The organism is Micromonospora sp. C95 (assembly GCF_018070465.1).
Taxonomy (GTDB): Bacteria; Actinomycetota; Actinomycetes; order Mycobacteriales; family Micromonosporaceae; genus Micromonospora.
The window spans coordinates 171,344-226,952 of sequence record NZ_JAGPXT010000007.1 but is presented as its reverse complement, the minus strand read 5'-3'; the positions used below and the strand labels follow the sequence as shown (position 1 = coordinate 226,952).

54 protein-coding genes and 1 pseudogene (2 of these 55 cut by a window edge) are annotated in these 55,609 nt (G+C 70.7%); 26 read left to right on the top strand and 29 right to left on the bottom strand.

The window, feature by feature from the left end; all coding sequences use genetic code 11:
• Nucleotides 1–386, top strand: partial view of a hypothetical protein gene (locus KBX00_RS11560; RefSeq protein WP_301547721.1) — the 3' portion only. The gene continues 67 nt to the left of window position 1, outside the view; only the last 386 of its 453 coding nucleotides appear in the window; its start codon lies off the left edge, out of view; it ends in the stop codon at nucleotides 384–386.
• Nucleotides 387–473: 87 nt separating this feature from the next.
• Here KBX00_RS11560 and KBX00_RS11555 read toward each other — a convergent pair whose 3' ends face one another.
• Nucleotides 474–1,487 (bottom strand): hypothetical protein, encoded by a 1,014-nt coding sequence (locus tag KBX00_RS11555; RefSeq protein WP_210826059.1) that lies wholly within the window; start codon nucleotides 1,485–1,487, stop codon nucleotides 474–476.
• Between the two features lie 64 nt (nucleotides 1,488–1,551).
• Here KBX00_RS11555 and KBX00_RS11550 point away from each other — a divergent pair, with 64 nt between their 5' ends.
• From KBX00_RS11550 to KBX00_RS11540, 3 genes are all read left to right on the top strand, one after another.
• Nucleotides 1,552–2,133, top strand: coding sequence for a TetR/AcrR family transcriptional regulator (locus KBX00_RS11550; protein WP_210826057.1), 582 nt, complete (start codon nucleotides 1,552–1,554; stop codon nucleotides 2,131–2,133).
• 63 nt (nucleotides 2,134–2,196) lie between these two features.
• Entirely contained in the window at nucleotides 2,197–2,694 is a 498-nt protein-coding gene (locus tag KBX00_RS11545; protein WP_210826055.1) for a metallophosphoesterase, read from the top strand.
• A 66-nt stretch (nucleotides 2,695–2,760) separates the two neighbouring features.
• A complete protein-coding gene (locus KBX00_RS11540) occupies nucleotides 2,761–3,051 on the top strand; it encodes a DUF427 domain-containing protein (protein WP_210826054.1) in 291 nt (96 codons plus the stop codon).
• An 8-nt stretch (nucleotides 3,052–3,059) separates the two neighbouring features.
• Here KBX00_RS11540 and KBX00_RS11535 read toward each other — a convergent pair whose 3' ends face one another.
• Both KBX00_RS11535 and KBX00_RS11530 read right to left on the bottom strand, forming a co-directional pair.
• Nucleotides 3,060–3,815: an alpha/beta fold hydrolase gene (locus KBX00_RS11535; RefSeq protein WP_210826053.1), complete on the bottom strand. Its 756-nt coding sequence runs from the start codon at nucleotides 3,813–3,815 to the stop codon at nucleotides 3,060–3,062.
• Nucleotides 3,812–4,405 (bottom strand): TetR/AcrR family transcriptional regulator, encoded by a 594-nt coding sequence (locus tag KBX00_RS11530; RefSeq protein ID WP_210826052.1) that lies wholly within the window; start codon nucleotides 4,403–4,405, stop codon nucleotides 3,812–3,814. The genes KBX00_RS11535 and KBX00_RS11530 overlap by 4 nt, the downstream gene beginning before the upstream one ends.
• Nucleotides 4,406–4,504: 99 nt before the next feature.
• On the opposite strand from KBX00_RS11530, the gene KBX00_RS11525 reads away from it, so the two are divergent.
• The 3 genes from KBX00_RS11525 (at nucleotide 4,505) to KBX00_RS11515 (ending at nucleotide 8,369) form a co-directional block, all read left to right on the top strand.
• Nucleotides 4,505–5,527 carry a zinc-binding dehydrogenase gene (locus tag KBX00_RS11525; protein ID WP_307868472.1) on the top strand — a complete coding sequence of 341 codons (1,023 nt, stop codon included), beginning with the start codon at nucleotides 4,505–4,507 and terminating at the stop codon, nucleotides 5,525–5,527.
• 248 nt (nucleotides 5,528–5,775) lie between these two features.
• Nucleotides 5,776–7,077 carry an MFS transporter gene (locus KBX00_RS11520; RefSeq protein ID WP_210826051.1) on the top strand — a complete coding sequence of 434 codons (1,302 nt, stop codon included), beginning with the start codon at nucleotides 5,776–5,778 and terminating at the stop codon, nucleotides 7,075–7,077.
• Nucleotides 7,074–8,369, top strand: coding sequence for a low temperature requirement protein A (locus KBX00_RS11515; protein ID WP_210826050.1), 1,296 nt, complete (start codon nucleotides 7,074–7,076; stop codon nucleotides 8,367–8,369). Before KBX00_RS11520 ends, KBX00_RS11515 begins: the two co-directional genes overlap by 4 nt.
• A gap of 58 nt (nucleotides 8,370–8,427) precedes the next feature.
• Here the strand turns inward: KBX00_RS11515 and KBX00_RS11510 are convergent, their stop codons facing one another.
• The 7 genes from KBX00_RS11510 to KBX00_RS11480 form a co-directional block, all read right to left on the bottom strand.
• A complete protein-coding gene (locus KBX00_RS11510; RefSeq protein ID WP_210826048.1) occupies nucleotides 8,428–8,799 on the bottom strand; it encodes a DUF1330 domain-containing protein in 372 nt (123 codons plus the stop codon).
• A 96-nt stretch (nucleotides 8,800–8,895) separates the two neighbouring features.
• On the bottom strand, nucleotides 8,896–9,777 hold the full coding sequence (locus KBX00_RS11505) for a mechanosensitive ion channel family protein (protein ID WP_210826046.1): 882 nt from the start codon (nucleotides 9,775–9,777) through the stop codon (nucleotides 8,896–8,898).
• Nucleotides 9,778–9,848: 71 nt separating this feature from the next.
• Nucleotides 9,849–10,535: a hypothetical protein gene (locus KBX00_RS11500; RefSeq protein WP_210826044.1), complete on the bottom strand. Its 687-nt coding sequence runs from the start codon at nucleotides 10,533–10,535 to the stop codon at nucleotides 9,849–9,851.
• 50 nt (nucleotides 10,536–10,585) lie between these two features.
• On the bottom strand, nucleotides 10,586–11,638 hold the full coding sequence (locus KBX00_RS11495) for a ubiquinol-cytochrome c reductase iron-sulfur subunit (RefSeq protein WP_210826042.1): 1,053 nt from the start codon (nucleotides 11,636–11,638) through the stop codon (nucleotides 10,586–10,588).
• 32 nt (nucleotides 11,639–11,670) lie between these two features.
• A complete protein-coding gene (locus tag KBX00_RS11490; protein ID WP_307868467.1) occupies nucleotides 11,671–12,492 on the bottom strand; it encodes a c-type cytochrome in 822 nt (273 codons plus the stop codon).
• Nucleotides 12,493–12,695: 203 nt separating this feature from the next.
• Nucleotides 12,696–13,142 (bottom strand): DUF305 domain-containing protein, encoded by a 447-nt coding sequence (locus KBX00_RS11485; protein ID WP_210826040.1) that lies wholly within the window; start codon nucleotides 13,140–13,142, stop codon nucleotides 12,696–12,698.
• A 137-nt stretch (nucleotides 13,143–13,279) separates the two neighbouring features.
• Nucleotides 13,280–14,251 carry a threonine/serine dehydratase gene (locus KBX00_RS11480; protein WP_210826038.1) on the bottom strand — a complete coding sequence of 324 codons (972 nt, stop codon included), beginning with the start codon at nucleotides 14,249–14,251 and terminating at the stop codon, nucleotides 13,280–13,282.
• A 119-nt stretch (nucleotides 14,252–14,370) separates the two neighbouring features.
• Between KBX00_RS11480 and KBX00_RS11475 the strand changes: the two genes are divergently transcribed.
• The gene (locus KBX00_RS11475; protein ID WP_210826036.1) at nucleotides 14,371–14,865 is read left to right on the top strand and encodes a YcxB family protein; all 495 of its coding nucleotides are present in this window, start codon (nucleotides 14,371–14,373) and stop codon (nucleotides 14,863–14,865) included.
• A 290-nt stretch (nucleotides 14,866–15,155) separates the two neighbouring features.
• Entirely contained in the window at nucleotides 15,156–16,568 is a 1,413-nt protein-coding gene (locus KBX00_RS11470) for a non-reducing end alpha-L-arabinofuranosidase family hydrolase (protein WP_210826034.1), read from the top strand.
• 176 nt (nucleotides 16,569–16,744) lie between these two features.
• Here the strand turns inward: KBX00_RS11470 and KBX00_RS11465 are convergent, their stop codons facing one another.
• From KBX00_RS11465 to KBX00_RS11445, 5 genes are all read right to left on the bottom strand, one after another.
• The gene (locus KBX00_RS11465) at nucleotides 16,745–18,226 is read right to left on the bottom strand and encodes a S1 family peptidase (protein ID WP_301547719.1); all 1,482 of its coding nucleotides are present in this window, start codon (nucleotides 18,224–18,226) and stop codon (nucleotides 16,745–16,747) included.
• Between the two features lie 325 nt (nucleotides 18,227–18,551).
• Nucleotides 18,552–19,199, bottom strand: a complete 648-nt coding sequence (locus tag KBX00_RS11460; RefSeq protein WP_210826032.1) for a class I SAM-dependent methyltransferase — start codon at nucleotides 19,197–19,199, stop codon at nucleotides 18,552–18,554.
• Between the two features lie 61 nt (nucleotides 19,200–19,260).
• A complete protein-coding gene (locus tag KBX00_RS11455) occupies nucleotides 19,261–20,052 on the bottom strand; it encodes an MBL fold metallo-hydrolase (RefSeq protein WP_210826029.1) in 792 nt (263 codons plus the stop codon).
• Nucleotides 20,049–20,837 carry an alpha/beta hydrolase gene (locus KBX00_RS11450; protein WP_210826027.1) on the bottom strand — a complete coding sequence of 263 codons (789 nt, stop codon included), beginning with the start codon at nucleotides 20,835–20,837 and terminating at the stop codon, nucleotides 20,049–20,051. The genes KBX00_RS11455 and KBX00_RS11450 overlap by 4 nt, the downstream gene beginning before the upstream one ends.
• A 178-nt stretch (nucleotides 20,838–21,015) precedes the next feature.
• Entirely contained in the window at nucleotides 21,016–21,984 is a 969-nt protein-coding gene (locus KBX00_RS11445; RefSeq protein WP_210826025.1) for a helix-turn-helix domain-containing protein, read from the bottom strand.
• A 292-nt stretch (nucleotides 21,985–22,276) separates the two neighbouring features.
• On the opposite strand from KBX00_RS11445, the gene KBX00_RS11440 reads away from it, so the two are divergent.
• Together KBX00_RS11440 and KBX00_RS11435 are read left to right on the top strand one after the other, a co-directional pair.
• Nucleotides 22,277–23,050, top strand: a complete 774-nt coding sequence (locus tag KBX00_RS11440) for a hypothetical protein (protein WP_210826023.1) — start codon at nucleotides 22,277–22,279, stop codon at nucleotides 23,048–23,050.
• An 86-nt stretch (nucleotides 23,051–23,136) separates the two neighbouring features.
• Nucleotides 23,137–23,880: a VOC family protein gene (locus KBX00_RS11435; protein ID WP_374225287.1), complete on the top strand. Its 744-nt coding sequence runs from the start codon at nucleotides 23,137–23,139 to the stop codon at nucleotides 23,878–23,880.
• Nucleotides 23,881–23,919: 39 nt separating this feature from the next.
• Here the strand turns inward: KBX00_RS11435 and map are convergent, their stop codons facing one another.
• The gene (gene map / locus KBX00_RS11430; protein WP_210826021.1) at nucleotides 23,920–24,738 is read right to left on the bottom strand and encodes a type I methionyl aminopeptidase; all 819 of its coding nucleotides are present in this window, start codon (nucleotides 24,736–24,738) and stop codon (nucleotides 23,920–23,922) included.
• A gap of 77 nt (nucleotides 24,739–24,815) precedes the next feature.
• On the opposite strand from map, the gene KBX00_RS11425 reads away from it, so the two are divergent.
• The 4 genes from KBX00_RS11425 (at nucleotide 24,816) to KBX00_RS11410 (ending at nucleotide 27,397) form a co-directional block, all read left to right on the top strand.
• The gene (locus tag KBX00_RS11425; protein WP_210826019.1) at nucleotides 24,816–25,082 is read left to right on the top strand and encodes a helix-turn-helix domain-containing protein; all 267 of its coding nucleotides are present in this window, start codon (nucleotides 24,816–24,818) and stop codon (nucleotides 25,080–25,082) included.
• Nucleotides 25,083–25,131: 49 nt separating this feature from the next.
• On the top strand, nucleotides 25,132–25,602 hold the full coding sequence (locus tag KBX00_RS11420; protein ID WP_307868463.1) for a hypothetical protein: 471 nt from the start codon (nucleotides 25,132–25,134) through the stop codon (nucleotides 25,600–25,602).
• Between the two features lie 105 nt (nucleotides 25,603–25,707).
• Entirely contained in the window at nucleotides 25,708–26,394 is a 687-nt protein-coding gene (locus KBX00_RS11415) for a DNA alkylation repair protein (protein WP_210826017.1), read from the top strand.
• Between the two features lie 178 nt (nucleotides 26,395–26,572).
• Entirely contained in the window at nucleotides 26,573–27,397 is an 825-nt protein-coding gene (locus KBX00_RS11410; protein WP_210826015.1) for an SAM-dependent methyltransferase, read from the top strand.
• A 59-nt stretch (nucleotides 27,398–27,456) separates the two neighbouring features.
• Here KBX00_RS11410 and KBX00_RS11405 read toward each other — a convergent pair whose 3' ends face one another.
• Nucleotides 27,457–27,903: a hypothetical protein gene (locus KBX00_RS11405; RefSeq protein WP_210826013.1), complete on the bottom strand. Its 447-nt coding sequence runs from the start codon at nucleotides 27,901–27,903 to the stop codon at nucleotides 27,457–27,459.
• Between the two features lie 235 nt (nucleotides 27,904–28,138).
• Here KBX00_RS11405 and KBX00_RS11400 point away from each other — a divergent pair, with 235 nt between their 5' ends.
• Genes KBX00_RS11400 through katG form a run of 3 tightly spaced genes read left to right on the top strand, consistent with a single transcriptional unit; the run spans nucleotide 28,139 to nucleotide 32,702 of the window.
• Complete coding sequence (locus KBX00_RS11400; protein WP_210826010.1) at nucleotides 28,139–29,923, top strand: serine/threonine-protein kinase; 1,785 nt, start codon at nucleotides 28,139–28,141, stop codon at nucleotides 29,921–29,923.
• 50 nt (nucleotides 29,924–29,973) lie between these two features.
• A complete protein-coding gene (locus KBX00_RS11395) occupies nucleotides 29,974–30,429 on the top strand; it encodes a Fur family transcriptional regulator (RefSeq protein ID WP_093407101.1) in 456 nt (151 codons plus the stop codon).
• Nucleotides 30,426–32,702: a catalase/peroxidase HPI gene (gene katG, locus KBX00_RS11390; RefSeq protein ID WP_210826008.1), complete on the top strand. Its 2,277-nt coding sequence runs from the start codon at nucleotides 30,426–30,428 to the stop codon at nucleotides 32,700–32,702. Before KBX00_RS11395 ends, katG begins: the two co-directional genes overlap by 4 nt.
• Nucleotides 32,703–32,781: 79 nt before the next feature.
• Here the strand turns inward: katG and KBX00_RS11385 are convergent, their stop codons facing one another.
• From KBX00_RS11385 to KBX00_RS11365, 5 genes are read right to left on the bottom strand one after another with little or no spacing between them, the layout of a single operon-like run.
• Nucleotides 32,782–33,624: a carbohydrate ABC transporter permease gene (locus KBX00_RS11385; RefSeq protein WP_210826006.1), complete on the bottom strand. Its 843-nt coding sequence runs from the start codon at nucleotides 33,622–33,624 to the stop codon at nucleotides 32,782–32,784.
• Nucleotides 33,614–34,579, bottom strand: coding sequence for a carbohydrate ABC transporter permease (locus KBX00_RS11380; protein WP_210826005.1), 966 nt, complete (start codon nucleotides 34,577–34,579; stop codon nucleotides 33,614–33,616). The genes KBX00_RS11385 and KBX00_RS11380 overlap by 11 nt, the downstream gene beginning before the upstream one ends.
• A gap of 9 nt (nucleotides 34,580–34,588) precedes the next feature.
• On the bottom strand, nucleotides 34,589–35,860 hold the full coding sequence (locus tag KBX00_RS11375; RefSeq protein ID WP_301547718.1) for an ABC transporter substrate-binding protein: 1,272 nt from the start codon (nucleotides 35,858–35,860) through the stop codon (nucleotides 34,589–34,591).
• A 16-nt stretch (nucleotides 35,861–35,876) separates the two neighbouring features.
• The gene (locus KBX00_RS11370) at nucleotides 35,877–37,526 is read right to left on the bottom strand and encodes an FAD-dependent oxidoreductase (protein WP_301547717.1); all 1,650 of its coding nucleotides are present in this window, start codon (nucleotides 37,524–37,526) and stop codon (nucleotides 35,877–35,879) included.
• Nucleotides 37,527–37,577: 51 nt separating this feature from the next.
• Nucleotides 37,578–38,588, bottom strand: a complete 1,011-nt coding sequence (locus KBX00_RS11365) for a LacI family DNA-binding transcriptional regulator (protein WP_307868460.1) — start codon at nucleotides 38,586–38,588, stop codon at nucleotides 37,578–37,580.
• A 373-nt stretch (nucleotides 38,589–38,961) separates the two neighbouring features.
• Between KBX00_RS11365 and KBX00_RS11360 the strand changes: the two genes are divergently transcribed.
• Nucleotides 38,962–39,981: a hypothetical protein gene (locus KBX00_RS11360; protein ID WP_210826001.1), complete on the top strand. Its 1,020-nt coding sequence runs from the start codon at nucleotides 38,962–38,964 to the stop codon at nucleotides 39,979–39,981.
• A 199-nt stretch (nucleotides 39,982–40,180) separates the two neighbouring features.
• Here KBX00_RS11360 and KBX00_RS11355 read toward each other — a convergent pair whose 3' ends face one another.
• Nucleotides 40,181–43,555: an endo-1,4-beta-xylanase gene (locus KBX00_RS11355; RefSeq protein WP_210825999.1), complete on the bottom strand. Its 3,375-nt coding sequence runs from the start codon at nucleotides 43,553–43,555 to the stop codon at nucleotides 40,181–40,183.
• Nucleotides 43,556–43,723: 168 nt separating this feature from the next.
• The gene (locus KBX00_RS11350) at nucleotides 43,724–44,737 is read right to left on the bottom strand and encodes a GlxA family transcriptional regulator (RefSeq protein ID WP_210825997.1); all 1,014 of its coding nucleotides are present in this window, start codon (nucleotides 44,735–44,737) and stop codon (nucleotides 43,724–43,726) included.
• A gap of 70 nt (nucleotides 44,738–44,807) precedes the next feature.
• Here KBX00_RS11350 and KBX00_RS11345 point away from each other — a divergent pair, with 70 nt between their 5' ends.
• Entirely contained in the window at nucleotides 44,808–46,079 is a 1,272-nt protein-coding gene (locus tag KBX00_RS11345; RefSeq protein WP_374225286.1) for an APC family permease, read from the top strand.
• 276 nt (nucleotides 46,080–46,355) lie between these two features.
• Nucleotides 46,356–47,993, top strand: a complete 1,638-nt coding sequence (abc-f, locus tag KBX00_RS11340) for a ribosomal protection-like ABC-F family protein (RefSeq protein ID WP_210825994.1) — start codon at nucleotides 46,356–46,358, stop codon at nucleotides 47,991–47,993.
• Between the two features lie 48 nt (nucleotides 47,994–48,041).
• On the opposite strand, the gene KBX00_RS11335 is transcribed toward abc-f, so the two are convergent.
• Nucleotides 48,042–48,572, bottom strand: a complete 531-nt coding sequence (locus KBX00_RS11335) for a GNAT family N-acetyltransferase (protein ID WP_210825992.1) — start codon at nucleotides 48,570–48,572, stop codon at nucleotides 48,042–48,044.
• Between the two features lie 79 nt (nucleotides 48,573–48,651).
• Here KBX00_RS11335 and KBX00_RS29655 point away from each other — a divergent pair.
• The 4 genes and pseudogenes from KBX00_RS29655 to KBX00_RS11320 form a co-directional block, all read left to right on the top strand.
• Nucleotides 48,652–48,837, top strand: a pseudogene (locus KBX00_RS29655) (TetR family transcriptional regulator); the annotation flags it as partial.
• Between the two features lie 33 nt (nucleotides 48,838–48,870).
• Complete coding sequence (locus KBX00_RS11330; RefSeq protein WP_307868496.1) at nucleotides 48,871–49,356, top strand: hypothetical protein; 486 nt, start codon at nucleotides 48,871–48,873, stop codon at nucleotides 49,354–49,356.
• A gap of 149 nt (nucleotides 49,357–49,505) precedes the next feature.
• Nucleotides 49,506–50,420, top strand: a complete 915-nt coding sequence (locus KBX00_RS11325) for an ABC transporter ATP-binding protein (protein ID WP_210825990.1) — start codon at nucleotides 49,506–49,508, stop codon at nucleotides 50,418–50,420.
• Nucleotides 50,420–52,081 carry an ABC transporter permease gene (locus KBX00_RS11320; RefSeq protein ID WP_210825988.1) on the top strand — a complete coding sequence of 554 codons (1,662 nt, stop codon included), beginning with the start codon at nucleotides 50,420–50,422 and terminating at the stop codon, nucleotides 52,079–52,081. Before KBX00_RS11325 ends, KBX00_RS11320 begins: the two co-directional genes overlap by 1 nt.
• 90 nt (nucleotides 52,082–52,171) lie before the next feature.
• On the opposite strand, the gene KBX00_RS11315 is transcribed toward KBX00_RS11320, so the two are convergent.
• Complete coding sequence (locus KBX00_RS11315; RefSeq protein WP_210825986.1) at nucleotides 52,172–52,591, bottom strand: hypothetical protein; 420 nt, start codon at nucleotides 52,589–52,591, stop codon at nucleotides 52,172–52,174.
• A gap of 126 nt (nucleotides 52,592–52,717) precedes the next feature.
• Nucleotides 52,718–53,284, bottom strand: coding sequence for a nucleosidase (locus tag KBX00_RS11310; protein WP_210825984.1), 567 nt, complete (start codon nucleotides 53,282–53,284; stop codon nucleotides 52,718–52,720).
• Nucleotides 53,285–53,372: 88 nt separating this feature from the next.
• Between KBX00_RS11310 and KBX00_RS11305 the strand changes: the two genes are divergently transcribed.
• Nucleotides 53,373–54,443: a PIN domain-containing protein gene (locus KBX00_RS11305; protein ID WP_210825981.1), complete on the top strand. Its 1,071-nt coding sequence runs from the start codon at nucleotides 53,373–53,375 to the stop codon at nucleotides 54,441–54,443.
• A 77-nt stretch (nucleotides 54,444–54,520) separates the two neighbouring features.
• Here the strand turns inward: KBX00_RS11305 and KBX00_RS11300 are convergent, their stop codons facing one another.
• Together KBX00_RS11300 and KBX00_RS11295 are read right to left on the bottom strand one after the other, a co-directional pair.
• Nucleotides 54,521–55,288 (bottom strand): ABC transporter permease, encoded by a 768-nt coding sequence (locus KBX00_RS11300; RefSeq protein ID WP_210825979.1) that lies wholly within the window; start codon nucleotides 55,286–55,288, stop codon nucleotides 54,521–54,523.
• Nucleotides 55,285–55,609 carry the end of an ABC transporter ATP-binding protein gene (locus KBX00_RS11295; protein ID WP_210825978.1) on the bottom strand. Its footprint extends 416 nt past the window's final position, so 325 of the gene's 741 nt are visible here — the last part of the coding sequence; its start codon lies beyond the right edge, outside the window; it ends in the stop codon at nucleotides 55,285–55,287. Before KBX00_RS11295 ends, KBX00_RS11300 begins: the two co-directional genes overlap by 4 nt.

Sequence of the window (55,609 nt, the reverse complement as noted above, 5' to 3'; positions counted from 1 at the left end):
CCGTCTGGGACAGCTCGGTGTGGCGCAGCGGTGGCGAGTTCGAGCTGGACGGGCGGCGTTTTCAGGTCCGCTCCAACGCCTGGGGTACCAGGTACACCATGGTCGACGAGGCGGGGACGCTGGTCGCCTCGGCCGACCGGGCGGGTCGTAAGCGGTGGACCGTCGAGGCGGCCGGGCGGACCTACCACTTCCGGCGTAGGTCCATCTGGGGCGGCGAGCAGGAACTGCTCCTCGGCGACACCCGGGTGGGCTCGGTCCGCAAGACCAGCTTCTGGAGCCGTGACATCGCGATCGAGTTGCCGGGGCTCGCGACGCCGTTGCAGCTTTTCGTGTTCGGCGTGGTCGTCAGCGTGTGGGACGCGCAGGCCGCAGCCGGGGCCGCCTGAGGCCTGCAAAGGGGCGGTACGGCTCAGCGACGGGGCGGTACGGCTCCGCGTCGGGCACCAGGTGAACCGGGTCCACTGCTTGCCGCCTCAGGAGCAGGTCGAGGTCTGTGCGCGGATTCGACCGTATTCCGCCAGGGCGTGGAAGGCGGCCTTCGGCGTCCACGAGCCGTCCGGCAGCACCCGCACGATCCCGCGCGCGGCCAGGTCGTAGTCGTGCGCCGGGTCTTCCGTGGTCGGTAGGTGCCGGTTCGCGAAGGTGTACACGAACGCCGCCTCCACACCGCCACGCTCGTAGTCGCGTAGCAGATCCAGCAGGTAGCGGGCCTGGCCCTGTTCGTCACGTTCCAGCTCGGTGGTGAGCTGCGCGGCGCGCCCGTGCTCGTCGTACCTCACCGGCTCCGTCGCGCCCGCGACGTCGGCCGCGCCGCGGAAGGTGCAGCAGCCGAACTCGGTCACGGCGTACGGCTTGCCCCGCCCCACGGCTGCGGCCAGGGTCTGCGGAAACACCGCGGCGTTCGTCGCGTCACGGTAGCCGGCGTCGCTGGCGCTGATGTCGAACGGTGCCCAGTCGACATCCTCCAGTGGGATCGAGGCATAGCCGACGAGGCCGCCGAACCGTTCCCGCACCGCGGGCACCACCTCGGCGAGAAACCCGCGCACGGCGGCCCGGGCTGCCGGGACCGCCTCCCGCATCCGCACCGGATCGGTGCACAGCGCCATCCGCTCGACCAGATCACGTCCGGGCAGGAAACCGTCGGTGACCAGGGAGATCTCGGAGCCGGTGAGGTAGACGACCGAGGTGCCGCCGCGTCGCAGCCGCTCTGCCCGCTCGGCGCCGTCGAGCAGGAACGCCATGAGTTCGTCCCGGTCGAGGCCGTTGGTGAAGGGGGAGTACCAGACCTCGAGCCCCGCCTCGGTGGCGAGTCGCGCGGTCAACTCCAGTCGATCCTGGACACCGCCGGTGATGCGTACCGCGTCGCAGTGCAATTCGTCCCGGATGACGCGCAGGTCGTGTCGCACGGTCTCCGGGTCGAACGGCTCGTGGGTGGTGGATCCGGCGCTCACGAAGCCGGTGTCGTAGTTCATGCCGAAGACGCGCACGGGTGCTCCTCGTCTATAGGGTACTGGACGTACCCTATAAGGTACGTCCAGTACCCTGCAAGGCATGGGTACCAGACGCCGGGGAGAGGAACTGGAACGGGCGATCCTGCACGCGGCGGCCGAGGAACTGCGCGAGTCCGGTTATCCGGGGCTGACCATGGACCGGGTCGCCGCCCGGGCCGGGACCAACAAGAACGCCATCTACCGCCGATGGCCGCATCGGGCGGCGTTGGGCATCGCGGCGTACCGCCACCTCTCCGACGTCGCGATTCCGAATCCCGACACCGGCACGCTGCGGGGCGACGCGCTCGAGATGCTGCGGCAGGCGAACGAGACGTGGTCCTCACCGCACGGAGCGGTCCTGCGCAGCCTGCTGTCCGCGGCGGCGGACGATCCGGCGCTGCTCGACCTCATGCGGGCACGATCAGGCGCGGAAACCATGGACCGCGCCTGGCTGACCATGCTCGACCGCGCGGTCGCCCGGGGTGAGGCACCGCCGACGGCCGTGCACCCGAGGGTCGCGGCCACGCCGATGATGCTGCTGCGAGCCGAGTACGCGATGCGCGGCATCCCGTCGGTCCCCGACGAGATCCTGATCGAGATCGTCGACGAGGTCTTCCTGCCGCTGGTACGCGGCCGTGTCTGACCCCCTCGACGGCGGTGGGCCGACGCGGGCTGGCCGGGGCCGGGGCGGGGCTACGCTGACCCGGTGCGGTTGGTCATGATGGCAGACACCCACCTGCCGAAACGTGCCCGGGATCTGCCGCCGGGGCTGTGGGCCGCCGTCGACACCGCCGACCTCGTCATCCATGCCGGCGACTGGGTGAGCGCCGGGCTGCTCGACGACCTGGAGCGGCGCAGCGCCCGGCTGATCGGCGTCCACGGCAACAACGACGGTCCGGACCTGCGGGCCCGACTGCCGGAGATCGCCCGCGCGGACATCGCCGGGCTGCGGATCGCGGTGGTGCACGAGACCGGGCCGGCCAGCGGCCGGGAGCGGCGGTGCGCGGCCCGCTTCCCCGACTGCGACCTGCTCGTCTTCGGCCACTCGCACATCCCCTGGGACAGCGAGGCCCCCGGCGGCCTGCGGTTGCTCAACCCCGGCTCGCCGACCGACCGGCGCCGCCAGCCGTACGCGACCTATCTCACCGCGGAACTGACCGACGGTCGGCTCGACGCCGTCAGGCTGCACGAGGTGCCGCGCTAGCGCCGCATCTGAATCCACCGCTCAGACACCCGACCGACGCGGAGCGGGCCGGCCTAGGCTTGGAGCATGCCGAAAGCCGTCTGGAACGACCTGGTCATCGCCGAGAGCCCGGACACCGTCGTGGTCGAGGGCAACCACTATTTCCCCCGTGCCGCGCTCCGCGACGACCTGCTGCGGGACTCCGACACCCACACGGTCTGCCCGTGGAAGGGCACGGCGTCGTACTACACGCTGGAGCACGACGGGCGGACCAGTGCGGACGCGGTCTGGTACTACCCGCAGCCGCTGCCCGAGGCCGAGATGATCCGAGACCGGGTCGCGTTCTGGAAGGACGTCAAGGTCGTCGGGGAGGACTGACGTCGATGTCAGCGCCCGAGGGTGCTGTCGAAGGCCGCCAGCCGCTGTACGAACCAGGACGGGTCGGCCAGGTGGGGGTAGTGGGTGACGGTGGGCGACATCTCGACGACCGCACCGGGAATTCGACTGCCCAACCAGGCTGGGTAGTCGTCGGCCACGGGTAGGCCGTGCAGCGACAGGAAGGGTGTGGGCTGCCGCATCGTCATCACGTTCGCCATGAACGCTGCCAGTTCCGGCGGTTCGAGGTCGAGCAGGGGCGCCCACGCGCCGAGCAGTACGTCCTGGCGCAGCGTCCGGCTTCTGCTGATCTCGTCGGCGACGGCGGTGTCCAACTGCCCGTACATCCTGGCCAACGCCGACGTCATGACCTCGGCGAAACTCTCCCCTCGCAGGGCCCCGGCCACTCGTGCCGACAGCGGTTTCACGTCGAGTGTCTGGTCGACGGTGACCACACCGCGCGTCGGGAAACGGGCGGCGTAGGCAGTGGCCACCACCCCGCCGTACGAGTGCCCCACGACCAGGGGATCTTGTTCGATTCCCAGGGCACGGACGAGTTCGTGCAGGTCGCCTGCCATGCTCAGCGGGTCGTACGGCGGCACTCGTGGCGAGGTGCCATGGCCGCGCAGGTCGACGCGAACCGTACGGAAGTGCGAGGCCAGCGGCACCCGAGCCCAGGAACGGCGGTCCTCGGCCATGCCATGGATCGCGACCAGGAGTGGTCCGGCGCCATCGACGTCACGGGCAAGCGGGACGGTCGGGATCATCGCTGGGTACCTTCCAATCCGCCGGTCTCGAGGCTGGCGCGAACGAGGCTGCGGGCCAGGCCGGTGCTCTCCGCGAGGGTGTCGAGGGCGAGTGGCTGGGTGGCGAGAGCGCCCTCGTGCAGCACGAGGAGCCGGGTGGCCAGGCGGGCGGGTTGTGCGCAGCCTGCCGCGGTGGCCAGTTCCCCGAAGAGATTCAGCAGCCAGTGCTTCTGGTCCGCGGCGATGCGGTGGGCGGGATGCGCCGGGTCCGGGAGTTCGGCCAGCGCGTTGATGAACGCGCAGCCGCGGGTGTTGGTCCTGCTCCAGGTCCGCAGCGCGTCGAACGGTGCGGTGACCGCCTCGACCGGATCGGCGCACGTGTCGACGGTGTCGCGGACGAGTGCGCGCCAGCGCTGGTCGCGCTCGGTGAGGTAGGCGGTCACGAGGTGGTCCTTCGAGCCGAACTGGTTGTACAGGGTCCGTTTCGTCAGACCCGAGTGCTCGGCGATGAGATCCACGCCGACCGCGGTGATCCCGCGGTCGTAGAAAAGCTCCTCGGCGGCGGCCAGAATGCGCTGGCCAGCCGGGGTGCGGGACCGCGTTTCCGGCATCCGGGGCTCCTCCTCACCGATCGCTGTACGCTGGTGGTTCACAGATCAGTGTACTTCTGGAGGGGGCAGCTGGTGGCGGTGCCTACGACAATGCGTGCCGTGCGGATCGGCCGGCACGGTGGACCGGACGTGCTGACCGAGGCGGAGGTGCCGGTGCCCGCCCTGGCGGCGGGGGAGGTGCTGGTCCGGGTCGGCGCGGTGGCGCTCAACAACACCGACCTGTGGACCAGGGAGGGTGCCTACGGTCGCCCGGGGGACCCGCAGGCGCGGTCGGGCTGGCGGGGGCCGATCGAGTTCCCCCGCATCCAGGGCGCCGACGTGGCCGGCCGGGTCGTGTCGGTGGGGCCCGGCGTGGACGCGAGCCTCGTCGGCCGGCGGGTGGTCGTCGATCCGGCGATCTACGACGCCGACGGGCCGGACGCGAACCCGGTCGGCCTGATGGGCAGCGAACGCGACGGTGGCTACGCCGAGTACGTGACCGCACCGGCGCGGCAGGTGCACGACATGACCGATTCGCCGCTCGCGGACGATCAGCTCGCCGCGTTGCCGACCGCGTACGGCACGGCGCTGGGCATGATCGAGCGGGGCCGGCTGCGGGCCGGGGAGACCGTCCTGGTCTCGGGGGCCTCCGGCGGCGTGGGGCTGGCGCTGGTGCAGATCGCCCGGGCGCGCGGCGCGCGGGTGCTGGCCATCAGCAGCGGGGAGAAGATCGACGCGGTGCGCGGAGCGGGAGCACACGACGTGCTGGACCGCGCGAAGGACGTCGTCGAGCAGGTCCGCGCCATCGCCCCGGACGGCATCGACGTCGGGCTCGACGTCGTCGCCGGCGACCTCGTGAGCGAGGGCCTGCCCCTGTTGCGCGACGGTGGCCGGTGGGTCATCGCCGGTGCGCTCGGCGGTTACCGGGTGGACTTCGACGTGCGCCGCCTCTACCTGCACAACGCGCAGCTGATCGGCTCCGCGATGCACACTCCCGCACACTTCGAACTCCTGATGGACCTGGCTCGGCGGGGTGAGATCGCACCCGTCATCGCGACGACCTTCCCGCTGCACCGGGCCGCCGACGCCCAGGAGGAACTCGCCCGTCGGCAGCACGTGGGAAAGATCGTCCTGGTCCCGTAGATCCATCAGCGGCGACATCCTGCCGGTCGGCCTTCCCGCAGCTCGTTCCACCAGGGTCGTCGCCATCATCCTAGGACGGTTTAGCGATTGTGGGTGGTGTCACGGCAGCTGGCGCAGACCCCGACGTGTGCGCGAAGTTGGGCCGGGGCACGGCAACGAGCGTCCGCGACGGCCGCCGGAAGGCGGTGGCGCAGCCCTCGGTCCGCCAGGCACCAAGATGACCGCCAGGTGGCAGTCGAGGAGCGTGGATGATGTCACGACCCGGGACACAGCGGGCGCTTGTCGCTGCCGTCCAGGTGCTCAGCCTGGCGGTGTGGTTCTCGGCCTCCGCCGTGGTGCCGGCGCTACGCGAGTCGTGGCAGATCGGTGCCGCCGCGTCGGTGTGGCTGACCGCGTCCGTGCAACTCGGGTTCGTCACCGGTGCCATCACCTCGACCGTGCTGAACCTGGCCGACCGGATCAGGCCGCACCTGCTGATGGCCGGCTGCGCGATGCTCGCCGCCGCCTGCACCGGCGTCTTCGCCCTCACCGTCGACGGGTTGGCCGGGGCCATCCCGTTGCGCTTCCTCACCGGTGTCTTCCTGGCCGGGGTGTACCCGGTCGGCATGAAGCTGACCGCGTCCTGGGCACCGCCGGCCCGCCGGGGACTTGCGTTCGGCGTCATGATCGGCGCGCTGACCCTCGGCTCGGCACTGCCACACCTGATCGACGGGTTGGGTGACCTGCCGTGGCGCGGCGTGATGGGCACCGCGGCCGGCTGTGCGCTGCTCGGTGCGGTGCTGGCGGTGACCCTGGTGCGGGAAGGTCCGCAGCTCGCCCCGGGCACGGCACCGCGTCCGTACCCCCGGTACGCCCTGGCGATGTTCGCCCAGCGTGGTCCCCGGCTGGTGAACCTGGGCTACTTCGGACACATGTGGGAGCTGTACGCGCTCTGGACCTGGCTGCCCAGCTTCCTGATCGCGGGTACGGCGGCCCGGACCGGCCGTGACGGTGTGCACGTCAGCCTGCTCGCGTTCCTGGCCATCGGCCTCGCCGGGATCGCCGGATGCCTGGCCGGCGGGTGGGCTGCGGACCGGTTCGGGCGCCCCCGGGCCGCCTTCACCGCCCTGGTGGTCAGCGGTGCCTGCTGCCTGGCCTCACCGCTGTTCTTCACCGCGCCACCCGGCGCCGTCGTACTGCTGGTTGTGGTGTGGGGTGCGGCGGTGATCGCGGACTCCGGCGTCTTCTCGACCGCCCTGAGTGAGGTCGCCGACAAGCGGTACGTCGGAACCGCGCTCACCGCGCAGACGGCCATCGGTTTCGCCCTGACCGTCGTCACCATCCAACTCGTTCCGGTCCTGGCCGACGCGGTCGGCTGGCGCTGGGCGTTCCTGCTGCTCGCCCCGGGCCCGTTCGTCGGCGCGCTCGCGATGCGCGCGTTCGGCCGCCAGCGGCGTCCGCCGGCCGAAGCGGGTCGACTCGGAGGTGAGGGGCACGGGCGGACGCCGCACCCGTGCAATCGGCGGAAACCAGATTCGACTGCCGCCTCTCCGCCCAGAATGGCCGAGTGAGTGCTCCGCCGCCGCTGCGCCGGTCCCGTTGGCTGCGGCCGGTCATGCCCGGCTCTCGGGTCACCCGGTTGGAGCTGTTCTTCGACCTGATCTTCGTGTTCGCGTTCCTCAACGTGGCCGGCCTGGTGTCCGTCGAAGTCACCACGCAGGCAGTGCTGTCCGGCGTGGTCGTGTTGGCCCTGCTCTGGTGGTGCTGGACGACGTTCGCCAGCCTGGGCAACCTGGTCCGCGCCGACTACGGCCTGCTACCCGTGTTCGGTTTCGGGGTCATGGCCGCCGCGTTCGTGCTGGCCATCAGCATTCCGCAGGCGTTTCTCAACCAACCGGATGACCTGACCGGTCCGGTGGTGTTCGCCGTCGCCTACCTGGTCCTGCGGGCCCTGACCCTGGTCGCGTTCCTGTTTGCGCTCAGCGCCGCCGGGCGCAGCCGTCGGCAGCTCATGTTGATCAGCTTGCCGGCGGCGGTGGCGGCAGCGCTGGTCGGATTGGCGGCCTCCGCGAGCCGATGGGTGCCGGCGGAAGCCGTCCTCGACGTGCGCCTCGCGCTGTGGGCCGCCGCTCTGCTGGTCGAGTACTCGATCGGTCTGTTCCTGCCGTACACCCGCTGGTCCGTCGCCTCGGCCGGGCACTGGGCGGAGCGGCACGCGCTGATCGTCATCATCGCTCTCGGTGAAGCGGTCATCTCGCTCGGGCTCGGCCCGGGCCGGTTCGACCGGCTCGCCCTGACCGCGCCGGTGATCATCGGCTCCGTGCTCGGCATCGCGTTGCTGGCGACGCTGTGGTGGCTGCACTTCGACACGCTGCTGCCGAGCGTCGAGCTGGCGATGCACGGCACCCGGGGCCCGGAGCGGATCACCCTCGCCCGAGACGTCTTCTCCTACCTGCACTTCGTCAGCATCGTCGCGATCGTCGGCACCGCCCTCGGGCTGAAACTGGTGATCGAGGCGGTCGCCATGCCCGAGGCTGCACCGCTGCCCTGGCCAGCCGTGTCCGTCCTGTACGGAAGTGTCGCCCTCTACCTGCTGACCGGAGTGGCCGTCGCGGCGCGCACATTCAATCGGCTGCGGCCCACCGCACTTGTCGCGGCGGTCGTCGTCGGTCTGCTGGCGGTGCCGGCGGCCGCTCTCACCCCCCTCGTGGCGCTGGCCGCGCTGGTGTCGGTCTGCGGTGCCCTCGTGCTGGTCCAGCGGTTCAGCGCCGGCGATGCGCGGACGCGGATCAAGACATCGGTCAGCGCCGAGGAGCGGGTGGTCGAGGAGGCTGCCAGCGAGTGGCGGTCCCGACATCTCTGACCGCGGGTCGCCCGTCCGACGTCGCGTACCGGTCGGCGGCGGGACGCGGGCCTGCTGGTCAGCTGCTGCCCCAGGGCGTGGTCGGTTGCAGGACGGCTTCCTGTAGCGCGACGGTTCGCCACGTGGTGACCTGCTGGTACTCAGGGTCGGCGACCATCCGGCTGAACGCCGTACGGCTGGGATACCGCACCAGGAGCACCGCGTCCCACTCCTGGCCCTGCTCGGCGACCAAGGCCGGCCCGCCGTCGCCGGCGTAGAGCACCTTGCCGCCGTATCGGGGAAGCAAGGTGTCGCGCAACGCGGCGGCGTACCGCTCGTACGATTCGCGCCCGCCGTCGGCGAAGCGCAGCAGGTTGAGCATCACCACCGGCTCCTCGGTGTCGACGGCGAGGAACTCCTTCAGATCCCGACCGGTCGGGTCGACGGCCATGTTCTCGTCTCCTTCCTGCGAGGGTGGCGACATCAGACCACAGACCTCGGCGACGCGGAAGCCACCCGACGACCCGACGGATGGTGGCAGCGGGGTTCAGGGCCGCCCGGTAGCGGGTGCGACGGGTTGAGTGGAAGCTCCTGGTGGCGGGGGATGGACGGTGATGTCCTGGGTCACGGAGGCGACCCGGAGGCCGTTCTCGGTGAAGCGGTCGAGCACTCGCCTGGTGACCTGGTCCTTGACCTGTCGGGCGGCGCGTACCGGCACCACGAACCGGGCGGACAGTTCTATCCAGTTCGGGGTGGCCCGGATGAATACCCGAGGATCCACCTCGGCCTCGGCGACCGGGTAGCGGTGGCGCATCTGCTCGATGGCGCGCTGCGCCTCGGTGGTGGAGGAGATGTTCTGCGCCTCTTCGCACAGGATGCGCTCCGCCAGGTGCCAGTCCGCCTCGTAGGGGACCGGCAGGGTCAGTTCCTCCCACAGGTGGTCCAGCACCGTGCTGCTGTTGAACACCGGCGCGGTGAACACGAAACGATTCGACAGTGACACCACCCGCCCGGTGTACTGGCGGCCCCGGATCCAGGACTCCGGATCGGACGAGGAGCCGCTTTCCAGGATCCGGGTTCGCAATGGGGTGATGTCCAGGACGTCGCCGCGTACGCCGCACATCTGGATGCGGTCGCCGACCCGGAACTGCCGGCCGGTGAGGATGCTCACCCAGCCGGCGAAGGCGCCGAGGACCTCCTGCAGGGCCAGCGCGAGGCCGGCGGCGAGCAGGCCGACGACGACGCCGACGCGACCGGCGAACGGCCGCCACAGCAGGGCCAGGGCGAACAGCAGCGCCGCCACGATCAGGTAGTGCACCGCTTTGCGGAGGTAGTAGCGGTTGGTGGTGTCCTGCACCCTGATCGTGGCCAGCCGACCGGCCAGGGCGGCGACGACGAACGCCAACAGAGCCAGGACGACACTGGTCACGAGGCGACCGTTCACGCTGCTCGTGTCCCACAGTATTTCCAGGAACCGCGCCATGGTGCTGCCCATCGTCCTCAATCGTCGTGGTCGGCTCCGTCGTGGGTTTCGGCGTCCTCGGGTTCGATGATCGGCGGTGGTGGTGGCACGGGGGTCAGGGCCGCGGCGACCGGTGCCGGGCCGGTGACCCGTCGCCCGTTGCCGAAGTCGAAGGTGACCTGGGCGTTCTGCCCCGAACGCAGTGTCTCGTCGAGGTCGAGGAGCTGGAAGTACCGGCCGGCTTGTGCGTTGAACCGGACGAAGCTCAGCGGCGGAAGGTCGATCCGGGCGGGCCCGGTCTGCGGCGCGTCGTCACCGGGCGATCCGCCGGAGGTCGGGGAAGCGTCCGTCGCCGCCGGGCTGGCGGTGGTGGGACTGCGCGGAGCGGGTGTGTCCGACCGGGAAGGGATGGGCTGATCAGCATCGACGATGACGATGTCCCGGGCCTCCTGGGTGGTCACGGTCACCGTGACGGGATCCTTCGAGTCGTTGTAGATGACGGCGCTGAGCAGCGCGTCCTCGCCGGCGCGGTAGCCGTCAGCTCCCGGGAACTCGATGAGCAGACCGCGCACCGCGTACTCACCGTTGTCGGTCATCAGGTTGACCCCCTGGATGGAGGGCTCCTTCTCGGCCGTCTCCGCGAGCTGACCCGCGCCGCAGCCGGCGAGCAGCGACACGGCAAGTGCCGCGCCCGGCAGCGATCCCCGCCGGAGCGCTCCGGCCATGCGCGTCACGGTGCCTCCTCGCGTGTTCCGCGCTCCGTCTCCGGAGGGCGTCAGGGGCGTTCCCAGAAGTCAGGGCCGATGGGCTGGCGATAGTCGGAGCTGGCGACGAAGAAGCCCTCGTCGTCGACCTCGATGGGCAGCTGTGGCAGCGGCCGGCTGGCGGGCCCGAAGACGGGTCGCGCGTTGTCGGTGATCAGGAACTGGGACTGATGGCACGGGCAGAGCAACCGGTTGGTCTGTTGCTCGTAGAGGCTGGCGGGGCAGCCGGCGTGGGTGCAGATCTTGGAGTAGGCGATGAAGTCTCCCCACATCCAGTCCTGCTTGCCGGCCCGACGGTTGTTCTCCCGCGCGGCGAGGGCGTCCTCGGCGCGTAACCGGATGAGCAGCGTGACGGAGTCGGCGTACTGGTTGCTGACGCCGTGCGGGATGCCCGGGAACACGGTGACCTGCGCGCCGGGCAGCAACTCCAGCGGCCGGACAGGCCGCCGGTCCTCCCGGACGAGCCGGATCCTGGTGACAGCGCCGTCGTCGTCGGCGGGAGCGAACCCGGTGCGGAACAGTTCCCGATCGTCGTGCGGATCCTTGATGAGGCCGCCGACCAGCGGGGCGGCGACGACCGCCCCGACCGGGAGCAGACCAGCGAGCAGGGACACCCCGAGCAGGGGACGCCTCTTCACACCGAGTTCGTCGGCCATGTACATCATGGTCTGGCCGGTGATGTGCCGATCGTCGGCGGGTACCGGTCCTTCGTGCCGGTCCTGGATCGACACCTCCTTCGGCAGCAGCCGCTTGCCCCAAACCAGAACGCCGAAACCCAGCGTGAGCAGCGCGATGCCGAGGGTCAGACCCAGCAGTGGGGTGTAGTACTCCTCGATGCCACCGACCAGCCGGTACCGCCACGGCCACCAGATGTAGACGACGAGGAAGGCGGTGGCGGACAGCCCGGCGACCAGGAAGAATGCCGTCACGGTGCGGACCACCCGCCGCTCCGCCTTGGAACCGGCGGCGACCTGCGGTTCGTAGTGGACGATCTCGATGTCGTCGCGGCGGGCACCCTCGCGAACCACCTCGAAGCGGGCCAGGCGGGGGTCGTTGACGTCCATCGGCTCGCGGCCGTGTCGTCGGAGGCCCGCCGTCACGACTTGCCCGCGATCCACAGGCTCGCGAAGACGAGGGCGACGATGCCGACCAGGAAGATGGCCAAGCCCTCGGTGGACGGGCCGTAGCGGCCGAGGTTGAACCCGCCCGGGTCGCGGCCGTCCTGCACGACCTGCTGGATGTAGGCGATGATGTCGGCCTTCTGCTCCGGGGTCAGTTGACTGTCGCCGAACACCGGCATGTTCTGCGGGCCGCTGAGCATCGCCGCGTAGATCGTCCGGTCCGATGCCGGGTACAGGCTCGGCGCGAACTTGCCGGAGGACAGCGCGCCTCCGCCGCCACCGAAGGCGTGACACTGCGAGCAGTTGATCCGGAACAGCTCCCCGCCCCGGGCCAGATCGGCGTCGTCCAACTGCTGCTCGACGCCGTCGGGCACCACGGGACCGCCGCCGATCTCCTGGACGTAGGCGGCCAGTTGACGGATCTCCTCGTCGCTGTACTGCGGTGGCTTGCGCAAGGCCTGCGCCTCCTGCCGCGCGAGTGGCATCCGGCCGGTACCGACCTGAAACTCGACCGACGCCGCGCCCACCCCCACGAGGCTGGGCCCGCGTCCCTCGACTCCACCGGCGCTGCGCCCGTGGCAGGTGATGCAACCGACGTTGAACAGCGCCTCACCCTGCGCCGCAGCGCCGCTGAATCGCGGCTCCTCCTGCGCGCGCGCCGCGGGCGCGAAGGTCGCGTACACCCCGCCGGCCAGCATCAGCGCGGTCAACAGCCGTACGACGGCCCCGAGACGTCGACGGGCTCCGGCCACCGCGGGCGTTCGTCGGCGGGACCGGCTGCCACGATCAGCTGCCACGCCGTCTCCTACTGTTCGACGTTGGACCGGGGAAGCTACGGATCCGGTCACCGCACGAGCGGCACCGGCCCCTACCGCAGACTATGAAGTCGGCAGCGGTCGTACGCCCGATTCGGCCGTTTCGTCGTCACCGCGCGGGATCGGTTCACCCGGCGGTGCGGGTCGTGGCCGCGATCCACCCACGGTGCCTGCCGGCGGGAGTGTCAGTAGCGGTCGTCGAGGATCTTCTTCATCTGATCGATCTCCTCCTGCTGTGACCGGACGATCTGGTCACACAGCTGGACGATCTCGGGGTCGGTGATCTGGGACTCCTGGCACACCAGGATGGCCCGGGAATGGTGGGGGATCATGGACTTGAGGAACGCTTCGTTGCCCACGAACGGCTCCGTACGCACTGCCGCGAAACCGCCCACGAAGATCACGCCCAGCGCGACGTAGAGGGCGATGTTGAGGCGTCGGGCGGTGAACATCTGGTGCATGACGCCCATCATGATGAATCCCATGGCGGCCACCATGAGCAGCGACATGTAGAAGTTGCTCAGATTCAGGTAGAAGTCCGACCAGCCGCGGATCTGGGACAAGGTCAGGACGAACATGACCGCCAGGCTGATCGCCAGGACCAGCCCGAACCGCAGGTAGTTCTGCTTCATTTTCCCTCCGCCAGCTCGCTTGGCATTTCGACCGCTATGACGCGGTAAGTCACCATACGCGGCTGCCGGTGGCCGGTCCGGCCGACGACCAGCCGGACCGGTTGTGGCCCAGTTCGGACGTGCGACGATCACGTCCGCTACCGGCGGCCCGGGTCGACCCAACGGTGGTAGGCGGCCATGTCGACGTTGCTGCCGCACACGATGGTGACGATGTGTCGGCCGGCGAAGCGGTCGGGGTCTTCGAGGATCGCGGCGATGCCGAGCGCGGCCGACGGTTCGGCGACGAGCCCGGCCCGGTCGAGCAGCATCCGCATACCGGTGACGATCGAGGTCTCCCGGACGAGAACGGCGTCGTCGGCGACCAGGAGCAGGTCGTCCAGCACAGCCGGGATGGGGCGCCGTCCGGCGACGCCGTCCGCGATGGTGTTCGTCGACGCGGTGGTGACGACGCGCCGCTGGTGCCAGGAGCGGGTCATCGCGGGTGCGCCCAGCGGCTGGACGCAGAGCACCTCGACGTGGGGTGCCTGCTCCTTCAGGACGTGGCCCACACCGGTGGCCAGCGCCCCACCGCCGAGCGCGATCAGCACGGCGTCGACAGACGGCGCGCTGTCCACCAGTTCCAGGCCGATGGTGCCCGCGCCTTCGCAGGTCTCGACGTCCAGGCTGTCTTCCAGGAGCCGGACACCGCGCTGCCGCGCGATGGCCACCGCCCGGTCGCGGGCGATTTCGTGGTCGCCGTCGACCAACTCCAGCGTGGCGCCCAGGGCCCGGATGCGATCGAGCTTGGCGACGGTCGCGTGGCGGGTGGCCACAACCGTGACGTCCAATCCGCGACGGCGACCGGACCAGGCGAGGGCCAGGCCGAGGTTGCCCGCGCTGGCGCAGACCACCGCGGGCGTCCCGGCGTCGGCGAGCCGGCTCGCGACAAGTTCGGTGCCACGCGCCTTGAAGCTGCGGACCGGGTTCGCTGTTTCGAGCTTGATGCTCACGGCGCACCCCAGGTCGGGCTCCAGCGCCGCACATCGGTACAGCGGAGTGTCGAGGAAGACCGGGTCGATGATTCGGCGAGCCGCCCGGATCCGGGCGCTGTCGAGCCGTGTTCTCAGCACGACCGGGCAGCGTAGCGGCGACTACCGGCCTGCGCGACGGCGCTCCCGGCCGGTCCGGCATCCGCGAACTCGCGCCGCCGCCGCGGGTTGCGGCCAGGTGCAGGCACTATCGTGCTGGCGTGCACATCCGTTTCGACGTACCAGCCGATCCCGGCTACCCGGGCCGCGTGGCCGCCGCGCTCAGCAGTGCCCAGCTGCGGACGTACCGCCTGGTGGGCGCAGGGCTGGTCACGGTCGGCGCGATCGGTCTCGTCGTCTCGCGGGGGTTCGGGTGGGGCGAGCCGACGTTGCCGGTGTGGATGACGATGGTCCTGGGTGGCCTGCTGGCGATGCTGTACTGGCCGTGGCTACGGTGGCGGGCTCGGCGGCGCTCCAGTGGCTATGCCGTCGAGGGCGGCTACGACATCACCGAGGACAACATCATGATGCGGAGCGGCTCGGAGTCCGGCGGCATCGCCTGGGACGGAGTCACCCAGGTGCGGACCACCCCCGAGTTCTGGGTCGTGTACGTGGGTCGGATGCCGGCGACGGTGATCCCACGCCGCCTGATGTCCGCCGGGGACGCGGAGACATTGCGTGCCTACATGACCGACCGTGGGCTGCTTCGGTCGTGACCTGATCTGCGTTTTGCCGTGGGCGGCACCCGTGGTGACCTCATCCGCCGCAATCCGCTGAGAACGTTAACCTGCCGGATTGGTTCGGCTCGCGCAGCCTTTCGGTGCACCTGCGGCAGCGACGGCTAGTCGCCGCCACCAGCGTAAACAGTCGATTTTACTTCGACAGCATTCGACTGATGCTTGAGCGTGTGGGAGCGCTCCCGTAATCTGTACGTCGCAGCTGTTAACGTTCACCTAACACCGATGCACGCCAATGCGTGTCGGTCACCCTGCTCGGAGGATGCCTCATGTCGAGATCAAGATCAGTCAATGCCGTTATGGCGTCATTCGGTGCTGCGCTGCTGGCGTCGACGGCGCTCGTCGTGGCCATGCCGGCACGTGCAGCGGCGGCCGGCTGTTCGGTGAACTATGCGGTGTCCTCGCAGTGGCCGGGCGGCTTCGGCGCCAACGTCACCATCACCAATCTCGGTGACCCGTTGACCAGTTGGACGTTGACATGGTCTTTCGGGGCCGGGCAGACCGTCACCCAGTCATGGAACACCACCCTGACCCAGAACGGCGCCGCCGTCACCGCCGGGAACGTCAGCTACAACGGCAGCATCCCCACCAATGGCACCACCTCGTTCGGCTTCAACGGCTCCTGGAACAGCAGCAACCCCGCCCCGACCGGCTTCGCCCTCAACGGCGTGAGCTGTACCGGCGGCGTCACCCCCACCACCCCACCCACCACCACGCCGCCGACCACGACCCCGCCGACCACCACGCCACCGACGACGCCGCCGCCGACCGGTAACTGCAATCTGCCGTCGTCGTACCGGTGGTCGTCGACGGGTGCGCTGGCGCAGCCGCGGTCGGGTTGGGTGTCGTTGAAGGACTTCACGCACGCGCCGTACAACGGCCAGCACCTGGTCTACGGCACCACCCACGACACCGGCACGAGCTGGGGTTCGATGAACTTCGGGCTGTTCTCGAACTGGAACCAGATGGGTTCGGCCAGCCAGAACCAGATGCCGTTCTCGGCGGTCGCGCCGTCGTTGTTCTACTTCGCGCCGCGTAACGTCTGGGTGTTGGCCTACCAGTGGGGTGGGCCGGCGTTCTCGTACCGGACCTCGACGAATCCGACGAACGTGAACAGTTGGTCGGCGCACCAGACGCTGTTCACCGGGTCGATCTCGAACTCGGGTACGGGTCCGATCGATCAGGCGTTGATCGGTGACGACCAGAACATGTACCTGTTCTTCGCCGGCGACAACGGCCGCATCTACCGGGCCAGCATGCCGATCGGGAACTTCCCCGGCAGCTTCGGCTCGAACTACACCACGATCATGACCGACTCCACGAACAACCTGTTCGAAGGCGTCCAGGTCTACAAGCTCCAGGGCCAGCAGCGGTACCTGATGATCGTCGAGGCGATCGGCTCACAGGGCCGCTACTTCCGCTCCTTCACCGCCACCAGCCTGGGCGGCAGCTGGACCCCGCAGGCCACCAGTGAGAGCAACCCGTTCGCCGGCAAGGCCAACAGCGGCGCCACCTGGACCAACGACATCAGCCACGGCGAGTTGATCCGGACCAACGCCGACCAGACCATGACCATCGACCCCTGCAACCTGCAAATGCTCTACCAGGGCCGTTCACCCAACTCCGGCGGCGACTACGGCCTCCTGCCGTACCGCCCCGGCCTGCTCACCCTGCAACGCTGACCGACTGTGGGATCGGCCCGGACCCGGCACGGGTCCGGGCCAATTCTCGTTCTCTCGGCCTACCGACACGCCCTCGACGGCCGCCGAGGCGCTTCCGGGACCGACCGTGCCCGATGGGCACGCCAAGCGGCGGGGTGCGGATTCGATCCGCACCCCGCCGCCGGGTCATCGAAGGATCAGGGGTTGGTGATGCCCAGCGAGTAGCTGCCGGAGCCGCTGTACGCGTGCACCTCGAAGCGGTAGTAGCCCGCGGTGCCGTTGTAGGTCAGCGACTCGTCCGGTCCGGGGCTGTACGAGCCGGCCACGTCGACCCAGGACGATCCACTCCACTTTTGCAGGTAGAGGTCGAAGTCCACCCCGGTCGGCCCGTCCAGGCAGCCGCGGTGGGTGCCGGAGGAGGACGAGTAGTAGTAGCTGCCGTTGGGCTGGTACCGGCTCTGGCCGGAGGAGATGCTGCCGGTGTAGGTCGCCTCGTAGCCGCTGCACCCGGTGGGCGGCGGCGGCTCGTTGCCGCCACCACTGGTGCGCAGCGTCAGGCCGTACGCCGAGAGGATCTCGTTGACCGGCTGGAAGTAGGTGGTCCCGCCGGAGGAGCAGTTGCCGGAGCCACCCGAGGTCACGCCCTGGGCCTGCTGGCCGGACAGCCACGACCCACCCGAGTCGCCCGGCTCGGCGCAGGCGTTGGTGCGGGTCAGCCCGCTGACCGAGCCCTCAGCGTAGTTGACGGTCTGGTTCTTGGCCTGGATGGTGCCGCACCGCCAGCCGGTGGTCGAGCCGGAGCGGCAGACCGCCGCACCGACGGCGGCCTCGGTGGAACCGGCCACCGTCACGTTGCCGCCGGAGTAGTTGTTGACCCACGGCTGCGGCGTCCAGTTCGAGTTGGTCTGCACCCAGCCGTAGTCGTTGCCCGGGAAGGACGACCCGCGGAAGGTGCCCTGGGCCACCTGGTTGTAGCCCTGGGTGGCGGTGCCGGTGCGACCGCAGTGCCCGGCGGTGACGAAACCTCCGGTCACCGAGAACCCGACGGAGCAGCGACCGCCCATGTAGTAGGCGTCGCCGCCCCGGACGTCGTAGAGCAGTCGGGGAGCTTCGGTGGTGCCGACCACCCGGACCGCGGTGGCGTCGACGCGGCTCGCGCGGACGAACTTCGCAGCCGCGGCGGTGTTCCCGCTGGCGAGGACCACCACGGTGTTCGTCGTGACGTCGACGTACCAGCCGGGAACCGCGCCGGCCGGTGCCTTGGCGGCGTGGCGGTCCAGGGTCGCCTTGATCCGGTCCAGTTCGGCGCCGCTGCGCTCGACGATCGTCGCCCGCGCACCGGCCGCCTTGACCCGGTTGGCCGCGGCCTTGCCCGTGACGGCGACGACCAGGCCGTCGGCCGTCATCCAGCCACCGGCGTACGCCGCGCCCAGGGACCGGCGCAGGCTGGTGTCCGTCCGGGTTCCCTTGTCGTCCCGGGCGATCCGGGTGCGCGCCTCGGTCGGGGTCAGGTCGAGGTCGCGCTGCATCGCGGCGAGCATCTCCGACGATGCGGCCGCTGCCGTGGCGGCGGTGCCGGGGTGGGGCGGCGGGGCCGCCGCAGCGGGGGTTGCCGCGACGGCGATGGCACCGACGGGCAGCAGGATCGCTGCTGCCGCGAGGGTGAGAAGTCGTCTCATCTATTGCCTCCTGTGGAATCGGCGGCGCGGAACGGGGGTGCGCCGCGATTGGGGCGGGGGTGTCCCGCCGCGCTCCGCCCTCGGGGTTTGGGCGACGGTGCTGCGGGCGCCGCAGCCCGTTGACCTGGCCGGTGCCGCTGCCGGGCGCCTCGGCGGGCGCCAGCCTGATCAGGTGGGCCACCGCCAACCTAACGGGTATCGATAGGTTCTGATCTATATCAGTTAACTCATATTAAGGCGAGCAATGCTCGCAACGAGGTGCCCGTGCGGCGGCCACCGGGCCGGGCAGATCCCCGACGCTGGCGATCGGCCGTCGCCGGCCGGCTCAGTCAGGCCTGACCGCGTGCACCCGTTCGACGGTGCCGGCCTTCAACCGCTCGGCCTCTACGATCATGAATCCCGCCGCACGCACCAGTGGAAGCTGGCGGCGGGTGAAGTACTCACCGGCCGCGCGGACGGTGACCCGTTCGAGGAGCCACTGGGCGGCGCGCACCGGCGGCCAGGTGCTGGCGACGTGGTCCAGGAGGAGCAGCCGGCCGCCGGGCACGAGAACGCGCTTCATCTCGTCGATCGCCTGCGCCGGGTCGGGAATGGAGCAGAGCGAAAGAGCGCAGACGACGGTGTCGAACGACGCCGACGCGAAGGGCAACTGCTCCGCGTCGCCCTCGCGCAGGTCGACCGGCCGGCCGAGATCGGCGGCGCGCCGGCGCGCGATGTCCAGCATCGCCGGACTCAGTTCGACGCCCGTCAGAGTGGCGTCGGCGGGGTAGTGCGGCAGGTTCCGGCCGGTGCCGACGGCAACCTCCAGCACCCGGCCGCGCGCGCGGCCGCCCAACCACTCCCGGCCGCCCGTGAACTGCACCCGCTCCAGGAACGCGATCTGCCGGTCGTAGCTGGGCGCGGACCTGTCCCACACGCGCCGCTGCTTCGCGGTCGGCGTCTCCGTCGGGTCCCGCCGGGCGGGGCTGCTCATGATCGTGGCCTTCCTGCGTCGCGGGGTGGGAAGGAACAAGTGTGTGCTGAAAGTGCTCCGGTCAGATTGTCATGGTGGTGGCGGTGCCAGCGGTGAGCCAGCGCAGGCTCTTGCGTACCGTGGCCGGGGCGGCGGCGAAGGCAGCCTCAATCGTCTGCCGGCCCTCGCTGAAGTGGCCCCAGCCCTCGTAGTGCACCGGCAGCACCGTGTGGGCGCCGATCAGCCCGCACAGTTCGGCACCCTCGGCGGCGGTCATCGTGTAGCGCAGCGGCCCGGTCAGGCCGAACCGTACTGCACCGAGGTGTAGTACGACGGTGCCGATGTCGAACCGGGCGGCGACCTGACGGACTCCGCCGTAGAGCACGGTGTCGCCGGTGATCCAGAGCGGGCCGTGCCGCTGGCCGGCCCAACGCAGCACGAACCCGGTCACCTCGCCGACGACCGGCCGGCTCAGCGGCGGGCCGTGCCGGCACGGGGTCGCCGTGACCTCGATGGTCGGCCGACCGGTCGCCGTGAGCGTGGTGTGCTGCCACGGCGCCAGACCGGTGGAGCCGGCACCGAGCCGTCGGCTGCCGGCCACGGTGGTGACGACCCGACCCGCCGCCGGCAACAGCACCCGGCCGGCGTCGTCGAGGTTGTCGGCGTGGTGGTCGTGGGTCAGCAGCACCGCGTCGAGGTCGCCGAGCGACTCCGCCGGCAGCGCCGGGCCGGTCAGCTTGCGTGAGGCGGTGCCCCAGCCGAACCGGTAGGTCCGGCCGGGCGAATCGAACGTCGGATCGGTGAGCAACTGCCACCCGTCGACCTCGATCAGTACGGTCGGACCACCGATGTGCGTGACCCGTACGTCGGTCATTTCGCGTGCCGCAGGGCCCAGTCGAGGATCTCGTCCGCGATCCGCTCCCATCCCTGCTGGGCCGGCAGCAGGTGGGCGTAGCCGTCGTACTCGCGGCGCTCGGTGACGGTGTTGGACTTGTAATGGTCCGCGTTGGACTTCTGTACGGCGGGCGGCATGATGTGGTCCTCACCGCCGGAGACGAACAGGAGGGGCGCGCGGTCGTCGTTGTGGTAGTCGACCCAGGTGTCCTGGTGGCCGGGTTGGAAGTTGGCCAGGACCCCGCCCCACACGATGCCGCCGGGGGCGGGGATGTGGTAGCGCTGGTAGAGGGCCCGGGACTCCTCGTCGGTGAACGTGTTGGTGAAGGCGTACTTCCACTGCTCCGGGGTCAGGCCGACCGCCTTGTGCCGGTTGGCGGGGCTCTTGAGCACCGGGAAGGTGGACTTGACCTGGGACAGGGGCACCACGCGTACGCCCTCGGTGGGTGCCGAGTTGAGCGCCACGCCGGCCGCGCCGTAGCCGTGGTCGAGCAGGATCTGGGTGAACGCGCCGCCGGCTGAGTGACCGATGATGATCGGCGGCTCCGGCAGTGCCCGCACGACCTCTTCGAGGTGGGCGATGATCTGCGGAACCGTCACCTGCGCGATCGGGGTCGGGTCGGCGTTGAGCGCCTCCACCTCGACCTCGAACCCTGGGTACGCGGGCGCCACCACCTGGTGGCCCTTGCTCTCGTAGTGGGTGATCCAGTTCTCCCAGCTGCGGGGCGTGACCCAGAAGCCGTGCACCAGAACGATGGGTTTCATGGCTGGTACTCCTCGAGTTAGGCGAGCAGGTCGGTGGCGTCGCTGACGGTGACGAAAGGCATGGTCCGCTCCGCACGGTGGGCTGCCAGGGGTGTCAGCCGTTCAGGGAGCAATCTCGCACCGTCGCGGCAGGGCGGGTTTTCTGCGGACGCATGGTTCTGACGTCTGCGTGCAGGGTTCACTCTGGCGGCGCGGTGGCCGCGGATCTCTGCGCGGTGGCGATCTGCCGTGGGGTGACTCCGAAGGCCGCACGGAACTTGGTGGTGAAAAAACTCGGGTTGGCGAAGCCCCAGGCGCGGGCCGTCGCCGCGATGGACGTGTAACGCGGGCGGGCGGCGGTCAGGTCCGCCCGCGCGCCGTGCAGGCGCTGTTCGATGATCGACTGCTCCAGGCTCTGACCCAGTGACTCGTAGAGCTTGTAGAGCGTACGCAGCGAGATGGCGTTGGCCGCGGCGATCCGTGCCGGTGTCAGCTCCGGATCTCGTAGGTTGTTGCGGACGTAAGCCTGTACCCGCGCCTGCATCGAGGAGTGCAGGGTCTCGCGCAGCCGTCGGCCGTCACCGGCAGCGGTGAGCACCAGAGCGCGCATCAGCTCGGCCGAGGCGGCGCCCAGCTCAGCCCCCGCACCGCTGCCGACCAGGTCGCCGGCCTGCCCGGTCAGGTGCGCGACGTGACTGCGAACGAGTTCGTAGAGCGGACTGACCCGCAGCTCACGCGCGGCCCGGTGGATCGCGTCCCGGGGAACGCCAAGGTGATCGACGTCGACGTGCAGTGCGTAGGAGGCACCGCCGCCCCGCCAGCCATAGACGTACGGCAGGGACAGGTCGACGAGCATGAGGTCACGTGGTCCGAACACGCGTCCCTCCCGCGCCCACATCAGATGGTTGTCGGTCCGCATCGGTAATGCCAGGACGATCGACGACTCGTCCGAGGCCCGGGCGATCCGGGGGGTGCGGCGCAGGGTCGTGCCGGAGGCCTCGATGTTGAACACCTTCGCCCGGCCGAAGTCGGAGACGGTCATCTTCGCCTCGATCGCGGCCGGATCCTCGAACGAGGCCATGCTGGCGGAGCAGTTACCGCTGACCGTGGCCTGAAACGCCTCCGCACGCTCTCGTGGCGGCAGCGACTGCGTGTCGAGAACGAGCATGACTTCCCATCCGATTCTGAGCAGTTGCGGTCCGGCGCGTAACGCGCCGGCAACTGGGCCGTATCAATCGCCGGGCAGACGGAGAAACCCCGCTGCTCCGATCGCTGTCATGGCACAACGGCGAACGGAACGACGAGGTCGGCTTCAGTATGCGCCGCGCCGAGGTGGAGGACAACGCCGGCCGCGAGCGGTCCGACCCGACGTTGACATCGAACATCTGCTATATATGGGAGCGCTTCCGCCGTAGCCCCCGCCACACCGCGGTGGCGGGAAAGCAGTCGATGGAGGAAACATGCGCAACCTTCTTGCCGCGTTGACCGCTCTGCTGGTCGGCGTCACGGTCGGCAGTGTCCCGTCCGACGTCGCCGGTGCCTCCCACCGCGGCTCCTGCACCCGGCACCTGCTCTTCTGCGAGGACTTCGAACGCCTGCCGGTTGGTGGTGCCAGCACCCTGGACTGGGGCATCGACACGCGCAACGGCACGCTCGCCGTGGAACGTGCCCGCCGTGGCAACCAGGTGCTGCACGTCCACACGGTCGACAACGGCCGTGCCTTCCTGCGCGTCGATGACTTCGCCGCGCCCGGCAACCGCTTCTACGGCCGGATGCGGCTGCGCGTCGACGCCTTCCCCACCGGCCCCGACTGGGCGCACTTCACGCTCGTGGAGGCGACCGGCACCGGCAGCTCGGAGATCGTCCGTCCGATCGGCGGTCAGTACGCACCCACGGTTCCCGGGATCTTCTGGGGTGTCGGCGCCGACGGCGGGCCGACCGGCGACTGGACCAACTGGCGGGAGTCCGCCCCGGTGGTCGAAGACACCTGGCAGTGCTTCGAGTGGCAACTCGACCCGGCGGACAACCGCGTGGCGGTGTGGATCGACGGCGTGGCGAACCCCGAGCTGACCGCCTCCACCACCGAACACGGCGGCAACGACGTGCCGTTCGTCCTGCCCACGGTCAACACCGTGAAGATCGGTTGGCAGCTCTACCAGGGCGGCACCACCCCGGGCGCATTCGACCTCTGGATCGACGACATCGCCCTGTCCACCAAGCGCCTCGGCTGCTGACCCGGCGTCGCTGGATATTCGGCGACGCCCGGCATCGAGTTCCCTTACGCTCCACCAGCACCGGCAGCGATGGCACGCTGCCGACGGTGGTCAACCGACGATCGGGGGATGCGATGGCCTGTCAGGTGGTCGCCGTGTGCTTCGACGCGAGTCAACCGATGCGCCTGGCGCAGTTCTGGGCTGGCCTGCTCGACCGGGAGATCGTCCAGGATGCCGGCGGTGCGTCACTCCCCGGCACCGACACTCAGCTCGGCCTCCGGTTCGTGGCGAGTCACCGGAAGCGGGTAGGGCAGAACCGGGTGCACCTGCACCTGCACCTCACCAGCACCAGCCCGGCCGACCAGCAGCAGACGGTGGCCAGGGCGCTCGCCCTTGGCGCCGGGCCGCTCGATGTCGGGCAGCGCCCGGAGGAAGGGCACATCGTCCTGGCCGACCCCGAGGGGAACGCATTCTGCGTCATCGAGCCGGGCAACAAGTTCCTCGCCGGCTGCGGCTTTCTGGGCGAGATTGCCTGCGACGGCACCCGGGAGGTCGGCCTCTTCTGGAGCGCGGCGCTGGGCTGGCCGCTGGTCTGGGATCAGGACCAGGAGACCGCCGTGCAGGCACCGGGCGGCGGCACGAAGGTCGCCTGGGGAGGTCCGCCCGTGGCACCGAGGCAGGGGAGGAGCCGACAGCGCTTCGACCTCGCCCCGTCCGCTGAGGGTGATCAGCGATCGGAGGTCGACCGGCTGGTGTCCCTCGGCGCCACGTGGATCGAGGCGGGCGAGGATGGCGCGGTCATGCTCACCGATCCCGACGGCAACGAGTTCAGTGTCTTGCGGAGTCGTTAGTCCCGGCCCGGCGTGCCGGCCCCGGCGACCGCCCGGCGGTCAGGATGCGTTGGCGGACTTCGCGGCAGGGCCGGCGGAGCCGGTGTCGTGGGCTGGGCGGCGGGTCAGAACCCGGGGGCCGGAGGCCGTGACGGCGACCGTGTGCTCGGAGTGGGCGGTGCGGGATCCGTCGGCCGACCTGATCGTCCAGCCGTCCCTGTCGTACCTGATCTTGTCGGTGGAGTGGCAGAGCCAGGGCTCGATGGCGATGGTGAGGCCGGGCTCCAGTTTCAGGCCCCGACGGGGGCGGCCACTGTTCGCCACGTGCGGCGCCTCGTGCATGGTACGACCGATGCCGTGGCCGCCGAACTCGGCGTTGACCCGGTAGCCGTAGGAGTGGGCGACCTCGCCGATGGCGGCCGAGATGTCGCCCAGGCGGCCGCCGGGCTGGGCGGCGGTGACGGCGGCCTCCAACGCGACCTCGGTGGCCTCGATCAGCCTCAGGTCGGCCGGGTCCGGGGTGCCGACGATGACGGAGAGCGCGGAGTCGGCGACCCAGCCGTCGATGCCGACCGCCATGTCGATGCTGAGCAGATCGCCGTCGCGCAGGACGTAGTCGTGGGGGAGGCCGTGCAGTACCGCGTCGTTCACCGACAGGCAGAGTACGTTCCGGAACGGACCACGGCCGAACGAGGGGGCGTAATCCCAGTAGCAGGATTCGGCACCGCGTTCCGCGATCCGGCGGCGAGCATGGTGCTCAAGGTCCATCAGGTTGACACCGACCGCGGCGACATTGCTCAACTCGGCGAGCAACTCGCCGACGAACTGGCCGGTCACCGCCATCAGCTCGATCTCCTCGGCCGACTTGAGCTCGATCATGAAAGCCTCCCTCATCCCCTGTCGGTATTTTTATACCACGCGACGATGGTGCTGCTCCGAGGGGATATCCTGCTGGCATGGTTCGCCAACCACTCACCGCCGAACAGATCGCCGCGGGCCAGCGCCTCGGAGCCGCCCTGCGGGCCGCCCGGGCCGGCCGTAGCCTCGTCGATGTCGCCCTGGCCGCCGGCATCTCTCCCGAGACGCTGCGCAAGATCGAGGCGGGCCGCCTGCCCGCGCCGGCGTTCGGCACCGTGGTCTGCCTCAGCCAGGCCCTGGACGTCCCCCTCAGCGACCTGGCCGAGGTCTGGCGCGCAGACCTGCCCATCCGCCAGGCGTCCTAGACCGCTTGTGCGCCCGTTCGATGTCGGCCAATCCGGGACGAGACCCGGGGTGCCCGTCATCTTCCTGGACCTCGACGGCGTACTGAATCCCTTCGCGGCGCCGACCTGTCCTGACGGCTACCAGGAACGGGTCCTGTTCGACGGTGAAGACCCACAGCGGTACTGCCTGGCGCACGCCGACTGGATCCGGGAACTGGCTGCCGCCGGAGAGCTGTGGTGGGCAACGGGTTGGGGTGAGGCGGCCAACGATTTCTACCTGCCGCTGCTCGGAGTCGGACCGCTGCCGGTGGTCAACTTCCCGCCGGTGCCGTTCGATCCCGAGCTGAAGGTGCCGGCCGTCGATGCCGTGGCCGCCGACCGGCCGGCTGCGTGGATCGACGACAACCACACCCCCGTCGGCCGGCGGTGGGCCGCTGCCCGCTCGGCGTCGACCCTGCTCGTGTCGATCGATCCCGCGGTCGGCTGGACCCGAGCGGACGTCGACCGGGTGGCGGGCTGGGCGGCCACCCTGCCTTCATGAGCGCGGTTGCCAGGAAGGTCGCCTGCCGACTCCGATGCAGGCCGCTAGGTGGCTTCGGCGGCATCGTCGTACGCTGCCTTGACGGTTGACGGACAGGGGGCAGAGGTGGCCGAGACGACGCTGACCGGGACGACGGTGGCGCAGGTGATGGCGGAGTTGGCCGAGCTTGCGGACCCGAGGACGCGCGAGGTGAACGAGCGGCAGGGCGATGACCATGGGGTGAACCTCAGCAAGTTGCGCGCCCTCGCGAAGCGGCTGAAGACCCAGCAGGATCTCGCGGGGCAGCTGTGGCAGACCGGCGACACGGCGGCGCGACTTCTGGCGATCCTGATCTGCCGCCCGAAGACGTTCGAGCGCGACGAGTTGGACACCATGCTGCGCGAGGCGCGTCGACCCAAGGTGCACGACTGGCTGGTGAACTACGTGGTGCGGAAGAGCCCGCACGGCGAGGAGTTGCGCCGGGCGTGGTTGGCCGACCCGGATCCGGTGGTCGCCAGCGCCGGCTGGGCGTTGACCACCGACCGGGTGGCGGCGAAGCCCGAGGGCCTCGACCTCACCGGGCTGCTCGACGTCATCGAGGTGGAGATGAAGGACGCGCCGGATCGCCTGCAGTGGGCGATGAACCACTGCCTGGCGCAGATCGGGATCGAGCATGCCGAGCACCGCGCCCGCGCGATCGGCATCGGGGAACGTCTGGGCGTGCTCAAGGACTATCCGACCTCCCCGGGCTGCACGTCGCCGTACGCGCCCACCTGGATCGCCGAGATGGTGCGCCGACAGCACGAGCGGTGACCATTGCCGTGCGGCGCTCGACCACCGGATGCCCGGCACGCCCAGGAGGAAGCCGGGACGGACCGGAGTGAGCGCGTCGTCGAGGGGACCACTTAGGATGGTCGACGGCGTCGGCCGCCGGATGTCGAGCAGGTGCGGTTCGGCCGACCGTGATCCGGTGTGGACGAGGAGACGAACTGTGGCGAACGAAGAGGTGGCACCGGCCGGGGTCGACATGAGCGTGCCGAGCATCGCCCGGGTGTACGACTACATGCTCGGCGGCAAGGACAACTTCGCGGTGGACCGCGCCGTCGCCGAGCACGCACTCCGGATCACGCCGGACGGCCCGCAGGCGGGCCAGGCGAATCGGGCCTTTCTGCGTCGGGCGGTGCGTTTGCTCACCGAGCAGGGCATCGGCCAGTTCCTCGATCTCGGCTCCGGTCTGCCCACCCAGGGCAATGTGCACCAGGTGGCCCTGCGCCACGACCCGCAGGCGCGGGTGGTCTACGTCGACAACGACCCGATCGTGCTGGCGCACGGTCGGGCGCTGCTGGCCGACGCCGGCACCGCGACGGTCGTCCAGGCCGATATCCGGTCGCCGGAGGCCATCCTGGAGCACCCGGAGGTCCGCCGGTTCCTGGACTTCGACCGGCCCGTCGGGCTGTTGCTCTTCGCGATTCTGCACCACCTCACGGACGACGAGGACCCGAAGTCGGTGGCGGCGAGGCTGATCGACGCATTGCCGTCGGGCAGCTACGTCGCGATCTCCCACTTCCGTGATCCCGGTGAGCGGCAGCCGGACGCCTCCCGGAAGGCACGCGAGGTCGAGCGCATCTTCAACGAGTCCCTCGGCACCGGCCGTTGGCGTACCGACGAGGAGATCCTCTCCTTCGTCGAGGGCCTGGAGGTGCTGGAACCGGGCCTGGTGCCGGTGGCCGCGTGGCGACCGGACCCGGATGAGGCCGCACCGGAGCAGAGCGACACCTACCACACCTTCGTCGGACTCGTCGCTCGCAAGCCGTGATGCCGTAACCGGGCCTCCTGCGGCGGCCGCGTCGAGCGCGGCCGCCTACCCGGGTGCCGTCACCGCCACACGGTGACCTGACTGGCCACCAGTGCCTTCTGCCCTTCGAACGTCCGGTAGGCCGCCGGGTCGGTCAGGTGGTGGCGGGCCGCGAGACGGCGGTACGAGAAACGGACCACGGTCCCCTCCACGCTGAGCAACTGCGGCGGGGTCGCCTCTACGGACTGGCGGGTCAGGACGAGCAGGCTGCGGTCGGCCAGGTCGACGTCCCGGACGACGAGCGCCCGCTCGTCGACGACCTGATCCACGGCTGCGGTCACGGTCAGTGCGTCACCGACGTCGACCCGCGCGAGGGTGTTCGGCGGGCTGGTGCCGGTGGACGGTGGTGGTGGTTCCGCTTCCGGCTCGGGGGCGCAGCCGGTGACGGCGAGCACAGCTGCCAGCGCGGTGGCCAGTGCCGCGTGCACGTGTCGTGTGGTCCAGGTGGCCGCGGGTCGCTCGCTCATGTCGTCGCCTCCTCGAAACGGTGCCTGTGCTCAGAGATGCCCCGTGGGATGACGAGCGCCGCGCGAACGTGTGACGGTCGCGTGACATCACAGGTCGACCGCCATCAACTGATTGACCAGGGGTTTTCCCGCCTCCGGCAAGGGGTAGCGCGATAGTCGACCAGGGCGGTGACCGGACGCGATCCGCCAACCGGACACCCCGGCGGGGTGCGCGACCGGAGCGGGAGGTGTGCTCGTGCGATGTCTGCAGCGGCGTTACCGGCTCGACGAACCGGTCGGCCGGGGCGGGATGGCCACCGTCTGGCGCGGCTACGACCTGCGCCTGCAGCGCACCGTCGCGGTGAAACTGCTGTCCGCACCACTGCTCGGCGACCCCGCCGCCCGCGACCGCATTCGCCGCGAGGCGCTGGCCGCGGCGCGGCTCGACCACCCCGGCGTCGCCCGGGTCTACGACTACGGTGAGCAGCGGCACCTGACCCGGACCCCGACCCCGTTCCTGGTGATGGAGTTCGTCGCCGGATCGACGCTGGCCGCCCGCCTCCGGGCCGCCGGTTCGCTGCCGCCGGACGAGGTGCTGCGGATCGGTCAGCAGGTGGCGGCGGCCCTCGCCGCCGCGCATGAGCAGGGCATCGTGCACCGGGACGTCAAGCCCGGCAACATCATGCTCACCGACAGCGGCGTGAAGGTGGTCGACTTCGGCATTGCGGTCGGCGCGGGCGACGACCCGGCGGAGCCGGACGGGCAGGTGTGGGGTACGCCGAGCTACCTGCCGCCCGAGTTGACCGCCGCAGCGGAGGCGGTTCCGGCGGGCGACGTGTTCGCCCTCGGCGTCGTCCTCGCCGAGTGCCTCACCGGTCAGGCTCCTCAACGCGCTCCGCACGAATCGGTGGCCGTCCCCGCCGTCGAGGGACTGTCCGACTCCCACGCGCACCTGATCGGTAGGTGTCTGGCCACCGATCCGGACCAGCGTCCGGGCGCGGCCGAACTCGCCGAGATGCTGGCCGGGGCGACCATGACCGTGCGGCCGGCACCGGGCTCCGCGCCCACCTCGGTCGCCGTGCCCACCCGGACGGTCGCGGGCCCCACCAGGCCAGCCGGCGCACCTGCCCGGCGGTCGGCGGTCGTCGGGCGGCGGCGCGGACTGCTGTTCGCCGCGCCCGCCGCCGCGGCGGCCGCGCTGGCCGGGATCCTGCCGGGACTGCTCACCGCCGAGGAAGGCTCGGCCGACCCGCCGGCTGCCGAGGCCGGCTGCACGGTGCAGTACCAGGCGCAGCAGGCCGCCGATGGGCGTTTCCTGGCTCAGATCAGCGTTACCGGAACCGGGCGACCCGCGACCGGGCAGCGGGCGCTGACCTTCACCCTGCCGGCCAGCCAACATCTCCTCGACGTGCGGGGCGCCGCCTGGACACACGATGAGCAGCGGGTGACTCTGCGGCTGACCGAGCCGTCGGAACCGGGCACGGGCGTGACGGCAACCCTGCACGGCCGGGTCGAGTCCGGCGGGCACGAGACGCCGGAGCGGTTCAGTCTGGCGGGTGTCGCTTGCGAGCATGCGGGCACGCACGTACGGACATCGGTCCTGGCCTCCGCGTCGGCCGAGCCGGCGGCATCGACGGAGGGGCCCTCCCGGGGGCGGTCGGTTACGCCGGATGGGGACCGCCCGTCTCCGGACGGCGGCGGAGGCGGATCGGGTCAGGTCGATGCCCAGCCGTCGGGCGCGCCGTCGGCGACGCCACCGGGCACGCCGACCAGCTCGACGCCGACCACGTCCGATCCGTCGACCTCCCCGAGCCCGTCGGCGACGACCAGCCCCACGCCCAGCCCGTCGGCGACGTCGGGTCCCGCGGCGACCTCGCGCCCCCCCACCCCGTCCCCGCCGCCGGATCCGACCCCGGCACCGAGCACGGAACCTGCCGAAACCGCAGCTCCGACTGCCGAGCAGACGTCTCCCGCCGCCTCGGTGACCTCCACCACGTCGGCGGCGGACGAGGACGGCGACACCGGCGACACGAACTCCTGATCCACCCCAAAACTTGATTGATTCCAGAAGAGTCGAGTAGGTTCGTCGGCATGACGGCCGACTTCGAGGCGCAGCTGCGGGCGGTCTCGTTGCGCGTGACCCGGCCCCGGTTGGCGGTGCTCGCGGCGCTGCGCGACCACCCGCACGTGGACACCGACACCGTGATCCGGCTGGTCCGTGCGGATCATCCCACGGTGTCCCACCAGGCGATCTACGATGTGCTGCGGGCGCTCACCGACGCCGGTCTGGTGCGGCGCATCCAGCCCACCGGGGCGATCGCCCGCTACGAGTCCCGGGTGGGGGACAACCACCATCATGTCGTCTGCCGCTCCTGCGGTGTGATCGCCGACGTGGACTGCGCCGTCGGCTACGCCCCCTGTCTGACCGCCTCCGACGACCACGGGTTCGTGGTCGACGAGGCGGAGGTCGTCTACTGGGGCACCTGCCCCGACTGCGCGACCGCACGCACCACAAGTGAACCGCCAGGTCGGAAGGAAGCACATTGAGCAACGCAGAGCACGACGCCCCGTCCAGCGCTCAGGGAGTGGACGCCAAGGCGGCGGCCGGCTGCCCGGTCGCGCACGACTCCGTGACCGCCCACGGAAGCGAGAGCGAGAACCCGGCGATCGACTCGCCGACCCCGAAGACCGGCGGTCGTCCGCGTACGAACCGGGACTGGTGGCCGAACCAGCTCGACCTCTCGGTGTTGCACGCCCACTCGTCGAAGGGCAACCCGCTGGGGGAGGACTTCAGCTACGCCAAGGAGTTCGCCAAGCTCGACGTCGAGGCGCTCAAGCGGGACATCACCGAGGTGCTCACCACCTCGCAGGACTGGTGGCCGGCCGACTTCGGCCACTACGGCGGCCTCATGATCCGGATGAGCTGGCACGCCGCCGGCACCTACCGCATCGAGGACGGGCGCGGTGGCGCCGGTGACGGCGGTCAGCGCTTCGCCCCGCTCAACAGCTGGCCGGACAACGCCAACCTGGACAAGGCCCGTCGCCTGCTGTGGCCGGTGAAGCAGAAGTACGGCCAGCAGATCTCCTGGGCCGACCTGCTCGTGCTCGCCGGCAACGTGGCCCTGGAGTCGATGGGCTTCAAGACCTTCGGCTTCGGCTTCGGCCGTGAGGACGTCTGGGAGCCCGAGGAGATCTTCTGGGGCCCGGAGGACACCTGGCTCGGCGACGAGCGCTACGTCTCCGAGAAGGAGATGTCGCAGGGCGTCGGCGCGACCGAGATGGGTCTGATCTACGTCAACCCGGAGGGCCCGCGCGGCAACGCGGACCCGCTCGCGGCGGCGCACTTCATCCGGGAGACCTTCGCCCGGATGGCGATGAACGACGAGGAGACCGTCGCACTGATCGCCGGTGGCCACACCTTCGGCAAGACCCACGGCGCCGGTGTCGCCGACGACCACGTGGGCCCCGAGCCGGAGGGCGCGCCGCTGGAGACGCAGGGCCTGGGCTGGCTGAGCACGTACGGCAGTGGCAAGGGCGCCGACACCATCACCAGCGGCCTCGAGGTCACCTGGACCGACCGGCCGACGCAGTGGAGCAACCGCTTCTTCGAGATCCTCTTCGGCTACGAGTGGGAACTCACCACCAGCCCCGGTGGCGCCAAGCAGTGGGTCGCCAAGGACGCCGAGGCGATCATCCCGGACGCCCACGACCCGTCGAAGAAGCACAAGCCCACGATGCTCACGACCGACCTGTCGCTGCGCGTCGACCCGGCGTACGAGAAGATCTCCCGCCGGTTCCTGGAGAACCCGGACGAGTTCGCGCTGGCCTTCGCCAAGGCATGGTTCAAGCTGCTGCACCGCGACATGGGTCCGGTCAGCCGGTTCCTCGGACCGTGGGTGCCGGAGCCCCAGCTGTGGCAGGACCCGGTGCCGGCCGTCGACCACGAGCTGGTCGGTGACGCCGACGTCGCGGCGCTGAAGGCGAAGGTGCTGGAGTCCGGCCTGACCACCGCCCAGCTGGTCAGCACCGCCTGGGCCTCGGCCGCGAGCTTCCGGTACACCGACAAGCGCGGTGGTGCCAACGGCGCCCGGATCCGCCTCGAACCGCAGCGCAGCTGGGAGGTCAACCAGCCGGAGCAGCTGGCCACGGTGCTGAGCATCCTGGAAGGCATCCAGCAGGAGTTCAACGCGGCGGGCGGGGCCAAGATCTCCCTCGCCGACCTGATCGTGCTGGCCGGTTCGGCCGCCGTGGAGAAGGCCGCGCGCGACGCCGGTGTCGAGGTCACCGTCCCGTTCCACCCGGGCCGCACCGACGCCAGCCAGGAGCAGACCGACATCGAGTCGTTCCGGGTCATGGAGCCGCGCGCCGACGGGTTCCGCAACTACCTGCGGGCCGGCGAGAAGACCCAGCCGGAGGTGCTGCTGATCGACCGGGCGTACATGCTCAACCTGACCGCGCCCGAGATGACCGTGCTGATCGGCGGCCTGCGTTCCCTCGGTGCCAACGTCGGTGACAGCCGGCACGGCGTGCTCACCGACCGGCCCGGCGTGCTCACCAACGACTTCTTCAGCAACCTGCTCTCCCCGGGCACGCGCTGGAAGTCGTCGGAGTCCGAGGAGCACGTGTACGAGATCCGTGACGTGGCCACCGACCAGGTGAAGTGGACCGCGACCGCGGTCGACCTCATCTTCGGTTCCAACTCCCAGCTCCGGGCGCTCGCCGAGGTGTACGCCAGCGACGACGCCCGTGGCAAGTTCGTGGCCGACTTCGTGGCGGCCTGGACCAAGGTGATGGAACTCGACCGGTTCGACCTCGCCTGATCCGGGCATTCGACAACGAGCCCCGGGCGATCGGCGACGATCGCCCGGGGCTCGCCCCAGCTGAGGTCCGAGGGCTGCGTCAACCCTTGAGGCCGGTGTGGGCCAGGCCCTCGATGAACTGCCGCTGGGCGATCACGAAGATCACCAGGATCGGGATTGCGGTCATCGACGCCGCCGACAGCTGCACGTCCCACATCGGCCCGCCGTAGGCGTCCACGAACTGGGTGAGCGCCTGCGGAAGGGTGAACTTCTCCGGTGTGGAGAGGAAGACGATCGGCTCCAGGTACAGGTTCCAGCTGTGCAGGAAGGTGAAGATCGCCACCGCGCCGAGCGCCGGGCGGGCCAGCGGCAACGCGATACGCCAGAAGGTCGCGAACCGGCCCAGCCCGTCCACCCGCGCCGCCTCCTCCAACTCGGCGGGGAGGGTGATGAAGAACTGCCGCATGATGAAGGTGGCCAGCACGCTCGGCGCGCCCAGGATCGGCACCAGGATCAGCGGCCAGTGGGTGTCCACCAGGCCCCACGAGTTGAACATGCGGAACAGCGGAACGATCGTCACCTCACTCGGGATGAGCAGCCCGACCAGCACCACCACGAACAGCACCTGCTGGCCCCGGAAGCGGATCCGGGCGAAGGCGTACCCGGCCAGCGACGAGACCGCCAGGGTGCCGACGGTGACCACGGCCGCGATGTACCCGCTGTTGAAGTACTGCTGCGCGAACGGTTGCAGCTCGAAGACCCGACGGTACGCGGAGAGGCTGGCCTCGGTCGGGATCAGCGACGGCGGGAAGGCGAAGATGTCGCTGACCGGCTTCACCGACGAGGTGACCATCCACCAGGTGGGGAAGACGAACGGCAGAGCCAGCAGGCAGAGCGCGCCGTAGAGGGCGACCCTGGCCCGTACGGAGAGCCTACTGTTCATGGAAGACCCACCTCCTGCGCATCCGCCACTGCACGACGGTGAGCACCAGCACGATCAGGAAGAGCAGCACCGACAGCGTGGCCCCGTAGCCGAACTGGTGGAACTGGAACGCCCGCTGGTACAGGTAGTAGACGAGCACCGTGGTCGAGGTGCCCGGCCCGCCCTGGGTGAGCACGGCTATCTGGGCGAACACCTGCAACGACCCGACCACCGTGATGATCGAGGTGAGCAGGATGGTCGGGCTGATCAGCGGCACGGTGATCCGCCGGAACCGGGTCCAGGCGCTCGCTCCCTCGACCCGGGCCGCCTCGTACAACTCCGCCGGCACGCCCTGCAACGCGGCCAGGAACAACACCATGTTCAGGCCGACGTTCTTGACCACCTGCACCACGATCACCGACAGTAGGGCCGTCCAGTCGCCGCGCAGCCAGTTCGGCCCGTCCACGCCGATGGTGCCCAGCGCACCGTTGACGCCGCCGTCGTCCTGGAGCAGGAACCCCCACACGATCGTCCAGGCGACAAGCGAGACGACGACCGGGGAGAAGAACAACGTCCGGAACACGACGGTGCCGCGGAGCCGCTGGTTGAGCAGCACCGCCAGCAGCAGGGCCAGGCTGAGGTTGAACACCACCAGGCCGATCGAGAACAGCGCGGTGACCCGCAGCACCGACGGCAGGTTCGGGTCCTCGGCCAGAGCCTGGTAGTTTCCCGGGCCGACGAACTCGAAGGTGCCGGCGAGCACGTTCCACTCGTGCAGGCTGTACCAGACCACCAGTCCGAGCGGGATCAGCACGAACAGCACCGAGCCGGCCAGTTGCGGTGCGACGAAGAGGAGCCCGGCGAGCTGATCGCGGCGACGGGTCGTCCACCAGCCGCGCCGTCGATACGGCGCGGCCCCGCCGGGGGCGGACCGGTCACCGGCCCGCCCCACGGTGTCCCTGGTCAGGACCGACATCGAGGATCCCTACTTCGCCAGCAACGGGGTGATCGCGGTGCAGACGCCGTCGAGTACGCCCCGCACGTCGGCGTCCGGCCGCCACAGCGGGTCGAGCGCGGCCCGGACCGCCTGGTTCAGCTCGGCCTGGCCGGTGTGGCTGGGCTTGACCACCCCCTCGGCGATCCCGTCGATCACCACTTCCTGCAACTGTTCCGGGCTCAGCAGCGGGTTGGTCTTGGCGAGGGTCTCGGCGGTGAGCAGCGAGGTACGCGGGGGCGGGAAGAACTGCGCCAGCTTCGCCGAGTTGGCCGGGTTGGTCAGGTACGCCAGGAAGTCGGCGGCAGCCTCGGCGTTGCGGCCCTGCTTGAGCACTCCCATGCCGCCCTGCCCGATCACCGCGTACTCACCCTTCGGCCCGGCGGGCAGCGGCACCAGGTCCCAGCCGAACTTCTGCCCGTCCAGCAGGGACGCGCGGGAGATCTGGGTGATGGTCATGCCGGCGTCACCGGCGAAGAAGTCGGCGGTGGTACCCGGGCCGGGCAGCGCCTTGTCGACGAAGATCCCCCGGTGCAGGACCGTCATCGCCTCGACCATCTCGGCGGAGTTGAAGCCGCAGGTGCGGCCGTCCTCGCTCCACGCCTGCGCGCCCCAACCGGTCCATACGGTGGACAGGAAGTCCCAACCCTTGTAGTCGAAGTCGCGGACCACCAGACCCGCCTTGCCGGTCTCCGCCTGCACCGCCTTGGCGGTGGCCAGCGCGTTCTGCCAGGTCCACTGGCCGGCGGCGATCATCTCGGCCGGGCTCTGCGCGCCGGCCGCCGTCACCAGGTCGGTGTTGACGAAAACCCCGAACGGCGAGGTGGAGAAGGGGTACGCGAACAGCTTGCCGTCGGCCTGCCACAGTTTCGTCGCGGCCGGGGCGAGCTCGTCGAAGCCGTACCCCTCGGTGCTCTTGAGGGTGTCGTCAAGCGGCACCAGCGCGCCGGAGGTGACGAAGTCGGGCGCGGAGTTCTCCAGCACCCAGGCCAGATCGGGCGGGTTGCCGCCGGCGATCTGGGTGGTCAGGGTGGTGGTGTAGCTCTCGAACGGGATCGGGTCGAAGGTGATCCCGGCGACGTCCGGATTCGTCGCGGCGTACTCGGCGGCGATCTCGTTGAACAACTTGAGGTGGGCCTCGTTCGCCGACCAGGTGGTCATCCGCAGCGTGACCGGGCCGTCGGACTCGGCGGAGTCGCCGCCGCAGGCGGTCAGGCCGAGCAGCGCGGTGAGCGCGACGACGGCCGTCAACCGGTTCCTCATCAGGTTATGTCCTTCCTCAGTAGCCGGCGATGTCGGGCCAGCGCAGCTCGACACCGGACTCGGCGAGGCGGTTCTGGAAGTCGGCCAGCAGGCCGGGGGTGTAGCGCACCGCGCGGGGGGTGACCCGCCGGGCCAGGCAGAAGTCCGCGAGCAGACCGGCGACCTCGCCGACGTTCCACTCGACGGGGTGCAGGCGATAGGAGCCGTTGGTGATGTGCGTGGTGCCGATGTTCTTGCCGGCGGGCAGCAGGTTCTCCACCCGGCGGGGGATCAGGGCGCCGAGCGGGATCTCGAAGGGGCAGGAGGCCACGTCGATGTAGTTGTCGCCGCCGGTGGAGGGGTGCAGGTCGATGCGGTACATGCCGACGCCGACCGAGTCGGCGTAGCTGACCGCGCCCTTGTCGCCTCGGATCTCCAACGAGAGGTCCTGCTCGACGACGGTGTACTCGGCCCGGATGCGGCGCGACTCCCGGATGTAGGGCGCCTGGGCCAGGCCGCTGTGGGTGACGTCGCCGCCGGTGGCGGCGGTGCCGGTGCCGGTGACGTCGCCGCGCAGCCGCAGGCTGGGGAAGCCGGTGCCGCCGTCGGCGCGGGGCGCCTCGGTCTGCAACCAGTAGAGCACCGACAGTGAGAGTTCCCGGGCCGCCTCGATCCGCGCGTACGGATCGGGTACGTCGATGACCGGCGCTTCGAAATAGTCGAGCATCGGCCAGTTGACCAGGCAGATGTCGCTGTCGTACGCGCCGGGGGCGAAGTTGCGCCGGGCGGCGATCCGGCGGAACGTCCACAGGTTCCCGTCGCCGGGGTTGACCCGCTGGTCGGCCTGGACCAGCCACGGGTCGTCGTCCGGATTCGGGGTGAAGGTGCGTTCGGAGATCGCCAGGGTGCGCGGGTTTGGGGAGCGGAACGACAGCATCCGGTCGCCCCAGAACGGTGGCCGGTACGCCCGCCAGAAGTCGTACGCCGCCGGTTTGTCGATGGTGTGGTCGCCGTCGACGTGGTCGACCGCGAAGCACACCGACACCGCCTGCATGTTCGTCGGCTGGGCCTGCTCCGGCGCGCTCGGCTCACCGGTGTCTGCCCGGGACTCGAAGCCGGTGACGTACTCGGTGCCGGTCAGCGGCAGCAACTCGCCGGTCTCGGTGGCGTCCAGCACGTACGGCGCGCTCAGGTGCACCAGGTCACCGGTGTGCCGGTGCGCCACGGTGACCCCGGTGACCCGGTCGCCGTCGGTGTCGGCGGCCACCGGCCGGTACGGCTGGAGCACCCGCAGCCGCCCGGACCCCCGGTACGGCCCCAGCATGGCCTCCAGCACCGCCACCGCGACCCGGGGTTCGTGGCAGAGTCGACTGACGTGCCCGGCCCCCGGGTTGAGCGCGGTGGTGCGCCGAGCCCGGTCGGTGAGCGGATACCAGCGCCGGTAGTGCTCCCGGATGCCGTCCCGCAGCGCCCGGTAGCTGGCCGTGACGCCGAAGCGCTCCACCCAGGAGTGCTCGTCCGGCGGTACGGCCTGGCTGGTGAGCTGCCCGCCGAGCCAGTCGTACTCCTCGGTCAGCAACACGCTGCGGCCGGCGCGCAGCGCGGCCAGGGCGGCGGCCACGCCACCGAGCCCACCGCCGACGACAAGTACTTCGGCCTGCATCTCGGGCACGGTCGGTCCTCTCATGAAACGATCCAGGGCCGCCGAACGACGGCGCGGCGGCCGGTGTTGAGCTGGTCAGTGTCGGGGTGGCCGCAGGGTGACGCCGTCGACCGGCTGGCACGGCAGCAGCCGCTGGGTGACGGTGCCGGGCACCCCGGCCAGCAGTCCGGTGAGTACCTCGACGGCCTGCCACCCCATGTCGCGGCGGGGGATCCGGAAGCCGGTGAACTCAAGGTCGCTGGTTGTCGGCCGGGTCGGGTCGCCCAGGGCCAGGATGGACAGGTCGGCGGGCACGGTCAGGCCGCGCTCGGCGGCGACGGTGGCCAGGGCGACACCGTCGGCGTACTCCTCGGCCAGCACGGCGGTGACGCCGGCGTCGAGCAGCGCGTCGAGCAGGTCGGCGGGGGATCGGTCGGTGGGTTCGTGTCGGGCCGGCAGCCCGGCCGCGTCGAGGGAGGCCCGGTAGCCGGCGAACCGGTCGGTGTGTGATTCCGGGCCGGCCCCCTGGCCGAGGTACGCCAGCCTGGTGTGGCCGGCGTCGAGGGCGCGCCGGACCACGTCGGCGGTGGCGGCGGCGTAGTCCGCGCCGACGTACGGCACCGGTCCGCCCGCGTCGTCGCGCCGGCCGACGGAGACGAAGGGATGTCCCTCGGCGACCAGCCGGCCCAGTTCGTCGCGGTCCAGGGAGCGACCGAGCAGGACGCAGCCGTCGGCCAGCCGTAGCCGGTTGTCGTCGTGGAAGATGCGCCGCCGGCCCTCGGCGACCGGGGCGCTGGTGAGCAGCAGCAGGTCACAGCCGAGGCGCTCGGCGGACTCCTCGATGCCGACCAGGAACGGATGGTAGAAGTCGCCGGTGCCCGCCGGGAAGACCGGCTCGTAGGTGAAGACGCCGAGGATCCGGTTGTGCCGGGCGGCGAGCCGCCGGGCCACCGGGTCGGCGACGTACCCGGTGGACCGGATGGCGTGCAGCACCCGGTCCCGGGTCTCCGGTGCGATCCGGACGCTGCCGTCGTCGCGGCCGTTGAGCACCAGCGACACCGTCGCCTGGCTGACGCCGGTCATCCGGGCGATGTCCTGCTGGGTCACCCGCCTGCGCGATCCGGTCACGTTCCGTGTCCAATCGTTTCTGCGCTAATACGCATTAGCTACGTTGGTGTGAAATCCTGCGACCCGCCACCGTCCGACGTCAACCCCTGACGACGGAAAATCTCTCCGCAAAATCGGCGTGATAATTCGTATTAGCACCTTGACCCGGGCTCGTCTCCGACCGCAGACTCATCGATCACGAGGTTCGCTCCCTCATGGAGCCCGATCTCACGTACGGTCACCGGCAATCGATGCGGCGACCGCCGGTCCTCGCCGCCAGCGCCGGCCTGCCACGTCCCAGCCGGCAGCGTTGCCCCACCGCCGTCCCCAGCTCCGCCATCGACGAGCGTCCCCCTCACGATCGGAGATCCGCATGACCGACCGATCCCTACCGGAACCCGCTCCGGTGAGCCGCCGTGGCCTGCTGCGCGGCGCGGCCCTGATCGGCACCGCCACCGCCGCCGGTGCCGCCATCGGCGGCACCCTCGCCGCCGCTCCCGCCCTCGCCGGTCCGGCCGGCTTCCCCAGCTACCGGTACGTCCGCGACGCGTTCGCCACGCCGCTGCGCTACGACCCCACCGGCGAGACGATCTTCCCCTGCGTACGCGGGGTCTACGACAAGATCTCCGGTGCCCGGGGCCGGTACTACCTCTACTACGCCCCGCACGACGCACCCGGCGGCATCTGCCTGGCCTACGCCGACCGGCTCGAAGGCCCCTACACCGAGCACCCGGCCAACCCGATCGTCGACCGGGTGCTGCCCACCACCACGGTCAGCCACGTCTCCTCGCCGCACGTGGTGTGGAACGCCTCCACCAGGGAGTTCTTCCTCTACTTCCACGGGGAGAACTTCACCACCCGGGTGGCCCGGTCCCGCGACGGCATCACCTTCACCAACGAGACACCGATCCTGAGCACCCGGCTGGTGCCGAACACCACCGAGACCTCGTACGCCCGGGTGTTCGAACACACCGTCGCCGGGAAGAACAACAAGTACGTCATGCTCTTCATGGGCGCGCACACCATCGGCCCCGGCACTCGCAAGATCTTCTGGGGTTGGTCACCGAACGGCTGGGACCAGTGGCAGTTCGCCCCGAACCCGCTGATCTCGCCGGCCGGCGACGGGCTGACCGACATCTCCAGCCCGCACCTGCTCAAACGCAACGGGACAAGCTATGTCGCCTACCACGGCAACGACGGCCGCATCCGGCTCACCGAGGTCGGCAACAACTTCGACCGGGAGGTGCACCTCGGGGTCTTCCACGCCCCGATCGCCTCGGACAACGGTCGGGTCGCCGCGCCGGCCTTCGGCACCGACGGCGGCGTCTCGTACATGATCTACGAGGCCGGCCCTCGGCTGGACGCCCGCATCCGCATCGCCCGCGCCGTCTGACCGGTATGGACGACCGCCTCGGCCCGGCCGGGACGGGTTCGTTGCCGGCCGGTGACTGCCGCCGGACCGGGACAGACCGGCGACCACGGCGGCGGCGCGTATGCGGACGTGCAGGTGGCGGCCACCGCCCTGAGCGAGCGGTGGCCGCCACCGGAGCTACCTCACCGGCCCGGGCACGTCATCGTGGCCCGGCCGGGTGTCACAGGTTGGCGCAGTATCCGATGCTGAAGGTGCTGGCGCCGGCGGCCAGGGTGCGGTTCCAGTCGACTCCCCGGATCCGGTAGCTGCCGTCGGTCAGCCGCTCCCGCTTGAAGTTCCAGGCGGTGTAGATGTCACCCTCCAGATCGACCACGGCGGTCCACTCGACGGGCTTGTCGCCGTTGTTGGTGGCGGTGATGGTGGCGCAGTAGCCACCGCCGCTGTCGGAGTTCCAGCGGGCGATCCGCTCCATCGCGATCTCCACGTTGGAGCCGGCGACCAGCCGGCCCACCCCCCAGCGGGCGGTGGTCTGGTAGCCCTCGCCGTTCTGCTCGGCCCAGTTGCGGATCGACGTACGTGCGCCGTCGGAGGCGTCGTTGACCTGGAAGTCCAGGCCGTGGAAGGTGCCGAGACCACCGTATTCGAGCAGGCTGATCGCCGCCTCGACGGTGTATCCGGTCTCGGTACGCACCGCGGCGCTCTCCAGCCGTCCTGCCTGGAACGCCTCGTCACCGGTGCCGAACGACACCACGTTGTCAGCGTTGATCCGGATCTGGGTGTCGTCGTAGCGGAAGGGACCGTTCTTGGCGTTGCCGGCGTCGACGTAGATCTCGACCGAGTCCTGGGTCCACGGGTCGGACCCGGAGACGTCCACCACCGGGTCGGTGACCTCGGCCAGCACGTAGAGCGTCTGGCCCCGCCACAGGGTGCGAACGTTCGCCGTCGCGCCGTCGGTGCCGGAGACCTGCTTGGCGGTAGTGACCGAGCTGGCCTGGGCCCAGCCGGCGTCCACGGTGCCGTCGATGACCGGAGCGGTGGCCGTCTCGCGTACCTCCAGATACGACAGCTCCTCCACCAGGCTCAGGGTGCCGACGGCGCCCGGAGTGTTCCAGCCGGAGGTGGTGTCGTCGTCGGTCACCCGCACGTCGAAGGTGCGGGTCTCGCCCTCGGCGGCGTCGGCCAGCGGCAGGTGGGCGACCATCTGGTAGCCACCGTCCCGCTCGGTCGCCACGGCCGGCACGTCGCCGTCGCCGTCGCGGGCGACCCGGTAGGTCTCCTCGCCGAGGGCGAAGGTGACCTGGTCGTCGTCGGAGACTGAGGCGTCGTCGACCGTCACGTACGCGGTCAGGTGGTCCGGCGCCCAGCGCAGCTGGAACCGGGCCGTGTCCTCGATCGGGTGCAGGGGCAGTTTGCGCCAGGTCAGGTCCTTCGGCGCGGTGGCCGTGAGGGGCACGTCACCGGCGAAGACGTTTGCCGTACGCAGGCGCGCCGGCAGGTCGCCGTCGACCGTCCCGTAGTAGGCCGGCTTGGCCCGCAGGTTGTCGTCGAACAGCAGCGGAGCGTTGGCCGACCGCCACGATCGGCCGTCGGTCAGTCCCCACACGGTGACGGCGAACAGGTCGTCGGTGTGCTCCCGGAAGATCCGGAAGGCGTCCCGGTAGAAGTAGCCCTGCTCGATCAGCCGCGCCTGGGTCACCGGCGTGCCGGTGGTGACGTCGAGTTCGGTGACGGCCTGGGTCAGTGGCAGCTCGGCGAAGGCGTCCAGGGTGGCCTCCAGGCTGCTGGCCGGTGTGGCCAGCGAGACGTGGAACTGGTGACCCACCCCGTCGATCGGCACGTCGCGGTCGACAAGCCGCTGCACCAGCGCCCGGTAGCGGGCCTGCTTGCCGCTCTGCTCGGTGTTGTAGTCGTTGATGAACAGGGTGACCGGGTCGCTGCCGGGCACGGCGTGGACGTCGTTGAACGCCTCGTGCGCGTACTCGAACGACAGGTCGATGAAGCTTTCGCCGAGGATCCGGTACCACTCGCTGCGGCGCAGGCCGTCGGCGTACTCGCCGCTGTCGCTGATGACCTCGTTGACGACGTCCCAGGCGTACAGCGGGTTGGTGGGGGAGCCGAAGAGTCCGTAGCGGTCGGCCAGTGACTCGGCGACGTCGAAGATGTGGGTCCGCAGCCGGTCGCGCAGCACCTGCTGGTCTGCGGCCGACGTGGTCAGCGGCTGGCCGTCGGCGTCCTGGAAGAACCAGGCCGGGGTCTGGCTGTGCCAGACCAGCACGTGACCGTAGACCCGCAGGTCGTTGTCGCGGGCGAAGTCCAGCACCGTGAGCGCCTGCTCGTGCGGTCGGAAGGTGCGCTCGTCGTCGTACCAGGCCTCGGGCTTCATGTGGTTCTCGTGGGTGACCTGGTTGAAGTGCCGGTTGAGCAACTCGGCGGCGCCGCCGACGGTCTCCCGGGCGTCGATCGCCACGCCGACGGGAAAGTCGGTGGTCTCGTGGATGGGCGTGAGGTCCTCGATGACCGGCGGCTCGGGCACCTGGACGACGATGTCGTCGACCAGGAAGTCGCTGGTGTTGCCGGCCACGTCCGCGCCCTGCCAGCGGGTCTCGAAGTAGAGCAGCGCCTCGTCCGAGGCGGGCATGGTGAACCGGGCGCTCACCTCGGTCCAGCCGGTGTTGGTGATGGACTCGAACTGGGCGAGGGTGCTGAACGACTGGCTGCCGCCGGCGGTGCTGGCCAGGCTGAGCCAGATCTGGTCGGTCGGCTGCCCCTCGGCGAACCGCAGCCAGGCGCTGAACTCGTAGGTGACGCCCGACTCGAACAGGCCGGCCACGTCGCGCCCGAGGCCGGCGCCCTGGTCGACCCGGTCGGTGACCAGCGCCGCGGCCGTCCCACCGTGCGCGACGTCGCTGATCTCGACCGTCGGGGCGCCGGGACCGCTGTCGCGCGGACCCCAGCCGTCGAGACCGTCCTCGAAGTCGCTGTCGATGACGACGGTGCCGGGCTCGGGTCCGCCCGGCCCGCCGTCCGGGGCGGTGATCAGCACGTCGTCCACGAGGAACGGGGTGCTCTCCGCCGCCTCGACGTAGAGGGTGGCGGCGCTGAGCCCGTCGGGCAGCGTGTACGTGCCGCCGATCTGCACCCAGGCGTCGGCGGTGGTGGCGACGTCCCCGCCGATCCAGGTGTAGGTGTTGTCGCCGCCGGCGGCCGGGGTCGCCTCGACGGTGAAGTGCACGCCGGCGGTGCCCTCGGTGCCGGCCGGCAGCTTCACCCAGGCGGTGACCGAGTACTGCGTGCCGGGCCGGAACAGCGCCGTGGCGCTCGTCGCCGGGCCCTGCCAGTTCGCCGTCCGGCCGGTGACCGACAGGCTGCTGTCGCTTTCGCGCCCTTCGTCGGCGATGGCGAGGGTGATGTCGCCACGCGGGCCCCACGGGGCGTACGAGCCGGACTCGAAGTCGTTGGCGAGGACGACCTCGGCGGCGGCCGCCGGTGCGGGTGCGACCGCGACCGCGACCGCCGCGAGGAGTGCGGCCGAGCAGAGCAATGCGATGGTTCGGGGTCGGCGTCGTGAGCGATGGGAAAGGTTCCAGAGGCTCATCGAAATCCCTCTAATTAATATCGGTGCTGGCGGGGTGTGTCTGACGTGGCCCTTCGGACGGATTCAAGCGCGTGCATGCTATGCCGAGACCACCGCACTGGCCAGAACTTCCGGAAGTTTCCGGTAACGACGCAACCGTGGCGGCTGGTGAATCGGCAGCGGCCGGGGCTACCGGAGTGGTTGGCCGGCCGGCCGGTGCGGCACCGCGGTACGGGCAGACGCGCCGGCCCGGTACCGGAAGACGTGCCGGTAGGTCTGCGGGGTCATCCCGCTGATCCGGCCGAAGTGCTGGCGCAGGTTCGCACCGCTGCCGAAGCCGGTGCGGTGCGCGATCCGCTCGACCGGATCCTCGGTGGTCTCCAGCAACTCCTGTGCCAGCCGGACCCGCTGCTCCAACAGCCACTGCAACGGCGTGGTGCCGAGTGAGTCGCGGAACCGGCGGGCCAGAGTGCGCGGGCTCAGGTTGGCCGCGCGGGCCAGGTCGTTGACCGACAAAGGCCGGTCCAGGCGTTGCCGCGCCCACTCCAGCACCGGGCCCAGGTCGGCCGGTGCGGCCCCCCGCACCGGCGGCGCCGGATACTGGGTGTGGTCGGCACCCCGCTGCGGTGCCACCACCATCCGCCGGGCCACCTCGTTGGCGACCGCGGCACCGTGGTCCAGCCGCACCAGGTGCAGGCACAGGTCGATGGCGGCGGCCGTGCCGGCCGAGGTGAAGATGTTGCCCTCCGCCACGTACAGCACCCGGGGGTCGAGGTCGACCAGCGGGAACCGGCCGGCGAAGTCCTGCGCGTTCATCCAGTGCGTGGTGGCGCGGCGACCGTCGAGCAGGCCGGCCGCGGCGATCGGGTACGCGCCGGTGCAGATGCCGACGATGCGCCGGCCCCGGGCGTACGCGGTACGCAGCGCCTCGACCAGCCCGGCCGGGGGACTGGTCTGGGCCGGCCGGGCGCAACCGGGCACCAGCACGGTGTCGGCCTCGACCAGATCGTCCAGGCCGTACGCGGGGTCGAGCCACGAGCCACCCGTGGTACGCAGCGGGCCCGGCTCGGCCGCGCACAGGCGCAGCTCGTACCACGGGTCGACGATGTCCCGCCGGTCGGTGCCGAACACCTCCTGCGGAATCGCCAACTCGAAGATCGGCAGGTTGTCGGTCACCGCCACGGCGACGACGTGCGGACGCATGGCAGAAATCTAGCGCAGCTCGGCGGCAATCCGGCTGTCCCGACGGGCCGGCCCGGACGACCGTGATCACATGACTCAGACCCGTGCCACGCCGATGACCGGCGGACGGCTCACCGCCGCCCAGGGCGCCGCCCTCTACGTCGGCGCCGTGCTGGGTACCGGGGTGATCGCGCTGCCCGCGCTGGCCGCCGAGGCCGCCGGTCCCGCCTCGCTGCTCGCCTGGCTGCTGCTCGTGATCGTCTCCGCCCCCTTGGCGGCCACCTTCGCCGCGCTCGGCTCCCGTCACCCGGACGCCGGTGGCGTCTCGACGTACGCCCGGATGGCCTTCGGGCCGCGGGCGGCGGCCGTCGTCGGCTGGTGCTTCTACTTCGCGGTGCCGCCGGGCGCATCCGCGGCGGCGCTGTTCGGCGCGGCCTACGTCGAGGCTGCGGTCGGCGGCGGTACGCCGACCGTCGCGGTCACGGCGGTGCTGCTGATGGTCGCGGTCACCGTCACCAACCACGCCGGTGTGCAACTCGCCGGCCGGGTGCAGCTCGCGCTCGCCGGAGCACTTGTCGCGCTGCTGCTGCTGGCGGTGCTGTTGTCGCTGCCGCACGCGGACGCCGCGAACCTCACGCCCTTCGCCCCGCACGGCCTGACCGCCGTGGGCCCCGCCGCGGCGCTGCTGATGTGGAGCTTCGTCGGATGGGAGGCGATCACTCACCTGACGGGCGAGTTCCGTCGTCCGGAGCGGGACCTGGTCCGGGCCACCGCCGCAGCCGTCGTCGTGGTCGGTGCGCTCTATCTGGCGGTGGCCTTCGCGACCGTCGCCGTGCTCGGCTCCGCTGCGGCGGGGTCCGCGGCGCCGCTCGGCGAGTTGTTCGCGATCGCGCTCGGCGGCGACGCCCGCTGGTTGGTCGCCGGGGCGGCGCTGCTGCTGACCTTCGGCGCGATGAACGCGTACTACGCCGGTGCGGCGAAGCTCGGTGCCGCCCTCGGCCGGGACGGTGCGTTGCCCGACTGGCTCGCCCGGGGCAGCGTGGCCGGCGAGGTGCCCCGGCGCAGCCTCGCTGTCACCGCCACCCTGGCGTTCCTCGCGCTGGGCGCGGTACTGGTAACCGGCCTGGGGACCCACTCGCTGGTGCTGCTGACGACGGGTTCCTTCATCACCGTCTACGTCATCGGTGTCGCGGCGGCGTTGCGGCTGCTGCCCCGCCGCAGCGCCGCCTGGTACGCCGCCGCCGCGACCATCGGCGTGGTGCTGTTCCTCCTGGCCATGACCGGCGTCTACCTGCTCTGGCCGGTGGCGCTGACCGGGGCGGCGCTGCTGTACCTCCGGGTACGGGGATCGAGCCGCGCCTGATCGGCGACGCGCACCCGACAGACGCGCACCACCCGCCGGGACTCGGGGCTCGGCGGGTGGGTGCGGTTCGGTGCCGGCGCGGTCGGCACTTGTTAGGCTTGGCCCAGCGGATCAACCGCGCGGTACGCAGCGAGGAGCGCAACATGCTTTCGGGGGACGACGACATCTCGGGGTGAGCAGCCCCGCCGCCGTGCTGGTGGCCTGTCGTGTCATGGCCCTGTCTGCCTGACCGGGACGCCTGTGGCGTTTCCGGCTTTCCTTCCGAGGTTTCCTGCGATGTCCGACGTCTGCGTCGTCTGCACCAATCTGTCCTTTTCCTGGCCCGATGACACCCAGGTGTTCCGGGATCTGTCCTTCACCGTGCCGCCGGGTCGCACCGGCCTGGTCGCGCCGAACGGCGCCGGCAAGTCGACACTGCTGCGCCTGATCGCCGGCGACCTCGTACCCACCGGCGGTGGCGTGACGGTCGAGGGGGTGCTCGGCTACCTGCCGCAGAACCTGCCGCTCACCGGTGACCTGACCGTGGCGGAGGTGCTGGGGGTCGCCCCGGCACTCGCCGCGTTGCGAGCGATCGAGGCCGGTGACGCCAGCGAGGAGAACTTCGCCACCGTCGGTGACGACTGGGACGTCGAGGAGCGCAGCCACGCCGCACTCGACAGGTTGGGGCTGGGCGAGGTGGCGTTGGATCGTCGCCTGGACACCCTCAGCGGTGGGCAGGCGGTCTCCCTCGGCCTGGCCGCGCAACTGCTCCGGCGTCCTGACGTGCTGCTGCTCGACGAGCCGACCAACAACCTCGACATCGACGCCCGACACCGGTTGTACGCGGTGCTGGAGAGCTGGTCCGGCTGCCTGCTGCTGGTCAGTCACGACCGGATGCTGCTGGACCGGATGGACCGCATCGCCGAGCTCGACGGCGGGCAGCTGCGGATGTTCGGCGGGAACTTCACCGCCTACGAGGAGGCGTCCCGGGCCGCCCGGGAGCTGGCGGAACGCCAGGTGCGCAGCGCCGAGTTGGAGGTCAAGCGGGAGAAGCGGGAGATGCAGCAGGCCCGGGAACGCGCCGAGCGGCGAGCCGGCAACGCGACCCGCAACCTCGGCAACGCGGGCCTGGCCCGGATCGTGGCCGGTGGGCTCAAGCGCAGCGCCCAGGAGTCGGCCGGTCGGGCCCAGCAGGCGCATGCGAGCCGGGTCAGCGACGCACAGTCCCGGCTCGACGAGGCCGGCCGGGCGCTGCGGGATAATCAGACACTGGCGGTGGACCTGCCGGAGACCGACGTCCCGGCCGGCCGGACCCTGGTCGAGGGGCAGCGGATGCAGGTCCGGTACGGCGGCCGGCCGCTGTTCGCCGGTGACGGCGTCGACCTGACCATCCGTGGCCCGGAGCGAATCGCGCTGACCGGCCCCAACGGCGTCGGCAAGTCCACCCTGCTGCGCCTGCTGCTCGGTGACCTGGATCCGGAGGGCGGGCAGGTGCGTCGGGCCGACGGCCGGATGGCGTACCTGTCACAGCGGCTGGACCTGCTCGACGTGGACCGCACCGTGCTGGAGAACCTCACCGCGTACGCCCCGGACCGCCCGCAGTCGGAGCGGATGAACCTGCTGGCCCGCTTCCTGTTCCGGGGCGACCGCGCCCAGCTGCAGGTCGGTGTCCTCTCCGGCGGTGAGCGCCTGCGCGCCACCCTGGCCTGCGTCCTGTACGCGCAGCCGGCGCCGCACCTGCTGCTGCTCGACGAGCCCACGAACAACCTCGACCTGGTGAGCGTGGGCCAGCTGGAGAACGCGTTGAACGCGTACCGGGGCGCGTTCGTGGTGGTCAGCCACGATGAACGCTTCCTACGCGACATCGGCGTAGACCGGTGGTTGCGCCTCGACGGGAGTGGCTTGCGCGAGATTCCCGCCCCCGAGCCCGACTGAGCAAGGCCGAAGCCAGGTAGACCTTGAGGTCTCATGTCACCTGGGTACCTATGTCTGAGTGACATGAGACCTCTGGACATCCCCGACGGCCAGGACGAACTGGTGGAGGGTGACCGCCGAGCCGTCCGGGGCACACCAACTGGTGGTTTCGGTGGCGACGTGTCGCCAGCCCTCGCGCTCGTACAGCGCGACGGCTGATGACCGGCCCTGCTCGACGACATCCAGGGTCAGGTCCAGGTGCCGCTGCGCCGCCCACCGGCGCGCCTGCCGGAGCAGGTTGGTACCGACCCGACGGCGGCGGAGAGTGGGCGCGACGAACAGCCGGGCGACCTCGGCCGTCGGACGGCCGCGAGCGTCGTGCGCGGTCGGCGGGGTGAGATGGATGGCAAGGTGGCCCAGCAGAGCACCGTCGCCGGCCTCGGCGACCCATGCGTGCCACAGCTCCGGCGGGCACAACCAGCGGATCGGATCGCTCGGCCAGCTGAGCGGATAGCCGTCGACGCGATGCACCTCGGTCAGCAGGTCGACGCATCCGGGTAGGTCGGTCGGTTGGCGTTCGCGGATGGTGAGCGAGGTCATCAGGTCATTCTCAGGCTTCTCGCAGGATTGCGGCCGACGGGGCTTGCCGGGCGGTTGAACGAGTGTTTAATCTGGTGTCGTGACGTCCTTGGGCGGAGCTTCGGAGGAGCGCGGCGGCGAGTTGGCCACCGCGAGCCGCATCCGTGACGCCGCCATCGCCCGGTTCGGCCGCGACGGCTTCCGGGCCGGGCTGCGCACCATCGCCGCGGACGCCGGGGTGACCGCCGGTCTGATCGTGCACCACTTCGGCTCGAAGGACGGGTTGCGCCGCGCCTGCGACGAGCGGGTGCTGGAGATCATGCGCCGGGAGAAGAAGAAGGCGCTGACCGATGGCACCGGGACGATGCTGCTGGCGCAGATGGCCCAGGTCGAGCAGTTCGCGCCGATGGTGTTGTACCTGCTGCGCAGCATGCAGGCCGGCGGGGAGCTGGCGGCCGAGCTGATCGAGCACATGATCAGCGACGCCGAGGCGTACCTGTCGGCGGGGGAGGCGGCCGGGGTGGTGCGGCCCAGCCGTGACCGGGCCGCTCGCACCCGCTACCTGGCCTACCAGGCGACCGGCAGCATGCTGCTCTGGTTCACCCTGCACGGTGGCGACGCGGAGCCCGAGAAGTTCCCGGCCCTGTTCCGTCAGTACATGGACGAACTGGCGCTGCCGGCGCTGGAACTGTTCACCGAGGGGCTGCTCGTCGACCGGTCGATGCTCGACGAGTACCTGATGTACGTGCCGGATCCGCCGTCGGCCGCATCGAACGCTGCCGACCAGGACGGTACGGCGAGCTGAACCGCCACCACGCCGCGGCGTGGCCCACTCATCCGCGCACCAGCGCGAACCGCACCGGATTCCGGGTGGCGTGCCGTGCCCCCGGATCCGTTGATCGACCACATCGCACCCCGGTACGCCCGGGACTACCTCGAATGAGGTCAACGACCATGACTGCTGCCATCGACATCCACCACCTCGACAAGTCCTTCGGCCGGGTCACGGCACTTGACGGACTCGACCTGCGGGTCGACGCCGGCACCGTGCACGGCTTCCTCGGCCCCAACGGCGCCGGCAAGTCCACCACCATCCGGATCCTGCTCGGGCTGCTGCGCGCCGACGGCGGCCGGGCCCGGCTGCTCGGCGGTGACCCCTGGGCCGACGCGGTCGCCCTGCACCGGCGGCTCGCCTACGTGCCCGGCGACGTGGAACTGTGGCCGAACCTCACCGGCGGCGAGGCGATCGACCTGTTCGCCCGGCTGCGCGGCGGCACCGACCCGGTCCGCCGGGACGAGCTGTGCCAGCGCTTCGACCTGGACCCGAGCAAGAAGGGCCGCACCTACTCAAAGGGGAATCGGCAGAAGGTGGCGCTCATCGCGGCGCTGGCCAGCGACGTCGAACTGCTCCTGCTCGACGAGCCGACCGCCGGGCTGGACCCGTTGATGGAGGCGGTGTTCCAGGAGTGCATCCGCGAGGTCAAGGACGCCGGGCGTACCGTGCTGCTGTCCAGCCACATCCTCGCCCAGGTCGAGGTGCTCGCCGACCAGATCTCGATCATCCGACAGGGAAAGATCGTCGAGAGCGGCTCGCTCACCGAGCTGCGCCACCTCACCCGTACCTCGGTCGAGGCCGTCACCGACCGGCCGGCGGACGGCCTGGCCAACCTGGCCGGCGTGCACGGCCTGCGCACCGACGACGGCCAGGTCCGGTTCGAGGTCGACGGCGACCAGCTCGCCGTCGTGGTACGCGAACTCGGTGACCTCGGTGTGCAGGGACTGACCGTCCGGCCGCCGACGCTTGAGCAACTCCTGCTGCGCCACTACGGTGACCGGCTCGTCCGCAACGGTGCCGAGGGGGTGGCGTGATGGCCACGACGACGCTCGACCGCGCGGCACCGGCCGGCACCGGCACGGGCACCGCCGTCACCGGGACCGGCAACCTGCTGCGGTTCATGCTGCGCCGCGACCGGATCCGGCTGCCCGCCTGGACGCTCGGTCTGCCCCTGTTGATGACGTACTTCGCCACCGCGCTGGACACCATCGCGCAGACTCCGGAGGATCTGGCGGGGCTCACCGCCTTCACCAGCAGCCCCGCCGGAGCCCTGTTCGGTGGACCCGGCTTCGGATTCGACGACCTGACCATCGAACGCTTCCTGGCCGGCCAGTACGGCCTCTACGTGCTGCTCGGCGCCGGGCTGATGGGCCTGCTCACCGTGGTCCGGCACACCCGGACCGAGGAGCGGACCGGCCGGGCCGAACTGGTCCGCGCAAATGTGGTCGGCCGGCACGCACAACTGACCGCCGCGCTGACCCTCACCGCTGTGATGGCGGCACTTGTCGCGCTGCTGATCGGCGCCATGATGACCAGCCGTGGCTTCGACCTGGGCGGGTCCATGGTGTTCGGCGCCTCTGTCGGCGCGGTGGCCCTGACCTTCGCCGGCATCGCCGCGGTCACCGTCCAGTTGTCGGAGTACCCGCGGGCCGCCTCCGGCATGGCCGGGGCGGCGCTCGGTGCCGCCTTCGTGTTGCGCGGCCTCGGGGACATGGCGGCGGTACAGGGCAGCGGTCCATCCTGGCTGTCCTGGCTCTCGCCGATCGGCTGGTCCCAGCAGACCGCCGCGTACGTCCATGACCGCTGGTGGCCGTTGGCCCTGTCGCTGGCCTTCGCGGCGGCGACCGCCACCACCGGTTACGTCCTGTCGGCGCGGCGCGACTTCGGTGCCGGCCTGGTGCCGCCCCGCCCGGGTCCGCCCCGGGCCGCGAGCTGGCTGGCCGGCCCGTTCGCGTTCGCGTTCCGGCTGCACCGGGCGAGCCTGATCGGCTGGAGCGTGGCGCTGCTGGTGGCCGGCGTGGCCTACGGATCGTTCACCCAGCCCCTGCTCGACGGCTTCGAGAACGCCCCGGCAGATCTGGTGGAGGTCATGGGTGGTGGCTCTGGTGACCTGCTCGCCGGCTACCTCGGCATGATGGGTCTGACCATGGCGCTCGTCGTCGGGGTCTACGCGGTGCTCGCCGTGCAGTCGCTGCGCGCCGAGGAGGCCGAGGGACGGACCGAGCCGGTGCTGGCGACCTCGGTCAGCCGGACCGCCTGGATCGGCAGTCACATCGCCGTCGTGGCGCTCGGCGTACCGTGGCTGTTGCTGGTCGCCGGTGTGGGCATGGGTGTCGGCGCGGCGGCGAGCACCGGCGATGCGGGTCTGCTCGGTGACCTGCTGGTCGGTCACCTCGCGCACACCCCGGCGGTCTGGCTGGTCCTCGCGGCCGCTGCCCTGCTCTACGCGGCGGCGCCGAGGGTGCTGCCGGTGATCTGGGTGGTGCTCGGCTACGGGCTGATCGCCGGCTATTTCGCCCCGATCCTGGAGCTACCCGAGAGTGTGTTGCGGCTGTCGCCCTTCGAGCACGTGGGGGAGTACCCGCTGGAGGACGTCAGCGTGATCGCGGTCGTGGTGCTGACCGTGCTCGCGGGTGCCCTCGCCCAGGCTGCCGTGGCCGCCTTCCGCCGACGAGACCTGGCCGGCGGCGCCTGACCTCGTATGAGCCTGCCGACGTGGCGTGCGGCGCGTCGGCAGGCTCGGGCACGGCGGGTGCGCGGTGCCGTCGGTGCGGACAGGTGGCTGTCAGTCCCGGTGCGGCATCGGAAAGCCCGCCACCACGATGCCGTACAGGAGATGGTCGGCGACCAGAGCCGCCTGTTCGTGCCAGTCGGTGAGGCGGCGGTCGATGCCCAGGGCCGGCGCGATGGTGGCGTGGAAGCCGAGCAGCAGCACCATGCCGTAGAGCGGACCGACCCAGATCCGATGACGGAGGCGTTTCGGCAGCGCACCGAAGGCCAGCCCGGCGCTGAGCCCGTAGCCCCAGTGTGCCGCCGCCAGGGCCGCCGGGTGCTGGTCGCCGGGCAACCGGTCGAGCAGTCCGGGCACCAGCTTCTCCATCACCGACTTCGGCGGCGAACTCTGCACCAGATTCAGGGAGGTGGTGGCCTGGCGTAGCCCGGACATCGCCATCGCGGCGATGACCCCTCGGATGCCACTGCGCATGATGATTGTCGTACGTGCCGACAGCTCCATGACCCGTTTTCCAATCCGTAGCCGCAGCAGCGCGGCTACCCGGACCTCGCGGCGTCAAACGTGCCATACGAGGCAGCACACGCCCGGGGACCACGGTCAGAGGTTGTCCCGCACCCAGTCGGCGAGGACCCGGGCGCAGCCGTCCACCGACTCCTGCCAGCTGCGCTCAGCTCCGTCGCCGGCCTCGTCGCTCACCTGCTTCACCACGCGGACCGGTACGCCGAAGGCGCGCGCCGTCGACGCCACCGCGTACCCCTCCATGTCGACCAGGTGGGCGCGGCGGCTCAGGGCCGCGCGGGCCTGGTCGTCGGCGATGAACCGGTCACCGGTGGCCAGCGTCGGGCCGTCACCCAGGGTCAGCGGCGCGCCGACGGTCTGACCGGTGAGCCGGCGGATGAACTCGGTGTCCAGGTCGTGCTGGAGGACGCTGCCGACCTCGTGGGTGCCGGTCCGACCCGGATGCAGCGCGCCCGCGGTGCCGAGGTTGACAAGTACCGACGGCAGCGGGGAGCGGGCCAGCGTCGCCGCGACCGCGGCCGCCGCGTTGATCTTTCCCATCCCGGTCAGCAGCACCGGAAGGTTCGCGTCGAGGTACGCGGCCTCCTCGGCGATGGCCAGGACGAGCAGCGGACGGTCCGGGCTGATCGTGCCGCGAAGATCCATCGGGCGATGGTAGCCGCCGCCCGTGACGGTCCCGCGTCGGCGCGGTGCCACCGGTGGGCACGCGGCCACACCGACGTACGCTGCCCAGGTGGAGCATGAGGACCGGATCGCCCTGTTTCTGGACTACGAGAACCTGGCGCTGGGGGTGCGCGACCACCACGGCGGAGCGATGTTCGACTTCCGACCGATCGCCGACGCGCTGGCCGAGCGCGGTCGGGTGGTGGTGCGCCGGGCGTACGCCGACTGGTCGTACTTCGACGAGGATCGGCGGATGTTGACCCGCTCGCACGTCGAGCTGATCGAGATTCCGCAGCGGATGGGTGCCACCCGCAAGAACGCCGCCGACATCAAGATGGCGGTCGACGCGATCGAGTTGGCCTTCGAACGCGGGTACATCTCTACCTTCGTGCTCTGCACGGGCGACAGCGATTTCACGCCGCTGGTGCACAAGCTCCGCGAACTCAACAAGCAGGTGATCGGGGTGGGGGTGGAGAACTCCACCTCGGCCCTGCTGCCACCGGCGTGCGACGAGTTCCTCTACTACGACCGGTTGGAGGGCGTCGACATCCTGCCGACGCGGGGACGACGGAGCCGTCCGGCCCGGCTGCCCGAGCCAGAGCCCGTCGAACAGGTGGAACCAGAGGCGCCGCCGACCGAGGAGCCGGCCCGGGACGCCGACGCGCTCGCCGTCCTCGTCGCCCAGACCGTGGCGGGTCTGCAGCGCAGCTCCGGTGGGGAGGTGACCGCCTCACGGTTGAAACGGACCCTGTTGCGCAAGGATCCCACCTTCAGCGAGTCCGACCACGGGTTCCGCACCTTCGGAGAGCTGCTGCGGCACCTCGCCGAACTGCGGGTGGTCGAACTGGCGGAAGGCCCGGCCAAGGGCGATCCGGAGGTCTCCCTGCCGGAACACGGCGACCGGGAGACCGGCTTCGCACTGCTCAGCTCCGTGGTCCGCGATCTGAGCAGCGGGACCGGCGAGGTGGCTCTGTCCGGCCTGAAGAACCAGCTCCGGCGGGTGCGGCCGGACTTCAGCGAGAAGAAACTCGGTTACCGCGGCTTTCTCCAGTTCTGCAAGGCCGCCGCCACCGAAGGGGCGGTGGGCCTGCGGTGGAGCAGCGAGGCGGACGACTACCTGCTCTCCGCCGAGCCGTCCTGACCGACCGGCTGACCGGGCATCCTCGCGTCCGGCCGCCGCTGGGCGGCGTTGGGGTCGGCCGGCGCGACCGGCACGGGTCACTCCCAGCGGAACAGCACGCCCGCGACCACGGCCGCGACGACGACCGTCGCGCCGAGGCCGATCAGGTTCGCCGCCGCCACCGTACTGCCGGCCCAGGCGGACGACAGGGCCTCGACGGCCGCGCCGAACGGCAGCCAGCCGCCGATCTCGGCGAGCGGTTCGGGCAGGGAGTCCCGGCCGCCGAACATGCCGCCGAGTGCGCCGAGGACGAAGAAGGCGACCAGGCCGATGGCGACGGCGGAGTTGGGTGTGGGGGCGACCGCTGCGACGATCAGCCCGGCACCGTACATCGCCGCCATCGCCAGCGCGACCACTCCGACCGCCCGGCCGAGGTCGGCGGGTGGATCGGCGCCGAAGGCCAGCAACGCGACGAGCAGGGCGACCGTCATGCCGACGAGCGCCTGGAGCACGCTGACGATGGCCTGTGCGGCGAGGATCATGGCCGGTGAGGCGGGGGTGACCCCGAGCCGGCGGAGGATCCCCGAGCGCCGGTAGTACGCGAGGAAGCTCGGCATGTTGATGATGCCGATGATCGCGACGACCATGGTGAACACGAGCGGCAGGACGTACACCTCCAGTGCGGTGCGCCCGTTGGCGACGACCGTCCGGCTCGCGCTGGCGGCACTTGTCAACATGATCATCAAGGGCAGGCAGAGCGGCACCACCAGCCCGGCGGTGTCCCGGACGACCATCTTCGCCTCGCATCCGACCAGGGTGATCAGCGAGCGCAGACCGGGCCGGCGGGCCTCGACGGGCGTGCTCATGCGGGTTCCTCCGTCACCTGCCGGCCGGTGAGCGCGACGAACGCCTCGTCGAGGGTGCTGGTCCCGGCGCGGGTGACCAGGTTCGCCGGGGTGTCGAGCGCGACGACCCGGCCGGCGTCGAGCACCGCCACCCGGTCGCAGAGCCGCTCGACCTCCTCCATGGTGTGGCTGACGAGCAGCACGCTCACCCCTTCGGAGCGGAGTCGCTCGACCGTGCCCCACATCCGTCGCCGCGCCGTCGGGTCGAGCCCGGTGGTCAGTTCGTCGAGGATCACCACCCGGGGCCGGCCGGTGATGGCGAGGGCGATGGACAGCCGCTGC

What these genes read in the sequence shown, in the direction of transcription:
- KBX00_RS11315 (WP_210825986.1), bottom strand. Translation starts at nt 52,591, where the DNA reads ATGCGCAGTGGCATCCGAGGGGTCATCGCCGCGATGGCGATGTCCGGG.
- map (WP_210826021.1), bottom strand. Translation starts at nt 24,738, where the DNA reads ATGATCGAGCTCAAGTCGGCCGAGGAGATCGAGCTGATGGCGGTGACC.
- KBX00_RS11535 (WP_210826053.1), bottom strand. Translation starts at nt 3,815, where the DNA reads ATGATCCCGACCGTCCCGCTTGCCCGTGACGTCGATGGCGCCGGACCA.
- KBX00_RS11465 (WP_301547719.1), bottom strand. Translation starts at nt 18,226, where the DNA reads ATGAGACGACTTCTCACCCTCGCGGCAGCAGCGATCCTGCTGCCCGTC.
- abc-f (WP_210825994.1), top strand. Translation starts at nt 46,356, where the DNA reads ATGTCCGACGTCTGCGTCGTCTGCACCAATCTGTCCTTTTCCTGGCCC.
- KBX00_RS11520 (WP_210826051.1), top strand. Translation starts at nt 5,776, where the DNA reads ATGATGTCACGACCCGGGACACAGCGGGCGCTTGTCGCTGCCGTCCAG.
- KBX00_RS11500 (WP_210826044.1), bottom strand. Translation starts at nt 10,535, where the DNA reads ATGGCCGGAGCGCTCCGGCGGGGATCGCTGCCGGGCGCGGCACTTGCC.
- KBX00_RS11455 (WP_210826029.1), bottom strand. Translation starts at nt 20,052, where the DNA reads ATGACCGACGTACGGGTCACGCACATCGGTGGTCCGACCGTACTGATC.
- KBX00_RS11395 (WP_093407101.1), top strand. Translation starts at nt 29,974, where the DNA reads ATGACGGCCGACTTCGAGGCGCAGCTGCGGGCGGTCTCGTTGCGCGTG.
- KBX00_RS11540 (WP_210826054.1), top strand. Translation starts at nt 2,761, where the DNA reads ATGCCGAAAGCCGTCTGGAACGACCTGGTCATCGCCGAGAGCCCGGAC.
- KBX00_RS11425 (WP_210826019.1), top strand. Translation starts at nt 24,816, where the DNA reads ATGGTTCGCCAACCACTCACCGCCGAACAGATCGCCGCGGGCCAGCGC.
- KBX00_RS11485 (WP_210826040.1), bottom strand. Translation starts at nt 13,142, where the DNA reads ATGAAGCAGAACTACCTGCGGTTCGGGCTGGTCCTGGCGATCAGCCTG.
- KBX00_RS11510 (WP_210826048.1), bottom strand. Translation starts at nt 8,799, where the DNA reads ATGGCCGTCGACCCGACCGGTCGGGATCTGAAGGAGTTCCTCGCCGTC.
- KBX00_RS11300 (WP_210825979.1), bottom strand. Translation starts at nt 55,288, where the DNA reads ATGAGCACGCCCGTCGAGGCCCGCCGGCCCGGTCTGCGCTCGCTGATC.
- KBX00_RS11325 (WP_210825990.1), top strand. Translation starts at nt 49,506, where the DNA reads ATGACTGCTGCCATCGACATCCACCACCTCGACAAGTCCTTCGGCCGG.
- KBX00_RS11310 (WP_210825984.1), bottom strand. Translation starts at nt 53,284, where the DNA reads ATGGATCTTCGCGGCACGATCAGCCCGGACCGTCCGCTGCTCGTCCTG.
- KBX00_RS11375 (WP_301547718.1), bottom strand. Translation starts at nt 35,860, where the DNA reads ATGAGGAACCGGTTGACGGCCGTCGTCGCGCTCACCGCGCTGCTCGGC.
- KBX00_RS11355 (WP_210825999.1), bottom strand. Translation starts at nt 43,555, where the DNA reads ATGAGCCTCTGGAACCTTTCCCATCGCTCACGACGCCGACCCCGAACC.
- KBX00_RS11530 (WP_210826052.1), bottom strand. Translation starts at nt 4,405, where the DNA reads ATGCCGGAAACGCGGTCCCGCACCCCGGCTGGCCAGCGCATTCTGGCC.
- KBX00_RS11385 (WP_210826006.1), bottom strand. Translation starts at nt 33,624, where the DNA reads ATGAACAGTAGGCTCTCCGTACGGGCCAGGGTCGCCCTCTACGGCGCG.
- KBX00_RS11380 (WP_210826005.1), bottom strand. Translation starts at nt 34,579, where the DNA reads ATGTCGGTCCTGACCAGGGACACCGTGGGGCGGGCCGGTGACCGGTCC.
- KBX00_RS11445 (WP_210826025.1), bottom strand. Translation starts at nt 21,984, where the DNA reads ATGCTCGTTCTCGACACGCAGTCGCTGCCGCCACGAGAGCGTGCGGAG.
- KBX00_RS11345 (WP_374225286.1), top strand. Translation starts at nt 44,808, where the DNA reads ATGACTCAGACCCGTGCCACGCCGATGACCGGCGGACGGCTCACCGCC.
- KBX00_RS11330 (WP_307868496.1), top strand. Translation starts at nt 48,871, where the DNA reads ATGCGCCGGGAGAAGAAGAAGGCGCTGACCGATGGCACCGGGACGATG.
- KBX00_RS11495 (WP_210826042.1), bottom strand. Translation starts at nt 11,638, where the DNA reads ATGGACGTCAACGACCCCCGCCTGGCCCGCTTCGAGGTGGTTCGCGAG.
- KBX00_RS11335 (WP_210825992.1), bottom strand. Translation starts at nt 48,572, where the DNA reads ATGACCTCGCTCACCATCCGCGAACGCCAACCGACCGACCTACCCGGA.
- KBX00_RS11370 (WP_301547717.1), bottom strand. Translation starts at nt 37,526, where the DNA reads ATGAGAGGACCGACCGTGCCCGAGATGCAGGCCGAAGTACTTGTCGTC.
- KBX00_RS11320 (WP_210825988.1), top strand. Translation starts at nt 50,420, where the DNA reads ATGGCCACGACGACGCTCGACCGCGCGGCACCGGCCGGCACCGGCACG.
- KBX00_RS11450 (WP_210826027.1), bottom strand. Translation starts at nt 20,837, where the DNA reads ATGAAACCCATCGTTCTGGTGCACGGCTTCTGGGTCACGCCCCGCAGC.
- KBX00_RS11440 (WP_210826023.1), top strand. Translation starts at nt 22,277, where the DNA reads ATGCGCAACCTTCTTGCCGCGTTGACCGCTCTGCTGGTCGGCGTCACG.
- KBX00_RS11550 (WP_210826057.1), top strand. Translation starts at nt 1,552, where the DNA reads ATGGGTACCAGACGCCGGGGAGAGGAACTGGAACGGGCGATCCTGCAC.
- KBX00_RS11405 (WP_210826013.1), bottom strand. Translation starts at nt 27,903, where the DNA reads ATGAGCGAGCGACCCGCGGCCACCTGGACCACACGACACGTGCACGCG.
- KBX00_RS11350 (WP_210825997.1), bottom strand. Translation starts at nt 44,737, where the DNA reads ATGCGTCCGCACGTCGTCGCCGTGGCGGTGACCGACAACCTGCCGATC.
- KBX00_RS11460 (WP_210826032.1), bottom strand. Translation starts at nt 19,199, where the DNA reads ATGAGCAGCCCCGCCCGGCGGGACCCGACGGAGACGCCGACCGCGAAG.
- KBX00_RS11360 (WP_210826001.1), top strand. Translation starts at nt 38,962, where the DNA reads ATGACCGACCGATCCCTACCGGAACCCGCTCCGGTGAGCCGCCGTGGC.
- KBX00_RS11470 (WP_210826034.1), top strand. Translation starts at nt 15,156, where the DNA reads ATGTCGAGATCAAGATCAGTCAATGCCGTTATGGCGTCATTCGGTGCT.